The organism is Methylobacter sp. (genome assembly GCF_036845245.1).
Classification (GTDB): domain Bacteria; phylum Pseudomonadota; class Gammaproteobacteria; order Methylococcales; family Methylomonadaceae; genus Methylobacter_A.
This window is the reverse complement of record NZ_DAIUEH010000007.1, coordinates 1-57,671: the sequence shown is the minus strand read 5'-3', so window position 1 is coordinate 57,671 and position 57,671 is coordinate 1. Positions and strand designations below refer to the sequence as shown.

Below are 57,671 nucleotides of genomic sequence, written 5' to 3'. Positions count from 1 at the left end.
GGTGATTGTCGATACCCTGGCTGACGGCTTTCGCCTACTGGCCTCAGGGCAGCATGACGCGGTGCTGGCACCGTTGCTCCAAGGCAATGCGGAAATACATAGAACCGGACTGGATAAAAACGTCATACCCGGCCCATTGCTCAAGGAATACCGGCGAGAGTTCTGTTTCGCCGTCCCCAAAGGCAATATCGAATTGCGCGACCGCCTCGATCAGGGGCTTGCTATCGTCAAAGCCAATGGCGAGTACGATCGGCTCTATAAAAAATGGCTGAGTATCTACGAATTACCGACTTTTCCGGTTAAATATGTTGCCTGGGGAGCAATGGCTGCTGTCATCCTATTAGCGCTGATGGGGTTATGGACCCGGCAGCTGCGTCGTCAGGTGGAGCTACGCACGGCCGAACTGGCTCAAGCCTATACAGCCGTGCATGCGGAACGTCAGCTGCTGCATGACGTGCTGCAGGCGCTCCCGGTCTATGTATTATTGTTATCGCCGGATTATCAGGTGACCTTCGCCAACCGTTTTTTTAAACAGCGCTACGGCAATGATCACGGACGGCCCTGCTATAAGTACCTGTTCAAGCGCGACAAGCCCTGTACAGTCTGTGAGACCTTCGAGGTTTTAAAGACCAATGCGCCGATAAATTGGAGGTGGACCGGCCCGGACGGCCACGACTACGAGATTCATGACATCCCTTTCACGGACAGCGACGGTTCGCCGATGATCATGGAAGTCGGCATTGACATTACCGAAATGAATCGAGCCAAGCAAGCGCTTTACGAAGCCAATGCCTCACTGGAACAGCGCGTAACCAAGCGCACAACCGAGCTGGAAGTGGCGCGGCAGGAGGCCGAGCAAACGCGCGATTTGCTGCGAGTGACCATGGACAACGCACCGGCGCTGATGTCTTATGTTGACAAAGACTGCCGATACCGTCGCGTCAACAGAAAATACGAGCAATGGTTAAGGCTTAACAATGAACAGATACGTGGCCGCCATATGGGGGACGTCCTCGGCGAGGCGGCTTGGCAATCCGTCGAGCCTTATGTCAAGCGAGTCCTGGCCGGAGAGCAAGTGGCTTTCGAGCTCCAGGTACCGTATCTTGGGAGCGGCCCGCTCTGGGTTCACGCGACGTACTCCCCGGACTTCGACGCCGAGGGACAGGTGCGTGGCTTCGTGGTGCATGTGCTCGACATCAGCGAACGCAAAAAGGCGGAGGAAGCATTGGTCAAGGCTCATGGCCTCCTCGACGGGCTACTGACACAAGCGCCTGTCGGTTTTGCTTACCTGAATTGCAAATTGCACTACCAGCTGATCAATGACAGACTCGCGGAAATTAACGGCCTCCCCGCCGCCGCACATATCGGCCAACGCATCCACGATATCGTGCCGATGTTGGCGCCTGCCATAGAAGAAATTATCGACCAGATTCTCACAACAGGGGAACCGGTGAAAGACCGCGAGCTTAGCGGTGAGATCCCATCGGCGCCCGGCGTAACGCGCTACTGGAACGAAAGTTGGTATCCTTTGTATGATAATGCTGCTGAGATCACCGGTTTCGGTGTCATAGTAGAGGATATTACCGAACGCAAACAAGCCGAGAATGCCCTGCATGAAGCGGACCACCGTAAGGATGAATTTCTTGCGATGCTCGCCCACGAACTGCGCAATCCGTTGGCCCCGATCAGCAACGCCGTGCAAATCATGAAACTATCCAACCTGGACCAAACGCAGCTCGATTGGTGCCGCGATATTATCGGTCGCCAGGTCGAACACTTGGTCCGGCTGGTCGATGACCTGCTGGATGTCTCGCGCATCAGCCGGGGCAAGATCGAACTCAAAAAAGAGCCGCTCGAAGTATCGATTATCGTGCAGCGCGCGGTCGAAACCAGCCAGCCGCTGATTGACGCCCACCGTCATCAAATCGCCGTGCATGTACCGCCTGAACCGATAGTCATCGACGGCGATCTGGTCAGGCTGTCGCAAGTCGTGTCGAACCTGCTCAACAATGCCGCCAAGTATACCGACGAAGGCGGCTGCATCAGTCTGACTGTGGAGCCAGCGGCCAATGAGTTGTTCATCCGGGTTCGCGACAATGGCTGCGGCATCGACCCTTCGTCGCTGTCCGGACTGTTTCAATTGTTTTATCAAGTGGATCGTACCATTGACCGATCCGGAGGCGGTTTGGGCATTGGTCTGGCTCTGGTCAAAAGTCTGGTGACAATGCATGGCGGCGACGTATGGGCTCAAAGCGAAGGCCGCGGTCAAGGCAGTGAATTCGTTATCCGTCTGCCTTGTTTGCCGCAATCGCCGACCGTTCCGGTTCCTGGTCAAATAGCCCACAGAACGAACGAAGACTCGCTACGCATTCTCGTGGTCGACGATAACCGCGATGCCGCCCAGAGCCTGTCCCTATTACTGACCAGCGAAGGACATACGGTATCGTTGGCCTACGATGGTCACGCCGCTTTAGAAGCCGCGCTGGCTGAACGGCCGCAAGTCTTACTACTTGACATCGGCCTGCCCGGCATGGACGGCTACGCGGTTGCGCGGGCGCTAAGACAACATCCGGAACTGAAAATGACTCACCTGATCGCCCTCAGCGGCTATGGACGGCAGGAGGATCGCGAGCTGGCAAAATCAGCCGAATTCAATAGTTATCTGATTAAACCGGTCAATTTTGACGAGCTGCAACGCGCCCTGTCCCCGGCCATCGCTTCCCGACAAGACTCCCTGATAAGCCAAACGCCCATTATTAATAATTATGCCGATTCTTAAATTGACAACAGGAGCAAATGTTTTTTAACTCAACAAGCGATTAGGTTGTCCATGAATTAGATAGCGACTCCGCTTGCTTCATGACCAGCTCAATCGCCTCGGCGGCCTTATCCGGCGGATACTTATAGCGCTGCAAAGTCCGCCGAACCAAGATCTTGAGCTGGGCACGCACGCTGTCACGCACCTGCCAGTCGACTGTCGTGGACTTTCTGAGCTTTTCGGTAATTTCGACGGCGATTTTCTTTAAAGTCTCATCGCCCAATTCACGCACAGCACTTTCGTTATTCGCCAACGCGTCATAAAAGGCGACTTCATCCGGCGTTAAGCCCAGCTCGGCTTCGCGGGCCATTGCAGCCTGAAAATCCTTGGCCATCTGGATCAGCTCTTCGATGACCTGAGCCGTCTCGATAGCGCGGTTGTTGTACTTGCGCAGCGTTTCTTGCAGACGCTCGGCGTATTTTTTCTCCTGCACCACGTTATTGCGTGTCTTGGATTTAATGCCGTCTTTCAGCAGTTTTTCCAACAACTCCACCGCCAAATTGCGGTACGGCATGCGCCGGACATCTTCCAGGAATTCCTCCGAAAGCAAACCGATATTCGGCTTGTCCAGGCCGCACAGCGCAAACACGTCAGCCACGCCTTCGGCAATGACCGCATTATCCAGGATTTGCTTAAGCGCGGAATTTCTCTCTTCCTGGCTGCGCTTTCTATCGACGCTGGTGAACTTGGATATGGCCGCCTTGATCGCCGCATAAAACGCGATTTCCTTGCGTAGCTCTTTGGCTTCATCGAGCGTGCTGCACAGCGAATAGGCTTTGGTTGCAGCCAACACCAAATCAAGCAAACGCTTCTTGCCGTCTTTCAGGCTGAGCACATAGTTGGCCGCCGGCACCAACAGCTGATGCGCCTGGGTTTCATAGCCGCTCATATCCAAGCCTTCCGCTTGCGGCGTTTTCGCAAACAGGCCGCGAATCGCATCGATCTTTTCCGCCAGAACAGCATAAGCTTCTTCGGCGCGCAGAGCCGGTTCGCCTTTGCCTTTGGCATCGGTATAGATTTTCAGCGCTTGTTTTAATTCATTGGCAATGCCGATGTAATCGACCACCAAGCCGCCCGGTTTGTTTTTAAACACCCGGTTGACCCGCGCAATCGCCTGCATCAGGTTATGGCCTTTCATCGGCTTGTCGACATACATGGTATGACAGCATGGCGCATCGAAGCCGGTCAGCCACATATCGCGCACAATCACCAGCTTCATCGGGTCATTCGCATCCTTAAAACGCTTTTCCAAACGCTTCTTGGTTTGTTTGTTGTAGATATGCGGCTGCAACAACGGCCTGTCCGATGCCGAGCCGGTCATCACCACCTTGATGACGCCTTTTTCCGGATCGGGATCACGCCATTCGGGGCGCAGCGCAACAATTTCATTGTACAAATGCACGCAAATATCGCGGCTCATAGCCACGATCATCGCTTTACCGTCCATGGTCTCGGTGCGGGTTTCAAAGTGCGCGACCAAGTCGGCGGCTACCTGTTGCAGCCTAGGCGTCGCGCCGACCAGCTTTTCCAAACGGCTCCATTCGCCCTTGGTTTTTTCGCGCGTACCGACATCTTCGTCGTCTTCGACCAGTTCTTCGACCTGCTCGGACAGCGCGTTAATTTCAGCGTGATTCAAGTCGAGCTTCGCCAAGCGGGACTCATAATAAATCGGCACGGTTGCGCCATCGTCCACCGCATCCTGAATGTCATAGACGGACACGTATTCGCCGAATACCGCACGGGTGTCTTTATCCTCCTGCGCAATCGGCGTGCCGGTAAAGCCGATAAACGACGCATTTTTCAGCGCATCGCGCATATGCTTGGCGTAACCGTATTTATACGCGCCTTCCTTGGTCAGCACGGCTTTCAAACCGTACTGGCTGCGGTGCGCTTCATCGGAGATCACCACAATATTATGGCGGTCGTTCAATAACGGATGCACCGCTTCATCATCCAATAACGCAAACTTTTGCACGGTGGTAAAAATAATGCCGCCCGATTCGCGCTCCGCCAGCAGGCGGCGCAGCTCGTCACGGTCATTGGCTTGCACCGGCGTTTGTTTTAACAGCTCCTGGGCATTGCAGAAGGTCGCGTACAGTTGCCCATCCAAATCGTTGCGGTCGGTGACGACCACCAGCGTGGGGTTATGCATTTCCGGCTGCTGCAATAACTTACCCGCGTAACAGCACATCGATATGCTTTTGCCCGAGCCTTGCGTATGCCAAACCACCCCTGCTTTTTTACTGCCGGGTATGACTTCGTCGCCATAAGCAGCGCGTTTTTCAGTGATACCCTGAATGTCCCGCGCGGCAATCACCGTGGCTTTGACCGCTTCGCGCACCGCATGAAACTGATGATAACCGGCGATTTTCTTGATGATGGTTTCGCCGTCGCTTTCAAACAGGATAAAAAAGCGCAGGTAATCCAGCAACAACTCGCGCTCGAAAAAACCGCGCACCAACGTCTCCAATTGCCATTCCAAAAGCGGTTTGTCGTCTTCATGTTTAATGGTGCGCCAGGGTAAAAAGCGCTCTTGATTGGCGGTCAGCGAACCGACGCGGGCGGTGTAGCCGTCACTAACCACCAAAGCTTCATTGAACACAAACAAATCCGGGATTTCGTCTTTGTAAGTTTGCAGCTGGTTAAACGCATCCCAAATATCGGCGTTTTCATCATTTGGGCTTTTAAGCTCCAGCACCGCAAACGGAATACCGTTGATAAAGCAGATTACATCCGGCCTGCGCGGCTGTTTACTGCCGCTGATCGTGAACTGGTTAACCGCAACAAAACGGTTTTGCTTCACGTTATCGAAATCCAGCAAAAACGCATGGTCATAAACTATATCCTCCCTCTCCCCGTGGGAGAGGATCGGGGTGAGGGCTTTGTACTCAACCGGAACCCCTTGCAACAAAAAACGATGGAAATCGCGGTTATTGGTCAGCAAATCCAGGCTTTCCGGCTTGCTGAGCTTCGCCAACACCTGCTCGAAACAACCGGCCGGCAAATGCGGATTGATCCGGGCAAAAGCCGCTTCCAAATCGGCTTCCAGTAAAATCTTACGGTAGTCGCTACGCATCGGGTTATCGCTATCCGGGGCAATGTCCGGGCCATAGAGGACGTCCCAGCCAATATCCCTGAACCATTCCAGACAGAGGTTTTCCAGTTGTTCTTCGTTCATTGTTTTTATTCCGTTTTGTTTAATTCTCTGTATAGCCACGCGTTAGCCGATATACAGACCTTCCAGGTTTTAAAAACCTGGAAGGTCTAACCAGAAGCGCCTCGTTCCCACGCTCCCGAGACTGTGAAAGTATTTTTGAAAATATGACGCATACTATTTTAGTGACTTCTAAGTCATTGTTTTATTGATCGTGGGAGGGGCTTTAGCCCCGAAAGTCGGGGCTAAAGCCCCTCCCACATGAATACTTTCACAGTCTCTCCCGCGTGGGAATGCATACGCCCCTAAAGCCCGGCAATGATTTGTTAAACGCGATGAAAAATATTCTGAGTTTGCAAAGCATGTGCGGCAGGCTTAGTCTCGGTCTGCATTCCCACGCGGGAGCGTGGGAACGAGGTGTGCTCTCCATGCGAATGCACGCCCATCTCACCATAACTTACAAACATCCAGCAAGCCATCCTCTCCTGCATAATTTCTGGCGCTGGAATAGCGCCAATGCTCAGGCTTGTCCACATATCCGCGTTTTACAGGATTTTGGTGGATATACTCGACTTTCTGCCGCATCATCGCATCCGACTGAATCCGCTCCGGGTGCACGCCTTCCTGCCAAAACTGATAGCCTCGGTCGATCTTATGAGCTTTTTTATAAAAAGCGAACTGGTCAAGAATCGTCTTAACATTATTTTCACCAAGATAAACGATCAATTGTCTGGCCGTATAGGATTTAAACCGCGCCATATCTCTATCCAGCTGAGGACTCTGTGCAACAAGATGCAAGTGATTTTCAAGAATCACGTAAGCATAGACTTTTAATCCCTCTGCACTCAGGTGACGCAATGAATCGAGCACAATATTGACCGTATCGGGACGGGTAAATACAGGTATCCAATGCAGCACAGTTACCGTCATAAAATGCGGCAAGCGTGGATCGGTGAATTGATAGCGACTTCTACCCATGTATTATTCCCCTGTGATTTTTTGCCTTAAAACTCTGTTGCTGTAAGTTAAGCGCAAGGGCTGATTTGACGTTGGTTATGCATTCCCACGCGGAGCGTGGGAACGAGGTGCACAACTTGGGGTATCGGGGGTATCTGTCTCCTGAATACCCGCACGTCGCATCACTCATCCGCCTGCCCTCCGACATCTAAAACTTGCCAATAGCCGCCCTTGTCAGCGCCGACCCGTGTTAGCACGCCTGCTTGCTGTAACTTATGCAGGTGATATTTTACGCCATCCGAAGTAATGTCTCCCAGCGCTTCGGCAATATCCCGCCTCGACGCTTGGGGATTGTTTTGTATAAACTCCAAAATAGCCCGCTGCTTGGCGGTAGTCTTCTGGGTAGTTTTCTGGGTAGTTTTCCGGGTAGTTTTCAGGGCGCTGGCCTGTTCCCCCCTCTCAATCCGCAACAAAGTCTGGTCGTAAGGTTCAAAGGTATCCGTCAATGAGATCTTAAAGCCAACGTTTTCCCAGGCATCACGAATTTTCGGCAGGCCGGAACCTGCCCGTTCGCCCAAGCCCAGCATCAAAAACATCTGCTGCAATGTGCGGTTGCGGCAATCGCTTTCGCCCCCCTGTAAAGCCAACTCTGCCGGAACCCTCAACACGCCGGGGTTGCGAAATTCAAAACCGGACGGCCATTTCTGAATGCGTATCGAAGCCCGATCCAAATAATCGGCATGAACCAACGTATTAACCAGCGCTTCCCTTAACCCCTTGTGCTGCGGGGTGTCGTCCTGACGGATACCGTTTTTCAATACGAAAGGGACTTTTAAATCAGCCATCAGCTTGCGCGACACCCGGCGGTAAAAATCAAACAGATTGCCGCTCCACGCGCCGTCCGGCACGACTCGATCCAGCCAGCGCGTATCGGTATCCCGCTGTTCGGGAAGTTCCTGGTAATCCAAAAAATAGTAAGGAGCCGCTTCGGTGATAGCCGTGCCATGCCCGAACATCAGCAGTGCCGCAAGCGATAAGCCTTGTTCGCCGGTTTCGCGGTCTTTACGCAAACCGCCAATCAAACGCAAAAACTCGGCATCATCCGGGGTGTTCCAAGGATGGTCGGGTTTGTGAGAAGCCAGCATATTGCGATAGGCATGCAGCGTGTCCTTATCCAGATCATCCAGCGCAAAGCCATGAAGAATCCGCGTATCCAGGCTGTCTTGCACCTGCTCGGCCAGCATCCGTTGCACCGTGGCATTATCGCACTTGCGGTCGCCTTGATGCAGACGCCGGTAAGTGTTGCCGTTCAACGGATTGCCATTCAGGTACACCGGCTTTTGTTTACGGCCTGCCGCAGGGACGCGAATCAGCAGCAGGATTTTACCGTCCAGTTCGATCTGCTGCACATTCCGGTCGGACAGCAGATTGCAGTTGACTTTGCTGGGATTGTTCAGGGTATTGAACAGGTCCGTGATCAAGCGCTGGGGATTGGACACGCCTTCAAGATGAAAGCGCCCTATCGGCTTTTCCCGAACGCCCAGCAAAATCACGCCGCCGTGAGTATTGGCAAAAGCGCTGTAAGTCGTCCATAAATCTGCGGGCAGCTTGCCTTTGCCATCCTGTCCGGCCGCCAGTTTGCATTCCAACTCTACGGACTCTGATAGTGCGGCGATGTCTTCCAGCGTGTTAATCACAGTCGGCCTCGGATGGTGTTTTTTCGGCTGGCGGTAAAGTCAGTTCGCCGGAGAGGAGTTTGGGGAGGAGAGCGTCGCGAATATGGGTTAGTACCATATTTTCACGGATATTCGACTCAACTTTTTCAAGTATCGGCATTACTACAGCGTCAAAGCGATTTGCTATTTCACTTCCACCAAAGCTCGTTCTGTACGTATCAAATGTTCTAGTCGTAATAGTATCAAACACAGCGCCATGCGTATTACGTAGCAGTGTGGATACGGCTTGACGCAAATTAAAATAATTAAAATATGGCCCCGTGCCTTTACCATTAATCCCGTAACAGGACTGGTTCATGCACATATCACCAGCAAGCAAAGCCAGCTTACCTACTGTACCTCTGGCAGTAATAATTGTTGTCCCTCTTTTTAACAGCTTGGTAGAAGACTTCTTAAGTCCTTCATGCGTAATTTTTTCCTCTGTATCAACAACAAACACATTTCCATCTGCTGGTACATCTTTAACCGAGAACCAAGGTATATCGCCATTCCAATAATTCGGTTCCGAGCGTTTGGGAGTACCTCCGCCCGTTATTTGAATTAGATCGGAAAGCGAAACCACATCCCAACCTTCCGGTATCTCACCTAATTCCGAGTCCTGCATGGTTGAGGGGAATAAGGCGGCGGTTTGGGCAAGCTCAACGTAGGCGTCAGGTTGTTCGGTTTGCAGTTGGGTTAACGCGGCTTCGTCTTTACCGGAAATCGCACACATAGCGGCGCGTTCGGCTTCCTCAGCAGTTCCGCCTGCTTCCAACACCGCCATTTTGGCTTTGACCGGCTCAAAATCGACAAACCAGCTTTTAAAGACCGCTTGGGCAATGGCTTCTAAGGTTTGGTTGGTTTGGGTGTTGAGGGCGATTTTGTCATCAAGTGAGCATAGTACTTCTGCAATTCTGTTTTGCTCGGAAAGTTCAGGAATCGGAAACATTAAACGCTCTAATGTTTGTAAATTAATATTATCCTGAACACTTCCTGTTGCTTGAGCCTGAATCCTTTTTCGCAATAAACGAAAGACATATTCAATAAAATGAACATTACATTTGCTTTCATCAGCAATAAAACCAATCACGCTATCAGGAAAGCAAGCTGGAAATTGGAGAATGCCTGTTTCGGCAATATTTGCAGCAATAGTTATACACATCGTACCTTTAGGCCATAATCTGCTTTGGGTTAAACCATCTTCGCTATATGTTTGAGTAAAAACACTTATTCGACCACCCGATGCTTTTACATCTCCTGTTTGAACAAACGGGTATTTCCCACCGTAAAGATGCCCAGCATCTCTCGGCCTATGCCGAGATTTCCCTCTGTTTACTTCTCCGAGATCACTTAACTTTACTAATCTCCAACCATTTGGAATAGGCAAATCAAAGCTCATAACCTAATCCTTTCGATTCTTTTTTTGCGCTAGTTCCCAAGCTCCAGCTTGGGAATTCAGTTTCTCTCGTTCCCACGCTCCGACGACGTGGGAATTTTCTCGTTCCCACGCTCCCGCGTGGGAATGCATACGGCGCTAAAACCCAGCAATCATTTGTTAAATGCAATGAAAAATGTTTTGGGATTGCAAAGCCTGTGTAGGCAAGCTTAGCATCGGTCTGCATTCCCACGCGGGAGCGTGGGAACGAGAAGTCCGCCACGATCACTGCTTGCGCTGGTTCCCACGCTCCAGCGTACTCTCTGGGGCATAACGGGGCTTGCTGCACATTGGTAAATACGACCAAATCAAGATCGGAGTTTGAACGCGCTTTCCATTTTACGCGTGAGCCGAACGCCCAAACTGTAGTGTTTGGAATATACCGCTTGAACAATGCTAATAATATTCTGCGTTGGTCCGGGCTAATATCAATAGCTGCACTCATTCCCAAGTAGTCCTTGTCATCGTTTGATAAAGGCCAATCGCGTCGTCTATGAAGTCTTTCATCAACATCAGACATTGCTCAGCTTTATCCTTATCATAATCGTTCGCAGTGTCTATCCGGGCGTTGGCATAGTGCAACCATTGTTCGATAGGAGAAGAAAAAAGCTGATTCTCAAAAGCAAGCCGGAGAGTAGGTTTGGGACTATTCGGCACTTCGGGAATGCCTAACTCCTCAATAAGATAACGCTTTAGGACTTTCCAAAGTGAGTCATAGCAGGTTTCAAAGCGTTGAATAGTCGATTCTGAAATACCTTCTTTATCCAGCTCGGTCAGTTCTTTACGATATTGCGCATTGCAATAATTTTCATACTGCAATTCAAGATGTTTAAGTGATTTTTGCAACTTGGTATAGTCAATCATTATTTATCTCCTAACTTAGCGCCCCAAACCGGCAGGCATGTTGCACCGTCCGCAACGTTTGGTGCTGATTAAATGCAGCTATGTTCTCAGGCATTGCGTAAACGTTAAGGGCGGGGTTGCAAACTCCGTCCCGCCTATTGCTTTGAGTCAATTGCGAAGCAGACTGCTTCGCAAATTCGCAGATGTAGGGCTTGCCGTGCTCGCCTAAGCTCCAAAGGCGCGCACGGCAAGCCCTACGGCGGATATTCTTGTATTCCAAGTCGAACAGAGCGTTTTGCGCTCTGGTTCCCAAGCTACAGCTTGGGAACCCACGTCTCGAAAGCTCCAGCTTTCTGTGTTTCGGGAAGCTGGAGCTTCCTTCACTATATTCCCAAGCTGGAGCTTGGGAACCAGCGATGGAAAATCGAAATAGGATGTAGGCCGGAATAAGCCCGCCCGGCGATAGCCAGGGTGGGCGTTTCCGGCGCTCCTGAGCCTCGAAATGCCGGAAACGCCAGTCCTGCGCTAAGGCGCGGACTGGGTTATTCCGGCCTACATTGAGATGCGTATAACGACGAGCGCCGGAGCGTGAGAACGATACATCGATATCTATCTGCCCTCGAGGTATTTGGCGTAATTGGGCAACAAGCTGTTGCCCAATTAGTTGAGGGACGCGAAAACAACTGGCTTCACTATTGCTCATTCTTTAACCTCCCAATAGCCGCCCTTGGCCGGGCCGATACGCTTGATTCGTCCATCGACTTGCAAGCTTTTTAAATTCCGTTCAATGGTGCGCGTGCTGACCCCTGCGAGCTTTGACAGTTCATCAATGGTGATATTGGGGTTGGCCTGGATAAAACGCACTATTTTCTCCGACATTTTCTCCGACATTTTCTCCGACATTTTCTCCGACATATCTTCCGGACCTGCTACGGGTTCGGTATTGCCGATTGTAGAGCGGTAGAATTCCCAATCAACAAAGTCGCCGCGTTCCTGAATCTTCGGTTCCGCGTTGTCCGCGTCCCGGCACATCGATTTAATCCGGCCAATGCCGCTGCCCCACTGTTCAATATAGCCCAGCTCTTTGAATACTCTGGCCAAGACACGGTTGCGGATTTCGGAACGGCCTTGTTGCAGGTCAGCCTGCGTCAGGCCATTGGGTAGACCGCCGGGAGAGACGATATTCAGCATGTCGTCATAAATGCCCACTTTAATATCACGGCCGAAATTGCTGTAATCCCGATGCAGCACGGCATTGACCAGTGCTTCGCGAATGGCGGGTATCGGTATTTCGTAGGTTTCGGTGCGTTGCAAACCGAGGATTTCGGCTTTAAGGTGCAGATGGTTTTTAATAAAAAGTTCGGTTTGCTCAAGCTGATAAAAAAGGTCGCCACGGTATTCTTTTTTATCGAGGAATACGGCCATGGTGTTGCCTTTAAAACGGCTGCACTTGGTTTCTACATGTTCGTACTGTCCCAGTAAAATCAACAAGCCATGGCTTGGAAAGTCTTGACCTTGTTCGCGCTGAATCAGGCGCAAATTCAGTAATTTGTCTTCGTCTAAGACTTTACCGGCCTGATTAAATCGTGCTTTTAGTGGTGCGAGATCCAAGTCTGCCAATGGCTGGTTGTAATTGATCTGCTCATCGAAGCTGATGTTAAGCCGTTGGCGTTCCAGTTCCTGGATGTATTCCAAAGAAGCCTGTCTATTGGTTGCGCCTAAGCGGATAAAGGTGCCTTGCTCACGTCCTTTAGGCTTTAGGTAATAAGGCAGCAACGCACCACGCGACACTTCGACGACCAGCAGTTCTGTCCCTGTCACATTTTCAATGTAAATTTCGGGTAGCAGATTAGGGCTACAGCGTTCATGAATGATTGAGGCTATTTTGTCGTGTAAGTCAAAGATATCCGCATTGTGCAAGCCGACCAGTTGGCGATTGTCATCCACGCCGATGACCAGCTTGCCGCCACTGGTATTGGCAAAAGCAATCAGCGTTTTAGCAAGCTGATCGCCTTTGGGCAAAGTCGCCTTGAATTCCAGGGTTTTGCTTTCGCCTTGCAAAATTTCAGCAAGCAGCGGGTGCTTAGAGCTCATAACCTAACCCTGCCAGATTCTTTTTAATCTCCGCTTCCAGGCGGCTGCTTTCGGCAAACTGCGTTTTGAGTTGTACGGTTAAGCGCGCCATTTTTTCGGCAAAGGGTTCGCCGTCGTCTTCCTGTTCGGCGGCTCCCACGTAACGGCCGGGGGTCAGCACGTAGTCGTGCTTTTGCATGTCTTTTAGTTCAGCCGAAAAGCAGAACCCGGCTTGATCCTGGTAATTTTCGCCGCGCTGCCAGGCATGAAAAGTCTCGGCAACTTTGGCGATGTCGGCTTTGGTGAAGTCGCGCAGCACGCGATCTTTCATATAGCCCAGGTTGCGGGCATCGATAAATAAAGTAAGACCTCGGCGATCTGATTTGCCGTTGCCTCCGGATTTATCCTTGGTCAGGAACCAGATACACGCCGGAATTTGGGTGTTGGTGAACAGTTGCCCAGGCAATGCCACCATGCATTCGACCAGATCGGCTTCGATCAGGGCTTTACGGATTTCGCCTTCGTTGTTGGTGTTGGAGCTCATCGAGCCGTTCGCCAGCAGCAGCGCCATGCTGCCGGTAGGCGCCAAGTGATGCAGCATGTGTTGCATCCAGCCGAAGTTGGCGTTGCCTTGCGGCGGCGTGCCGTATTTCCAGCGCACGTCGCCTTCCAGTTTGGCGTGCCACCAGTCTTTGATATTAAACGGCGGGTTAGCCATCACGAAATCGGCGCGAAGATCCGGGTGTTGGTCGTCCAGGAAAGTGTCGGCGTTCTTTTTGCCGAAGTTAAAGTCGATGCCGCGAATCGCCATGTTCATCGCCGCCAGCTTCCAGGTGGTCGGGTTGCTTTCCTGGCCGTAAACGGAGATATGTTTTTTCTGCTCGGCAGGGTTGTAGTGCTTTTCTTGGGCGTGTTCTTCAATGAACTTGTCGCTGGAGACGAAGAAGCCGCCGGAGCCCATGGCCGGATCGTAGACGCGGCCTTTGTAAGGTTCGAGCATTTCAACGATCAGCGTGACGATGCTTTTCGGCGTGTAATACTGGCCGCCTTGCTTGCCTTCCGCCAACGCAAACTGGCCCAGGAAGTATTCGTAAACATGGCCGAGAATATCCTTGCTGTGCAGTTCCAGTTTTTGGCCGTGGTATTCCGGGTTACGGAAGCTGGTGTCGGAAAAACTGTTAATCAGGCCAATCAGTTTGTCATTGTCCAGTTGATACTGGCTGATGCGGTTTAGGATGCCTTTGAGTTTGCTGTTGGCTTTTTCGATTTCATCGAGCGCGTTATCGACCAGCCAGGAGATCGAACGCAGTTTTACGTCTTCGCCTTGATCGTTTTGCCAAATCACCGATCCTATCGGTAAAGCCGCGCTGCTTTTTAAGGTGCTCCAGCGGGCGGTTTTGGGCACCCAAAAAATGTTCTTTTCCTGGTAGTAGTCGAGTAACTCAAGCTCGTCGTTGATGGCTTGTTGGTAGTCCTGGTCAGAATCGTAGTCCTCACGCGGCATGAAGTAGATATTGTCGGCGTTGTCCAGCTGGAACAGCGCTTCCAATTCGTCTTGACGCTCTTCAAAGGCATCGGAAACGTACTTTAAGAAGATAAGGCCGAGCACGATATGCTTATAGTTGGCTGCATCCAGGCTGCTGCGCAGCTTATCGGCCGCTTTCCAAAGCTTATCTTCAAGCTCCTTCAAAAATTTCTGTTCTGAGGCATTCATGATTTTGTTAATTGTTAAGCAAAATAAATAAGCCATATCATACCATTTCGTGAGATGCTGAATTTGCAATCCCATCCCACACACTTTTGACCTTGGCGTAGCTCTGAACCATGCGATTTGTTTGCTATGCCGGGTTATTTTAAGTAGATTCTTATCAAGCCCCGTTTCATCACTTTTGGAGTAGCCGCTTTTGGACAATTTGCAGGAATCTCGCCAAGTCATCGGAACCATCGTTGAAGTGCATGGCCCGGTGGTGATTATCGACTGCAGCCAGTTGCCGCCGTTGCGTCAGGCTTTGTATACCTGTTTCGATCACAACACGTATCTTTTCGAGGTGCATCAACATCTCGATGAACGGCATATCCGGGCCATCACTTTGCACGGCACGGCAGGCTTAAGCCGGGGCATGAGCGTATACGATACCGGCGCGCCACTGCATGTGCCTGTATCGGAACAATGTTTGGGACGGTTACTGAATATATTCGGTGAACCGCTGGACGGACAGCCGCCGTTGCCTAAAACCGAATTCCGTAATATTCACGCCAAACCGCTGCCGTTATCCGAAGCCATCGGCATCAGCGGCATTCTGGAAACCGGGATTAAAGTCATCGATTTGCTATGTCCTTTTGTTAAAGGCGGCAAAACCGGGTTATTCGGCGGCGCGGGCGTCGGAAAGACTGTGCTGGTCATGGAATTCATCCACGCCGTTTCCGCTATCCACAAAGGCGTGTCGGTATTTGGCGGCGTTGGCGAGCGTATCCGTGAAGCCCATGAATTATGGCGGGAAATGCAACAGGCGGGCGTTATGGACGACACATTGCTGGTGTTCGGACAAATGGATGAATCGCCCGGCGTGCGTTTTCGGGTCGCCCTTTCAGCCCTGACTTATGCCGAATACCTGCGCGACACGCTGCATAAAGAAGTGCTGTTTGTGGTCGATAATGTGTTCCGCTTTGTCCAGGCCGGTAGCGAAATCTCCAGCCTGTTGGGTCGCATGCCCGCGACGGTGGGTTATCAGCCGACATTAACCACGGAAGTCGCCGAGTTGCAGGACCGTATCCTGTCCACCCGGCAGGGCGCAATCACTTCGGTACAGGCGGTTTACGTACCTGCCGACGATATGACCGATCCGGCGGTCAGCGCGATACTCAGCCATCTGGACACCACGGTTATTTTGTCCAGGGACCAGGCCAGCAAAGGCATTTATCCGGCCGTCGATCCATTGCGCTCCAGCAGCAAGCTGATGGACAAACATACCTTGGGCGAACGCCATTATACGGTTGCCAAAGGTGTGCGCGAACATCTGGCGCGTTATCATGAACTGGAGGATATTATCGCGATGCTGGGCATTGAGGAATTAGGCGAGGTTGACCGGAAAGTCGTGATGCGCGCCCGCAAATTGCAGCGCTATTTGACCCAACCGTTTTCGGTATTGGCCGAACATACCAAGCAAACCGGCATTTCAGTACCGCTGGAACAAACCTTGACCGATTGCGAAGCTTTTCTGGCCGGACAATATGATGAGCTATCCGAACAGCAATGCTATATGCGCGGCTCAATGCAGGATAGGTAATGCAACAATTCACACTTAACCTGTTCGATGCAAGCCACGAACAACGTATCGAAGGCGTCACCTCGTTTATCGGTGAGGACGCTTCGGGCAGCTTCGGTATTCAAGCCAACCATGCGCGTTTTATGACCACGCTGGTCTTCGGTCTAGCGCGTTTTCGCCGGGAGACCGAAGATTGGCAATATGTCGCTCTGCCGGGAGCGGTTGTTTATTTCAACCATAACGAGTTGACGATCAGTACCCGGCATTTTTTGATCGACACCGACCTTGAACGAGTCAGCACTTTGTTGGAACAGCAATTGATCGCCGAAGAAGAAAATCTGCATGCTGCAAAAGAGAGCCTGCACAAAATGGAACAGGCCATGCTAAAACGCATGCTGGCGCTTAAACGCAAAACCGGTTGGCAATCATGAACGATAGACAGCAGCTCAAAAACAAGGTTGAGCGTCAGGTCAAACGCATCAGAAAGGCGGGACATGAACGCCCTGCCCTGCCGTCCATCGGCATGCTGGGCTTGGTCATGATATTACCCATTATCGGTGGCGTTTATTTAGGCCACTGGCTGGACGACAAAGTGGAAGGTTATTCTGTGCACTGGACGCTCTGTTTGCTGTTGACCGGCTTAGTGGTTGGGATTTTTAATGTGTATTTTTTGATTAGGGAGTGAACTCAGCCCTCTATGTTCAAGCTTCTCAGTCGAGTTAGGACTGTCGCTCAAACGACAAGAATTACGATTAACTATCTCGCTTGACAGGTTTTGAATACAAACATATGCTTTGGTATATGCCATTAAATCGGAGTCATCATGCACAACGAACGTCATGTCAGTTTATTCAGGAACGGCCGTAATCAGGCGATACGGATCCCACGCGAATTTGAGTTGGAAGGATCGGAAGCGATTATCCGCAAGGAAGGCGACAGACTGATTATTGAACCGGTCAAACCGAAAAGCTTGAGGGAGCTGTTGGCGATATTACCAGCTCTGGACGAGGATTTTCCGGAAATTACCGACCCCCTCGTCAAGCCTGAAGATATTTTCTGACATGGCGGATTTTCGTTATTTGCTTGACACCAATATTGTTTCCGAACTGATAAAAAATCCACGCGGCTCGTTAGCAGAAAACATGTTGAGGTCTGAGCGGGATCAATTTTGTTGCACCAGTATAATAGTCGCTTGCGAACTGCGTTATGGAGCCGCAAAAAAGCAATCTCCCAAACTGTCTTCAAATGTAGAGCAAATATTGAACAGTTTGCCGGTATTGCCTTTGGAGAATACCGTTGACGAAGTGTATGCCAAAATCCGTACCGACCTTGAGCAACGCGGCCTGCCTATCGGACACAATGATTTATTGATTGCTGCGCATGCTTTATCGCTCGGTTTAACCGTGGTCACAGCCAATGAACGCGAATTTTCGCGGGTCGATCAATTAATTGTTGAAAACTGGCTGAATGCCTGAACACATGGAAAACGAATTTACTTTTGCTCTCGGTCCGGTGCTAATAAGCACATCAATCATCACCACTTGGGCCATCATGTTGATGATTACACTAATAGCCTGGCTTTCAACCCGCTATCTGGACATGCTGCCGGGTAAGTTGCAGACCACAGTCGAAGGCATAGTTGCAACTATAGACGAAGCCATTAGCGCCGTCGCACCGGAACACGGACGGCAAATCATGCCTTTTATCGCGACGCTCTGGCTGTTCCTGATCGTTGCCAATCTGGTCGGTTTAATACCGGGCTTACATTCGCCGACCCGTGATCTTTCAGTGACTTCGGCACTGGCAATACTGGTGTTCTTCTCGGTGCATTGGTTTGGCATAAAAACCCTGGGCTTGAAAAATTACTTGCATCATTACCTGAGCCCCAGCCCGATTTTGCTGCCTTTTCACATTATCAGCGAATTTACCCGTACCCTGGCGCTGGCTATCCGTTTATTCGGCAACATGATGAGCCTGGAAATGGCGGCCGTGCTGATATTGCTGGTGGCAGGATTCCTCGCGCCGATTCCGATTTTAATGCTGCATATCATTGAAGCGCTGGTACAGGCTTATATATTCGGTATGCTGGCGTTGATTTATGTGGCCGGTGCCATACAATCCCAACAACTTAATTCACAGGAGTAACTTATGTCCGACATTGCCTTGATCGTCCTTGGCTCCAGCGTAGCCGCTATCATCGGCATCGCATTAGGCGTAATAGGTCCTGCCTTGGCTATGGGCAAAGCTATCGGCAGCGCATTGGAAGCCTTATCACGGCAACCTGAATCGGAACAATCGATTATGCGCACCCTGTTTATCGGCTTGGCGATGATCGAATCGCTGGCTATTTACTGTCTGGTTATTATTTTGATTGTGCTGTTTCGGAATCCGCTGCTTGAATATGTTCTTAAATAATTGGATAAGAATTCACCACGAAGTCACGAAGAGCACGAAGATATGGAATTTGATAATTTATCAAGACAAGTCATTGGTTGTGCGATTGAAGTCCATCAAGTTTTGGGAGCTGGCTTGTTGGAGTCCACCTATGAAAAATGTTTAGAGCATGAGCTTCATCTCGTTGGACTCTCTTATACAGTACAACAACAATTACCTGTTAACTATAAGGGCGTCGAGCTAGATTGTGGCTACAGGCTTGATCTTGTGGTGGAAAATAAGCTAATTGTCGAATTAAAAAGTGTCGATAAATTACAAAAAATTCATGAAGCACAAATACTCACCTACATGAAATTGACCGGATTAAGCGTAGGACTGCTGATTAATTTTAATGAGATACTCTTGAAAAATGGTATTAAACGTTTTGTTCTCTAAAGCTTTAAAAGAATTCACCACGAAGACATGAAATTATGAAAATTGATCAAAGCTTTCAGTATATGAATGAAATCATATAAAAGGTATTAAACGTTTTCTAAAACTTCGTGCTCTTCGTGTCTTCGTGGTGAATAATTTTTACCAAACATCTAAACCGGCAATAAAGCATATGGAATTCAACCTATCCACCTTTGTTCTTGAAATCATCAATTTCCTGATCCTGATCTGGATTTTGCAGCGGCTTTTTTACAAGCCTTTGCTAGCAGTGATTGCCAAGCGTAAACAGTTTATCGACCAATCGCTTAGTGAAGCGAAGAACCTGAAGCTACAAGCGGAACAGCAATGCAATCTTTATGAAAACCGGCAAAAATTGTGGGAGCAGGAAAAACAGGCGGCTGTCAATGCATTGCACCGCCAGCTTGAAGCCGAAAGAAGAGCGTCTCTGGACAAGCTGAATGCCGACCTGGAACTAGAGCGGCAAAAAGCAGCAGTGTTATTGTCGAAACAGCAGCGGGAGTTACAGCAACAAGCCGAAAAACAGGCCTTGCAGAACGGCGCCAAATTTGCCGGCATGCTGTTGCAACAATCCGCCGGCCCCGAACTGGAAGCCCGCTTATTTGCCCTGCTGATCGACAAGCTGACGGCCTTGCCGGAAGCCTGCAAACTATACTTGACCACGCTCGGAACTAAAAAATCGGTGCCCGTTAAAATTACCAGCGCTTACCCTTTATCCGTTGAAATGCGCCAACAACTGGAACAAAAACTGGGATTATTAATCAACAGCCAGATCAATTTCCAATATCATCAGGATCAAGCGCTGATCGCCGGTCTGCGTATGGACATCGGCGCGTGGGTGTTAAACGCCAACCTGCAACATGAACTGATTAGTTTTACCGAGATTGACTATGAGCCTGATTGAAACTACCAGCTTATTGGACAAGCAAGCCGAGTGGCTGACTAATTACCGGCCGGGGCTACGTATTACCGAACAAGGCACCGTGGTTTCGATCGGCGACGGCATCAGCTGGATCAAAGGCTTGCCGTCGGCGGCCATCGAAGACATCCTGGTTTTTGCCGACGGCAGCCGGGGCATGGTATTCGACCTTAACCGCGACCGCATCGGCGCCATTTTATTGTATGAAACCGAAGCCCTGACTGCGGGCACCACGGTTTATCTTTCCCGGCATGCGCTCAGCATACCGGTCGGTAACGAATTTTTGGGCCGGGTTATCGACCCGTTGGGAACACCGCTGGACGCACAAGCGCCGCCATCCCATGCCGGGCGCGAAAGCATGGAGAAAGGCTCGCCCGCGATTATCGCCCGTGATTTTGTCCACAAACCGCTGTATACCGGTATAAAAATTATCGACACACTGATTCCTATCGGCAAAGGACAGCGGCAATTGATCGTCGGCGATGAAGGCCTGGGCAGGACATCAATCGCCATTGACACGGTGATTAATCAAAAAGACAAAAATGTGCTGTGCATTTACGTGCTGATCGGCCAGAAACGCTCTGCGGTGGTCAACACGATAGAAACCCTGAAAAATCACGGCGCGCTGGACTACACCGTATGCGTGGTCGCCGAAGCCAGCGCCCTGCCCGGCTTGCAATATATCGCACCGTTTGCCGGTTGTGCGCTGGCCGAATACTGGATGGCGCAAGGCCGCGATACCCTGATCATTTACGATGACTTGTCCACCCATGCCAGAACTTACCGGGAACTGTCTTTATTGCTGAGAAGGCCGCCGGGGCGCGAAGCCTATCCGGGCGATATTTTCTTTGTCCATTCGCGTCTATTGGAGCGCTCAACCTGCCTGAATGCAGAAAACGGCGGCGGCAGCATGACCGCGTTGCCAATCATCGAAACCAAACAGGGAGAAATTGCCGCTTACATTCCGACCAACCTGATTTCTATCACCGACGGCCAAATCTACCTGGATAACGATCTGTTCGTATCGGGATTTCGCCCGGCCATTGATATTACCCGCTCGGTATCGCGAATAGGCGGCAAAGCGCAGGATATGAGCATCCGTGACCAGGCCGGGCAAATGAAACTGGATTACCTGCAATTTCTGGAGCTGGAAGCTTTCACCCGTTTCGGCCAACGCCTGGAAGCGTCGATGGAAGCGCGTATCAAACGCGGACGCCTGCTGCGGGAAATATTGAAACAGGACCGGCTGGCTCCGCACGGCAACCTTTTCCAGCTGGCCTGGCTGATTGCGTTTAATTCCGGAATGTTTAACCAGGCAGTTCCTGAAGACATTCCACAGATGCTGGCTAACATTGAACAAGGCATTGAAACCACGGCGCTGACATTGGAAAGCAGCCCTGAACAATGGCAGCTGGCTGTCGGCGAATGGCTTAACATCAGCCCCGCAAAACCGTCATGAGCTTAAGCCGCGAACTGCAACTGCATATCACCCAGTTAAAAGAGATACGCAGCATTTTAAATTCGATGAAAAACCTGGCTTTCATCGAAATCCATAAATTGCTGCGTTTTAAAACCATGCAGGGCCAGGCCGTGGCCAATATCGAACGCGCGGCACTGGATTTTCTGGACTTTTATCCCGGCCTGGCCACAGCAGACCACGATGCCCCGCATATTTGTATTTTGCTGGGCTCGGAACGCGGCTTTTGCGGCGATTTTAACGAAAGCCTGATTAATGCCGTCGCAACTAAAGCTTATTCCGGCGTTATTGCAATCGGCAGCCGGCTTTGTAACCGGCTGGAGAACATGACCGCCGAAATCGTCGCAACACTCGACGGTGCGAATGTCGCCGAAGAAGTACCTACGATCATCAACCGCCTGATTAATACTATCAGCGCATTACACGGCAAATCCAACCCCGCATTACAACTAACCGTTGTTTATCACGATAACGCGTCCAGCCAAATCCGCCAGCGGCAAGTGTTTCCTCCTTTTACCCAGCCGCCGGATGAAAGAAGCGTTCATTATCACAACCCGCCGGTGCTCAACCTGGAGCCCGGCGAGTTTTTTACAGACCTGATCGAGCATTATTTATTTGCCGTACTGCATGAAATTTTTTATCTCTCGCTGATGGCCGAAAACAATAGCCGCCTGCAACATCTGGAAGGCGCGGTAAAGCACCTGGATGATGAAACCGTAAGGCTGCAAAGAAAGTCCCAGATTTATCGCCAGGAAGAAATTACCGAAGAGATTGAAGTCATATTGTTAAATGCAGAGAATTTATAGGATGTGTTAATCGCAGTATCAGCAGGCAATAATCATCAAAACCATCCTCTATGCGTTCATAAAAAAAGTTGTCTTGATCGTGAAATAAACTGATAATAGTATCGTATCGCTATCTTTTTCGATCAACCTTTTTTATCGAGGGTACAACAATGAATATAAAAAAAATATTACCTTACCTTGCCGCATTAACATTGTCGTTTAATGTTTTCGCCGTTGAAGTTCAGGAAGAACCGAAGATTATTGCTCAGGACAAAATAGAACTGAGTCAGGGAAATTCACCAGACATTCTTTTAGCCACTCATATCGTTAACAGCCATACGATTCCTCAAGCTTCAAACGAGAAACCCAGTGAATTTATAACTGCTCTCAGCGTGTATTTAATCATCATCATTGTGTATTCAATTTATGGTTTTAGGGCTAATGCCAAAAATATCGAAAACTGAACATGCAACTACGTAGTTGATACAAATTAGATATGGATATTTACAAGGGGTTGACCTTCATCGTTTGAAACGGTGAAGGTCTTTTTTTAAGCCGCAATGTCATCGTTGCCGTACCGTTATCGCAGTAACAACGATAATTAGCTTGTTATATTAATAAACTCTCGTTTTGGCTTCACGCTCCTGTTCGCGCGGAGCAACCTTGGCTAATTCATTCATCTCCTCGGCCAGAAGATCAAGAATATCGTCTGCCGACACAATACCTACCAGCCCCCGATCCTGATTAACTACAGGAATACGGCGGATTCCATGGGAACGCATCAAACGAATGGTTTCAAACACGCCTTCATGTTCCTGTACGCTGACAAGTTGCGGCCCCATGACGTCTCCCACGCTAAATTCATTAATGTCCAGGGAGTGAGCAATAATACCGATGACCATATCGCGATCCGTAATGATGCCTACCGGCACCCGTTTACCCTCAACCTCATCGACAATCACAAGATCGCCTACATGGTATTCGCGCATCAGTTTAGCCGCTTCCGGCAAACTCATTTCTCTGGTCGCGAACACTACTTTACGATTGCAAAATTCACCAATAGACACAGTTATATCCTCCACCCAAAATTAAAATAGAATTTCGGTTTAGACTTGCCCCCTCTAACCCGCATACAGTCATAGCTTAGGAATAGTCCATTGAGCAATGCTGGCAAACGCATCTATGATTAAATCGACTGACAGTGTAGCGAGGATGATTCCCATGATACGCTCCAGTATCGCTGCTCCGTTCCCGCCAATAATACTTAGAAGACGTTCCGCGAGCAGCATTAAGACGTAAGTAACTGCCAGAACGACGAGCATTACACCGGCAGTTATCGCCTGTGTCTTAACGGAATAGAGGTAATTATCAGTCAGCAAAATCACGACCATAATCGCTTCCGGCCCCACAATGGAAGGTATAGCCAGCGGAAATACTGCAATATCATGCCCGTCCTCAGACTGACCGAAAGCGGTTGACGTTCGACCGAAAATCATCTGGAGGCCAAAAAGAAACAAAATGATACCGCCGGCAATTTGCAACGAAATAAGTCGTATATCCATGGCAGTGAGAATAATTTGCCCGATAAGAATTGCACTAAACAAGATGATAGCCGAATAAGCAATCGCCTTTGTTGCCGTTTTTCTACGCTCTGTTGGCGAGAGCCTGGAAGTCAGCGCCGCAAAAAGCACAACACTCCCAATCGGTTCGATGGTTACCCAAATCATCAACGCGTCATGGATTATCTTATTAAGCACATGCCCCTCCTTTGTCGCCTCAACTTCAACTTTTCAAGTGTAAAAACTCTCCTGATTACTTACAAACTTTGTGCGCACGATGCGAATAAACTCGCATCCGGGAGTATCTTTAACACGTCGAAACCAAGTACCCGGCCCCAGATAAAACACTGCGCGGTATCCGGGGCATTCTTACCGTATTTCCTTCTCCGAATTACATTACACTTCACCCAGACTATTTGCTAGGACATCCTGATTTTAAACGGAACCCGCGCTATCATAACTGTCAATTGGACTTATAGAAACAGGATTAGTTATGGAATTAATTTGGGTTGGTGCCGTTTATCTGGCAGGCTTAATAACCGGGCGATTATATTTGCTCCCTTTGATAAGCTAGCTGATGGCGGATTATGTTTTAAACCTTGCCGGTGTTGAGGCCAACGAAACACTCAGTCATTTAGCAAATCGGTATTGAATTATTATTGTTACGGCCAGGTTAAAATTAAAAATATGCTCGCCGTTACGACGCGCGACGTGCCTGGCGTCGTCACCTTAGTTTCTGCGCTGGTTTACTTTGTTTGGGTTTAATGGGCAGAATACCGGTAGCTGAGTGGTAGGCGGATGAGGAAAGCGAACTGTATCGATTGGGAGCCACTTTTGTCATTCATCCGTTGATCGAACAGTTGTTAGATTCACTCCCTGTAAGATAGCTTTGGAACTGTGACGTCAGAAAACAGCACCGGAAACTAGCTGGCCTTGCACATTGCTATTGCTTTTTCGACTATATGTGATCGGAAATGCCGCAATCGATAACCGAGCCTGCTATCAATCACAGCATTGATCAGCATGACAAAACGAAAAAACCATCAGCCAAAATTAAATGTCTCTAGTGAGTTCGGCGGGATAAATGATAGGCGGAAGGCAATGTTCAATAAAACTACCCGAGTAACCGGCATCGCCGGTAATTCGGAGAAATCCAGCTTCTATCACCGTAACCGGGTACAGCCTACGGTCAACTCCTGATTGCAGAATGAGCATGCGTTGCGTATGATCAATATTGAGTACCGATGGTTTCTGCGAGATACCCTATCTTGCCATCAATGACCGTCTTTGCCTACGCAGTTAATTCTATTCAATATTGAGGAGGCTCAAATGAACGAACAGAAAACTCGTAATCGACAGACTGTCAATTGGCATAGTTTTAACGTCGACAACACTATCGAACAACTGCAAATAGATCGCAATGACGGTTTATCCTCTCAAGAAGTAGAAAACCGCCTGAAAAAATTCGGCAATAACCGGCTTCCGCGCCCACGCGGGCGTTCAGCATGGGTACGTTTTCTGCTGCAATTTCATAATGTTTTGATTTATGTGATGCTGATTGCGGCAGGTATCACAGGGATGCTGGGAGACTGGGTCGATACCGGCGTATTGCTGGCGGCGATTTTTATCAATGCTGTCATTGGTTTTGTGCAAGAAGGCAAGGCCGAACAAGCTCTGGATGCAATACGCAGCATGTTGTCATTGCATTCTACCGTCATCCGTAATGGCAGTCGTATCGAAATTGAAGCCGAAAAGCTGGTGCCTGGCGACCTTGTCATGCTTGTTTCCGGTGACAAAGTGCCTGCCGATTTGCGGCTGCTGACAAGCAAAGGCCTGCGTGTCAATGAAGCTATTTTGACCGGTGAATCGCAAGCTGTTGAGAAAACCCTGGAGCCGGTATCGCCCGATGCGCCGCTGGGCGATCGACTCTGCATGCTCTATTCCGGAACACTTGTCGTTTCAGGGCAAGCCACCGCTATCGTTGTCGAAACCGGCATTCACACCGAGCTGGGGCGTATCAGTGCGATGTTAGCGCAAGTGCAGACGGGCACTACCCCGTTAATACGTCAGATCACCAAATTCGGCCACTGGCTGGCCTTAGTGATTGTACTGCTGTCGGGGGCTACTTATGCGACCGGCGTACTCTGGCATCACCATGCCCCGAAAGAAATGTTCATGATGGTTGTAGCTTTAGCCGCCTCAGCCATACCGGAGGGATTACCTGCCATTATGACCATCACACTTGCTCTCGGCGTACGACGAATGGCAAAACGCAATGCGATCATCCGGCAACTGCCGGCGGTGGAAACACTGGGCTCAGTGACAGTCATTTGTTCCGATAAAACAGGCACGCTCACCCGCAATGAAATGACCGTACAACGGATTATCACCGCAACCCACGTATTCGGCGTCAGCGGTGTCGGCTATGCACCCGAAGGCAAAGTCGATCTTGGCGGAGTTCAGGTTGCGCTCAACGAATATCCAGAACTGAGCGACATCGCCCGTGCACTGGTATTGTGTAATGATGCACAATTACGCAAGCATAGCGATGGAACCTGGCAGGTAATAGGCGACCCGACCGAAGGCGCGTTGCTTGCCTTTGCCGCTAAACTTGGTCTTGATGCTGAGCTGGAACGAAGCGTGATGCCGCTTACTGACGCGATTCCTTTTGAATCGGAACACCGGCTAATGGCAACTTTGCACCATCAAACAGAAGATAAAAGCATTATTTACGTCAAAGGCGCCCCAGAGCGCATCCGGGCCATGTGTCATATTCCATCCGATATCAATGAAACGCCTCACCACTCTCCAAACGATTGGGAGAGCAAAGCCAAAGAAGCGGCATCCAGCGGTTTGCGGCTGTTGGCCGTTGCGGTAAAAGTCGTTGACAGTACGCAGCATGAGGTGAATTTTTCAGACCTGAACAGCGGATTTACCCTGCTGGCGCTGGTTGGCATCATCGATCCGCCTCGCGATGAAGTAATTATGGCGGTGGCCGTATGCAACGCGGCCGGTATTAAAGTCAAAATGATTACTGGCGACCATGTCGAAACTGCGCGCGCTATTGGCGCCAGTCTCGGTATCGGCCTACATAAACATGCTCTCACTGGCGCAGAAATCGAAGCGATGGATGACGATCAATTACAGGAAGTCGTTCTCGATGTCGATGTGTTTGCACGGGCAAGCCCCGAACACAAGCTGCGTCTGGTACAAGCATTGCAAAACACCGGGCAAATCGTCGCCATGACCGGTGATGGCGTCAATGATGCGCCTGCGCTAAAACGTGCCGATGTCGGTGTCGCTATGGGACTGAAAGGGACGGAAGCGGCAAAGGAAGCTTCCGATATGGTGTTGGCCGACGATAATTTTGCCACTATAGGCAATGCCGTCCGCGAAGGCCGAGGCATTTACGACAACATCCGTAAATTTATACTGTTTACGTTGCCGACCAATGGCGGCGAGGCACTGGTGGTAATCGCCGCCATCCTATTTCAATTGACACTACCGATGACCCCGGCACAAATCTTGTGGATCAATATGGTGACCTCCAGTACTCTGGGCTTGGCACTTGCCTTTGAATCCCCTGAATTCGATGTTATGCGACGGCAGCCGCGTGATCCGCGTGAACCATTGTTATCCTGGTTTTTTGCCTGGCGGGTGCTGATGGTTTCCATACTGATGATGGCCGGATCACTGGGATTATTTCTGTGGGAAATAGATCGGGGTTCAAGCCTGGAAACAGCGCGCACCATGGCGGTTAGCGCGATAGTAGGAGCGGAAATGTTTTATCTGATCAACAGCCGTTATATCTATAAATCGGTCCTGTCACTGGAAGGACTATTCGGTAACCGTTACGCTTTAATCGCTATCGCAGCCTGTGCCGTGTTGCAGCTTGCCTATACCCATGCGTCACCCTTGCAGGCCTTATTCAATTCTACCGATTTATCCTATGATGAATGGCTTAAAGTGCTATTGGTCGGCATGACGATTTTTCTCTTCGCCGAACTGGAAAAAGTAACGCTTTACCTATTCCGCTTATGGAGAAAAACCGCCCATTAACAAAAAACGCTACGGGAATTGATATTCAAAGAATCGGCTCTTGCTCAAGCGTTGCCGCTAGCCGGAAACGATTTTTTCGATGTCCTCATACATCGTCCGACGCTATCCGAATGTAAAAAGCTTCCTGCTGACTTTCAATCTTTATCCGCATGATGTGAATAAATTCAAACCAACATCAAAGCATTTTACCAAATCAAATATCCCGCCCCCTCTAAGCTCAGATGACCTATTATGAGGCATTTGCGCCGCACTCCTCTTCCGACTTACATTGCTCATTTGCTAGGACATACTGATTTTAAACGGAATATACGCTATCATAGCTGTCAATTGGACTATAAAAACAGGATTTAATCATGGAGTTAATTTGGGTTGGAGCCGCTTATCTGGCAGGACTGGTGACCAGCCGATTGCATTTCCCCCCTTTGGTAGGCTACCTGCTGGCAGGGTATCTTTTAAATTTTTCCGGCATTGAACCCAACGAAACACTCAGTCATTTAGCGGATATCGGGATTGAGTTGTTATTATTTACGGTCGGCCTAAAATTGAAGCTTTCTTCGCTGTTACGACGCGAAGTACTTAGCGTCGGCACCTTGCACTTGCTTGTCGTTACTTTGGTTTCCGCGCTGGTCTACTTTGGCTTTAACGGGCAGGTGACCGGTGGCTTGGTGATAGGCGTGAGCTTAGCTTTTTCCAGTACAATTCTCGCGATTAAGGTGTTGGAAGATAGCGGCGAGCTTTCCACCTTATACGGCCGGGACGTACTAAGCATATTAATTTTACAAGATATTTTTGCCATCGGCCTGCTGGCTGTCGCCAATAACAAACAACCATCGCCTTGGGCGCTTTGTCTGTTGCTGTTGCCTTTGCTTCGCCCTTTTGCATATCGGTTACTTAACGCCAGCCGCGACGCTGAATTGAAATTGTTATTGGGCATAGTACTGGCATTGGCAGGCGGCGTATTGGCGCAAAAGGTCGGTATTTCCAGCGATATTGGCGCATTGCTAATGGGAGTTATGCTGGCCGGACACCCCGACATAGACGATCTTTCTAAAAAACTATGGGGGTTAAAAGAAACTTTTTTAGCCGCATTTTTTCTTCAAATCGGCTTGGCCGATTTGCCCGGTCATGACGAAATTATGCAGGTGTTTGAGCTACTATCTCTACTACCGTTGCAAGGCATACTTTTCTTTGCGTTATTTCTGCTGGTCGGGTTACGCGCACGCACGGCTTTTGTTTCCGCACTGGCATTGATGACCTACAGCGAATTTGCATTGATCACATCGAGTGTCGTCGTCGAAGCCCATCTGCTTCCAGCCGCATGGAAATCGACCATCGGTCTGGCGGTGGCGCTTTCCTTGGCTATTGCTGCACCCTTAAATCGATTTTCGCATCGTATATTTTCCTTTCTGGAACCGGGATTAGTTCGTTTTGAAAGGAAGGGCGAGCATCTGGACAAGCTACCCAGCAGCATCGGGGGAGCGGAATGGCTGGTAGTGGGAATGGGACGCACCGGTATGTCGGCATATCTCGCTTTTAAGCAGCAGGAGATGCGTGTGCTGGGGCTGGATGCCGACCCTATCAATCTAAAAAACTTGCTTGCCGACGGGAGGAGGGTGATTTACGGTGATGCCGAAGACTCTGCGCTATGGGAAACACTACCCTTGGAAAAAATCAAAGGGATTATCCTTACCATGCCGGAATTCGAAGCAAGGTCATCGTCGATCAAGCAACTGAAAAACCTCCAATTCGCTGGCAGCATCGGTACCATTTGTTTTCATGACGATGAGGAAAGTGAGCTTTATCGATTGGGAGCTACTTTTGTCATTCATCCCTTGATCGAGGCAGGTAAACAATTGGCCGAGCATCTGCTGGAATCAACAAGTAACATGGATTTGTAACAATCAAGTCTGAAAAAAAATCAGGGAATCCACACCTGCCTTACGTATTGTTACTTGCTTCTCCGACTATTTTGATCGGGAAGCCTGCAATCGATAAACAAGCTGGCCATATATCCCAATGTTGATAAGCATTACCAAACCCGTTAGCCAAAATTGAATATTTCTCGTGAGCCCCGCAGGATAAATGACAGGCAAGAGATAATGCTCAATAAAGCTGCCCGAATAGCCGGTATCATCGGCAATTCGACGAAGCCCGACTTCTATCACCGTAAGCGGACACAGCCCTCCAGTCAATTCAATGAATACCCCCCAGCAGGCCGCTGGTATATGAGCCAGCACAATCCTGGGATTGCGAAGCGCAAGCAGTCCACCAAAAATGACGAAACCGATAAACAGGAGATGGAGAATAAGAACGGAGTCGGCTAAAAACCGGTAGATCATTTAATTTCGCCATTTCCCTGATCAGGGGCAAAGATGGCTTGAGGCACATATTAGACCCATTAAGTTTACCGCCCACAGGTTGGTGAATTTGCGAATTCCAACCTATTATTCTTTAAAGTTATAAAGAAGATAACAACGCCAATCATGTGTCTTTTTCCTGATCGGTTACTACGGTATAGACGACATAAACTACATAAATAACCGTTAGAATATAAATTATTGCTGACATATTTGTTTACCACCTTAAATTGATTTTTTATTATTTTGCCTAAGCGCCGATTTAACTGAGCTTTTAGACAACCCGTATAGCTTTATTGAGAATATACCAAAAATAATCTATATGCTATTGACATCGAAAACAAACGGCGGCAGAGGACAATGCAGGGTTGCGCATATCGCTCTCAGCAGCTCCGCTTCATCAGAACTGACTTTACTATCATGGGATATTATTAACACCAGTGCGGAAACCAAGGCTTGTTTGTCCGGCATCTGTAGTCGATCCAGTTGCTTCAACGCAGTATCCGTGGTGGATATCCAATCCTGAGGCGGCGCATAATCAGGCCATTGCCCCATTTTAATACGTTGCTCATAGCGTCCGATACATTCCATACCTTTTTGATAAGCTGCGCCAGCCTCAGCCCGACCTTGTTTTGCCACGACGGAAAATAAAGTTCCGACAGCGTCCGGCAATTGTATCAAACGAACATTGCCATGCCGGTTCTGCGGGTGAGCGGCATCATTCAAATGCGTTTTTAAAACACGGCTCAAAGCAAACTCAAACGTATCGACAATACCATCGACCTCGATCAGTCGCTGCACCAAATCGGCTATGCGTTCAAGCTGCTCCAACGGCCGGTTTTTAATCAGCGGGAAAGCGATTTGCAATAAAGGCAGACGAAACGCTGTATCCAGTTTCTGTATTTCCGACTGCAAAGTTTCGGTGGCCATGACGGTCGTTCCACCCAATTGTTCAGCGATAAGGTCTAATTGCGTTCGACGCACGGCTTCGCTTCCATCAAGCAACAACGCCAAGACTAACGGCAAAGCATCAGCGCTGGAATGAGCGGCGCGATAAAGATTTTCGGGTATAGACTGGCGCAGAGTCGACGCAAGCTGTATATGTCCTTCATCAGACAGGCCTACTGTTTCGGTCACCGTATCCGGAGTTACGGCAAAATGTTGCGGCGCAAAACCGGCTGTTGCCGGATTTTCCTCAATAGTTTCTGAACCGGTCTGCGTTTGCCCAAGCATTAACTCGGCAAGCCGGTCTATTTCAGACTCATCAAAATTCGGTTCCAATGCTTTGATACGCTGAATCAAAGGCGGATGTGTCGCCAGCAAGGAGCTGAATGACGCACCCGTGGCAAACAGCATGTGGCTGACTTCTTCGCTGTCCACTGTTTGTAGTGCAGAACCCTGCTGAGCCGCGGCTATTTTTTTTAATGCGCCTGCAATGCCTTGGGTCTGACGGGTAAATTGTACCGCTGACGCATCGGCCAGAAGTTCACGTTGCCGGGATACCGCCGCTTTGATCAGCTGACCGAAAAAAACGCCGATATAGCCGATCAAAAACAGCCCTAACCCGGCCAGATAAATAGCGGCTGTATTGTCACGACGGGAGTTATCGGAACGGATGGCACCGTAACGGGTGCTGTTCAATACTGCCCTACCGATCAGGCCGATGACCAGAATGCCGAACAAAAGCCCCATCAGCCGTGTACTTAAGCGCATATCGCCATTCAGGATATGACTGAATTCGTGGCCGATTACGCCTTGCAATTCATCCCTGGAAAGCATTTCCAGCGTACCGCGAGTAACGGTCACTGCAGCATCGCCGGTGGTAAATCCTGCCGCAAAAGCGTTAATGCCGGATTCTTGTTCCAAGACGTAAACTTCCGGCATTGGAATACCTGAAGCAATCGCCATTTCTTCAACGACGTTATACAAACGGCGGCGTAGCGGATCTGTGCTCTCTGCGGTAATCAACACGCCGCCCAAGCTGCGTGCGACGTTGCCGCCACCCGAGCTTAATGATGCAATTTTGTATAGGCTGGACAGGCTGATAAAACCGATAGTGGACAGTGAAATGGCGCCTACCAGCGACAGGTTATTCATGATCCAGTTAAAATCAGGCAGTGTCGCAGTTCCCGCTTCATCGCCCATATTAATGATCAGCGCTGTTATCACCAGATTGACCGCCGCGACGATTGCAATCACGGCCAGTATGAACATCAGGATTAACGAACGGGCTTTGCGTCGGGCATCATCCTGGCTTTGGAAGAAATTCATCTGCTGCACCCAAGCGGTTTCAAGTAAAGGAAACTTTGGGTGCCTGACGTTTTTCCGGCGCTTCTATATCCAGGTGTTCGGCAGGATTAAAGTTAAACATGCCGGCCAGGATATTGTTGGGGAAATTCTCCCGGCCGTTGTTGTAAGTCATGACCGCATCATTAAACGCCTGACGGGCAAAAGCCACTTTATTTTCGGTAGATGCCAACTCTTCCTGAAACTGCATCATATTCTGATTGGCTTTGAGATCGGGATAGGCTTCGGCCAACGCAAACATTTTGCCCAAATTGCCCTGAAGCGTAGCCTCGGCACTTGCCAACTGCCTGATCGCATCGGGATCGGAAGGGTTTGCCCCGGCGGCCTTAAGCCCGGTCACCGCGGCATTCCGCGCGCTGATCACCGCATCCAGCGTCTCCCTCTCATGCTTCATATACCCTTTGACGGCTTCAACCAGATTAGGTATCAAGTCGTACCGCCGGGTCAATTGAACATCTATCTGGGAAAAGGCGTTTTTAACGCCGTTGCGCAAGTTGACCAGACTGTTGTAAATACCGACAAAAAACAGCATAACAACGACGATAAAACCAATTAACGCGAACACTATAGGCATGATGATATCTCCAACGAAATAACAAAATTATATTCCAATCATACAAGAGCCATTACACTCTGTCCCTTGTTATTAAAACCTATTTATAGCTTATGCCCGCAGATAACCGTCTGAACATTCTGTTAGCTATAATTGTTACCGCAATTATCGTTATTTTCAGCCTCGATCCCATTGCCCAAGATCCGGCTTATCATAACTTCGCCGACCAACGCCGCATTTTCACCATAGCTAATTTTTTCAATGTCCTGTCCAACTTGCCTTTCGTTATTATAGGTATCATGGGAATCAGGTTGGTCGTGTTACGCCAGGCCAGCGGAGGCTTGGCCGAATTACAGGCTATGTATTTGACGTTTTTTGTCGGGGTGTTTTTAACCGGCTTCGGTTCTGCGTACTACCACTACCAGCCTGACAATCAAACCCTGCTTTGGGATCGCCTGCCGATCACGATTGCCTTTATGGCCCTGTTCAGCGCTATTGTCGGGGAATATATTTCGATTCAGCTGGCCTGGAAATTATTTGTTCCGCTGCTGATATCGGGTATTACTTCAGTGATTTACTGGTATGTGACGGAACTGAACGGTCACGGCGATTTGCGCGCTTACGTGCTGGTACAGTTTTTACCGATTTTGCTGATACCGCTGATTCTGTGGCTGTTTAACTCAACGCGGGATAATCGCAAGTATCTCTGGGGCGTCATCGGAATTTATGCGATATCGAAACTCATGGAATTGTTCGATGCCCGGCTTTACAGCATTATTGGTTTACTCAGCGGACATTCGCTAAAACATTTAACCGCCGCGTTCGGGGCGTTGGTTTTTTATTGGGCGTTACAGGAGCGGCGTTAACCTGCGAAAAGTTGCAAACATAAAAAAAGGTGAGTCGAAACCGACGCACCTTTTTTGTTTTGAATACGATCTTCCGAAAAAATTAAGCTTTTACCGCATCTGCAATTTCGTTAAATGCTTCAACTTTGATTTTACTGCTCTTGATCAGGTCAACGCCTGCGTCAACCACCATTTTGCAAAGTCCTGGTGTTTTGTAAACCATTAAACTTAAATAACCAACAGCCGGAATAGCGATAAAGGCTGCAATAAAACCGTTTAAGCCGACAACTCCCATCAGCTTTATCAACAATACAATGGCATCCAGAGGCAATAAAACCATAGCACCAAAATAGACGATTACCGTAAATACGGACACCACAAAAACTACAAACTGAAGTAGCCTGACCAACGCAACGTTAACTTTTTTCATATTACTTTCAATTTCCCGATAGAACTTAAGAAGTCTTTTTAGTCAGAAAATGACTCCGGACCCTAGTATGTTGTCAATAAAACCGTTTTTTGAAGCGGCAAATTATACCTTAACACTGTCAAAATAATTCATTTTTTTCGGCTTGGTCTTTACGAAGAAACAACCGGTATAAAGCAGAGCCGGCAATAAAGCCGCCTAAATGAGCCCACCAGGCCACATCGACAGCAACGCCTCCAAATAGCATTGCTGTTGTCGCACTGTGTAATTGAATCAAAACCCATAAACCTAAAAAAGCAATCGCAGGAACATGAATGACTATAGGCAAGAACAATATAGGAACCCATACCACAACACGTTCAAGCGGATATAGAAAAAAATAAGCCGCCAATACGCCGGCTATAGCCCCTGATGCACCAACAACCGGAATAGCAAGATTAGGATCGAACAACCATTGCAAAAAAGTAGCTAGAAGGCCACATACCAAATAAAAAATCAAAAAGGGTAACCTTCCCATTCTGTCTTCTACATTATCGCCAAATATCCATAAAAACCACATGTTCATGATAAGGTGCAGCCAGTTTCCGTGCAGAAACAGGCTGGTCAGAAAAGATAAGTATCCGTCGAAAGGCAAGCCGTAATACGGATTGGTATAGCGAATAGGCACCATGCCGTAAAGATTAAGAAGCCGATAGCTTAATTGATCGGGCATCAATTTCATCGTCACAAAAACTATAATACAAATCGCCATTATCCCCCATGTAACTAAAGGCTTTGAATAACAGGGCGCTGTATCTCTAATTGGTATCATGGCTTTTCCTGATCTATGTAACGCAGAGTATCCCTGCTTTTAACTTAGCTTAAAAGCTAAAAAACCGATTTGCAATGAATAGTTATTTAATCATAATCCTGACGGCAAAGCGTCTATAATATAGATAAAGATTGATTCCTATCACCCTTGCATTTTAGCAACCCACTTAAAGATTCATGCATCCTAATTCAATAGACAAAACTCCATCATTTTCAGGCCTTTTGCTTGATGAACAATTGCTGTCGGCAGTTGAAAAACTTGGTTTTGAGCAGCCTACACCCGTGCAATTGCAATCGATTCCCCTCGCTCTGGAGCACAAGGACTTACTGGTTAGCGCCGAAACCGGCAGCGGAAAAACTGCGGCATTCTTGCTGCCTACACTGCATCACCTGTTAACCTTGCCTTCGGCAAAATCCGGGGTACGAGCCTTGATACTGACTCCAACCCGAGAACTGGCCCAGCAGATTTTTAAGCACTGCCAACAATTGACCGAATTTACCGACCTGAAAACAGGCCTGATTACCGGCGGCGATGATTTTAGGCTGCAGCAAAACATGCTCCGCAGAAACACGGAAATTGTTATTGCAACTCCAGGCAGAGTATTGGAGCTGATGGAGCAAGAGATACCGAACTTCAGTAATCTGGAAGTGTTAATACTTGATGAAGCTGATCGCATGCTGGATATGGGCTTTAGTGAAGACGTACTGACCATCGCCAACAGCTGCAACGCACAACGGCAAACCCTATTGTTTTCGGCCACCTTGACCCATTTCGGCGTTATCAAAATGGCTGACAAGGTACTAAAAAATCATGAAGTCGTTGCTTTAAATACGCTGCATGACGGACACCGTAATATCGAGCAGCAAATTGTGCTGGCCGACGACAATGATCATAAGTTAAAACTGCTGACTTGGCTGCTGCAAAATGAAACCTATGACAAAGCGCTGATCTTTACTAACAGCAGAATTCAGGCTGACGCTCTTCGCGGGCCTCTTCGAGGGAAAAAACTTCGCGTTGGTGTATTGCATGGAGAAATGGATCAAAAAGACCGCAACCGGATGATGGAATTATTCCGCGAAGGTGTAGTCAACATCATGCTTGCTACCGATCTTGCCGCCCGCGGCCTGGATATCAAAGGCATCAACCTGGTTATCAATTTTGATGTCCCAAGAAACGGTATCAATTATATCCATCGCATAGGCCGTACAGGCCGGATCGATGAACTGGGCCTGACGATTGCACTGGTAAAACACACAGAATGGAATTTAATGTCCGGTATTGAGCGCTTTTTGAAGCAGAAATTCAAACACCGCAATATCAAAGAGCTGGAAGGTAAATATAAGGGCCCTAAAAAAACCAAAGCCTCAGGAAAGGCAACAGGCGGCAAAAAGAAAATAGAACCTAAAAAAGCTGCCGTCGAAAAAGTCAAAATACGTGACCGGGACAAAAAAAATGTCGGCAAAAGGCGTGCACCTACCAGTAAGCCAGCCATACAAGTAGATCAGACATAAAAAAGGCCCCATTCGCAATCTACCGTTGCGAATGGGGCCTTTTTTAGGACACTTTAGACTAACTTAATTTAAGAAAGCTTGCCTACAACCTGTTTGACCAAATTATCTGGTTTAAAAGGCTTTACAATATAGGACGTTATTCCTGCCATAATGGCTTCTTTTACTTTGTCTCCTTCAGATGAAGACGTCAGCATGATCCAAGGTGGTGTGACTAATTTCTCATCATCTTTGACCGTCCTAAACAAATCAAGCCCGCTCATTCCCGGCATATTCCAGTCACATACTACAATATTGATTTTTACCTTTCTCATCATTAGCAATGCTTCTTCGCCACCCGGTGCATCAAAAACATGGGTAAATCCGGCCTCTCGCAGAATAGCTTTGGTTAGTGTCCGCATTGAAGCTGCATCATCTACAATCAGAATTTTTTTCTGTAGCAATTCTTGTGATATTTCCATTCTTGTTCCAAATTACACTTAATTATGAGCACTGCAGTACTTAATTGCAACATTTTACAAGAACTAGAGGTGCCCGACAAATAGAATGTAAAAATAATGTTAAGTAATTCACTATTTACGAAAAAAAAGATTCACAATTAGAGTTAAAATAATACTGACAATAAACATAGAGGTAATCGGAATAAATACAAACCGTTGCTCATCCTCAATGCGTATATCACCGGGCAGCCTGCCAAACCAACTAATCAACCAAGGCGCATAACTAGTAATCAGCCCTACAACTACCAAAATAACGCCAATTGCCGTTAATAACTTCCCAAACGCCATTTGTAGACCTCTCTTTTAATGCACATCCAGATCATTAATGTCCAACTAACAAGAAGAGTCCCCGTTAAGGTAAAATAACAGCCCTTATTTACACCGTCACCAGCAAAACAGTCGGTTCTGTAACAGGAACCTATCGGAATAAATTACATGTTGAGAATCACTGAACTTAAACTGCCACTGGACCACCCGGAAAGCATGATCAAAACTGCGATACTTGATCGGCTTGGCATCAGCGCAAAAGAACTTATCACTTATACAATATTCCGACAAGGTTTTGATGCGCGAAAACGTAATGCAATCCTGCTTGTTTACACTATCGATATCGAAACCACAAATGAACAGGCGATTCTTAAACGTTTGGCAGACGACCCTCACATATCTTTAACACCGGACAGTACTTATCATTTTATAACTCAGGCACCAAAAAATCTGGCGTTGCGTCCCGTCATCATCGGCACAGGACCTTGCGGGCTATTTGCCGGACTGATTCTGGCGCAAATGGGCTTTCGCCCGATCATTCTGGAACGTGGAAAAGAGGTACGGGAACGCACCAAAGACACTTTCGGCCTTTGGCGCAAGGGTGTATTCAACTCTGAATCCAATGTACAGTTTGGCGAAGGCGGTGCCGGTACTTTCTCCGATGGTAAGCTGCACACCCAAATCAAGGACCCGAATCACTACGGGCGTAAAGTGCTCACTGAATTTGTCAAAGCCGGTGCCCCACCTGAAATCCTCCATGTCAGCAAGCCTCATATCGGCACATTCAGACTGGTAACTGTAGTCGAGCAGATACGCGCGACTATCGAATCATTAGGTGGCGAAATCCGCTTCCAAAGCAGGGTTGAAGACATCATAATTGATAACGAACAGGTTCGCGGCGTGGTACTCGCCAGCGGCGAAACCATTGATACGAATCATGTGTTACTGGCGATCGGGCATAGCGCGCGTGACACTTTCAAAATGCTTTATGATCGCGGCGTTTATATTGAAGCCAAACCTTTTTCCATCGGTTTTCGCATAGAACATCCGCAGTCATTAATCGACACTTGCAGATGGGGCGACAATGCAGGTCATCCGTTATTGGGCGCTGCCGACTATAAGCTGGTACATCACTGTAGCAACGGACGCTCTGTGTACAGCTTTTGCATGTGTCCCGGCGGAACTGTCGTGGCCGCCACGTCTGAACCGGGACATGTGGTCACCAATGGCATGAGCCAATACTCGCGCAACGAGCGTAATGCCAACAGCGGCATTGTCGTCGGCATTACGCCTGACGATTATCCCGGCCATCCTTTAGCAGGCATCGATTTTCAACGCCGTCTGGAAGCTGCCGCCTTTAAGTTAGGGGGGGAAACCTATGAGGCACCGGGGCAACTGGTTGGCGATTTTCTCGCAAAACGCCCTTCTTCGGCACTGGGCACAGTACAGCCTTCCTACACGCCGGGCGTTCATTTATGCGACCTTAGCTCGGCTTTACCGGATTACGCCATCACTGCGATACGCGAAGCCATTCCCGCGTTTGATAAAAAGATAAAGGGCTTTGCGATGAAGGATGCGGTATTAACGGGCGTTGAAACCCGCACCTCATCGCCTATTCGCATCAAGCGCAACGAGTCTTATCAAAGCATGAATATCAAAGGGCTATACCCGGCAGGAGAAGGTGCGGGCTATGCGGGCGGAATTCTTTCTGCGGCTGTGGATGGCATCAAAGTTGCCGAGGCGTTGGCTTTGGATATAAACAAATAAACACCCTATATGCGTCATGAAGAATATACAGGAGCGGCTTGCGCTAAAGCCACTCCTGCAATCCGAAGTTATCTAACCCTGACTCATTTCGAGCGTTTAGTCGTATTAAATACAAACGACGCAACAACACCCCGGTTATCGAATTTAATAACCAGATCTTCAGTACTGCCGTCACTAAACAAGCTGTAATAGTAGTTACCGTAAGTCCATGTTTTCATGCCGTTATCGAGCCCAGTTCTCCAGGGAGCCCCAAACGTGGTGTAGATATCATTCTGGGTGGTTTCCCCTATCTTGATAGTTGAAACCTGGCCTGCCGGGAACTCATGGCCCACCGTAGCGCATCCTGAACTCAACAGGACTATCATCATAGCCAGACCGCAAAACATTTTCCGTAGCAACCCGGCAAAATGTACTGAACAAAGAAAATCAATTTTCATTTTTACTCGCCATCTAATTAAAAAATAGTGTGATATTTAATATATCACTGTTACCTGTTACTTTATTGATTCGCACTTTTTAGCCAACTTTCAAAGAACTGTCTTTCAGGCAATGGTTTGCTGAAATAATAGCCTTGATAACACAAGCATCCATTCTGCTTTAAAAACTCCAGCTCCATTTTTGATTCAACACCTTCCGCAACAACACCCAGATTCATATGCCGGGCTATCGCAATAATGGTACCTACAAAAACAGCATCATCTTCATTTTTAGTAATATCCTCAACAAAGGATTTATCAATTTTTAACTGATCCACCGGTAAATGTTTTAAATAGCTCAATGATGAGTATCCCGTACCAAAATCATCTATTGAAAAGGTATAACCCAACATTTTCAACTGCCTGATCTTATCAATCGCGGCATGGACATCATTCATCAACAGCCCTTCGGTAAACTCCAGCATGATTCTTGACGGGCTTATCTGATATTGTTTAACAAGCCTGCCCAGTATGCTCATAAAATCACTATGATAGAACTGCCTGGGACTAATATTAATCGCCAAATGAGGTAAATGTACCTGCTGCTTATCCCATTGCCTTAGATGAATGAATGACTGTTCAAGCACCCACGTACCTACGGCCTGAATCAACCCGCACTCTTCCGCAATAGGAATAAACTTATCGGGTGGAATAAAGCCCTTTATCGGGTGGTTCCAGCGAATCAACGCTTCTGCCCCTATAAGCTTGCCGTGATAATCAACCTGCGGCTGATAATACAAAGACAGCTGCCCCTCATCCAGAGCGTGCCGCAGCTCTTTTTCAATCAGCATTCTTTCCATAACCGCTTCCTGCATACTGTGCTGAAAGAATTGCAACATATTACGGCCACTTTCCTTAGCGCGATACATTGCCGTACCGGCCTGTTTAAGCAAGTCGTCAGGCATGCCGAAGTGCTCGGAAAACATTGCAATACCGATACTGGAAGAAACATACAGCTTGTGGTTCATTACCGAATAAACCTGGCAAATGGCCTGTTGCAATTTTTCCGCAATATGCCGAGCTTCATTGCAAGCCAGCTCTATGTGCTCGCTAAGTTCTGTCAAAATAACAATAAATTCATCGCTACTGATACGAGCGACGGTATCGCAATCCCTGACACCTATTTTTAATCGATAGGCGACTTCCACAAGAATTCTGTCCCCGGCCGAATGCCCGAGAGTTTCATTAATATTCTTGAAATGATCAAGATCAATAAAAAATAACGCGCCATTCTTTCCCGATCTTCCGGTAATCACCAATTCCTGAGCCAATCGATCATTTAATAAACGACGATTAGGCAATTCGGTTAAAGGATCATAAAAAGCCAGACGTCTAATTTCTTCTTCATCATTTTTTAACTGACTGATATCACTAAAAATAGCGGCGTAATTACTGATCTCATTCGTTTCATCATCCCGGATTTCGGTAATGGTCAATAATTCGGGATAAATTTCACCATTTTTGCGCCGATTCCAAATTTCGCCTTGCCAGAAGCCATGTTTGTTAATCTTTTCCCACATAGCCTGATAAAACTTTTTATCATGCCGCCCCGAACTGATAATTGCGGGCGTCTTACCGATAACTTCCTCTTCCGTGTAGCCGGTAATATTGGTAAAGCCGGCATTGCATGTTTGGATGACCACGTATTTATCGGTGGTAATAACACCCTCCTGGGTGTTATCAATAATCTTTTTCGCCAGGCAAAGACTCTTTAACGACTCTTTTAACAATGCGTCCCTAGTCGCCAGCGATTCTTTAAGCTCTTCAACATAGGTGCTGCGAAACCCCGCCAAGATGTCGGTCAGGTTAATAATGCCTATTAAGTTATTTTTATTATCGACGACGCCGAGGTGACGAAAACCGTTCCTGAGCATAATTTTCTTGGCTTGATAAAGACTCTCGTGCTCATTAACGGTAACAAGACTCCTGCTGGCATAATCGGCAACGACCGGGTTTAGCGTTAAAGAAGCCAGCGTCTTGACCACATCCCGCTCAGTCAAAATGCCGATGGACTCATCCGGAAATTCGACACCCAGCGCATCCGAAAGCGAAGAGTACATAAGCCTGCTCGCTTGTGCCATGCTTTGCGTTGATTTGATAATCGGCGGACTGGGCTTTAATACACTGCCCACTGTTTTTAAAACCAGGAAAAATTCAAAATTATGTTTTTTAATGACATCAGTTTGAGAAATAATGCCTCGCTGCTTGCCCTGATCATCGGTTACAACATAATGACGTACACCGTCTTTCTTAAATTTAAGCGAAACTTCCTCTAAACTTGCATTTTCATTAACACAGAGAACAGGACTGCTCATACCTTCTGACACAGGCGTGGAACGCGCATCAGGCGACGAAAAGTCAAATTTCAATACATCTCTTTCTGTCCAGATACCAATGATTTCATCGTCCACTACAATCAAAATAGCACTACATTCCCGTTCCGCCATTTTGACAGCGGCATTATGCATCGTCTCGTTGGGTAAGCAGGTCAACAAGGTGGTTTGGGTAATATCCTTAATCGAAATGGCATTTAAATCAAAATTGCTCATGTATCCTCTCTGTGTAGCATTAGCCCGCGGATAATATCATCAAGCGGCTGTTAACTAAAATTTAGCCCCCATTACAACGCCGGATAATCCCAAATGACATCAAGGGTAAAGCAACCCGAAAACCATCATAATTAATCGCCTATACGCTGGGTTTCTCTACCGTTCTATTCATCCCACACATTTCACCGTTTGCCTAAAAACCTGCCCCATCCTCAATAAATCCTAAGCAAATCTGGCATTAAAAGCCTGTTCAAATTAAAATAACTAACTTATTACTTATTGCGCGCATTCAATAAACATAGCGCGACCTTCAAACCTGACGGACTTTTAATGACTGATTATAAACTGACACACCTTAAACAACTGGAAGCTGAAAGCATTCATATTATTCGTGAAGTTGCAGCCGAATTTGAACGTCCGGTGATGTTGTATTCCGTCGGCAAAGACTCTGCCGTCATGTTGCATTTGACCATGAAAGCCTTTTATCCTGGTAAACCGCCATTCCCGTTGCTGCATGTGGACACTACCTGGAAGTTCAAGGAAATGATCGAGTTTCGCGACAAAATGGTCAAACAACTGGGTCTTGAGTTGCTGATTCATATCAATCCGGAAGGCATAGAACAGGGCATTGGGCCGTTTACGCACGGCAGTAAAAAACATACCGACGTGATGAAAACCGATGGCCTCAAGCAAGCTCTGGATAAATACCAATTCGATGCGGCTTTCGGCGGCGCGCGGCGTGATGAAGAAAAATCACGCGCCAAGGAACGAGTCTATTCGTTCCGCGATAAAAATCATCGCTGGGACCCGAAAAATCAGCGTCCTGAATTATGGAATATCTACAACGGCAAAATAGATAAGGGCGAAAGCATCCGGGTATTTCCGCTATCCAACTGGACCGAGCTGGACATCTGGCAATACATCCACCTGGAAAACATTCCGATCGTTCCTTTGTATTTTGCCAAAGAACGCCCTGTCGTTAACCGCGACGGCATGTTAATCATGGTCGACGACGAACGCATGCCGATCGGCCCCGATGAAAAAATTGAAATGAAAATGGTGCGTTTCCGTACCTTGGGCTGTTATCCGTTAACCGGCGCAGTTGAATCGACCGCAACGACGTTGCCGGAAATCATTCAGGAAATGCTGTTAACCACAACCTCCGAACGTCAAGGACGATTGATAGACCACGATCAATCCGGTTCCATGGAGCAGAAAAAGCGTGAAGGCTATTTCTAATAACGCTTGTCACTGCAACTCATAACAGGAATCCAGAGAAAATTATGTCCCACCAATCCGACTTAATCAGTACCGATATAGACGCGTATTTAGCGCAACATGAACGCAAGGAATTATTGCGCTTTTTAACCTGCGGCAATGTCGATGACGGCAAAAGTACGTTGATCGGCCGCTTGCTGCACGACTCCAAAATGATCTATGAAGATCAACTGGCCGCCGTTCAGGCCGACAGCGTTAAATCAGGCACCACCGGTGCGGGCAAAATAGATTTGGCCTTGCTGGTTGACGGCCTGCAAGCCGAACGCGAACAAGGCATCACCATTGACGTGGCCTATCGTTATTTTTCCACCGCCACGCGTAAATTCATTATTGCCGATACGCCGGGGCACGAGCAGTACACCCGTAACATGGCGACCGGCGCGTCAACCTGCGATTTAGCGATTATCCTGATCGACGCCCGCTACGGCGTGCAAACCCAGACTAAACGGCACAGCTTTATCGCTTCGTTGCTGGGCATTCATCATATTATCGTCGCGGTCAATAAAATGGATTTGGTCGATTACAGCGAGGCCACTTTTAATAAAATAAAGCAGGATTATCTGGATTTCACCCAAACTCTGGCTTTACAGGACATCACCTTTATCCCTATGTCGGCACTGGACGGCGATAACGTGGTCAACCCCAGCGCGCATATGCCCTGGTTTACCGGCCAGCCGTTAATGGAAGCGCTGAACAGCATTGAAATCGCCAATGACCGCAATTTCAGCGACGCGCGTTTTCCGGTTCAATACGTGAACCGCCCCAACCTCGACTTTCGCGGTTTTTGCGGCACGGTCGCTTCCGGCATTTTCAAAAAAGGCGACAGGATCACCGCCATGCCCTCAGGTAAAAGCAGTAACATCAAAGCCATCGTGACTTACGACGGCGAGCTGGAACAGGCCTTTTCGCCGATGGCCGTCACCTTAACGATGGAAGATGAGATCGATATTAGCCGCGGCGATATGATTGTCGGCGCCGAACAAGCAGCGGCAACCGTCTCGGACAAATTCAAAGCCACCATCGTCTGGATGGCTGAAAATGCGCTGGCACCGGGTCGGCAGTACATTATCAAACTGGCGACCCGCAGCGTGTCGGGTTCAGTATCGCTGATTCACCATAGAATCGACGTCAACACCCTGGAACACCACGACGCTACCGAACTGCAATTGAATGAAATCGGTTCCTGCACGGTTTCAGTCAACGCGCCGGTGGTTTTCGATGCTTACATTACCCATAAAGGCACAGGCTCATTCATTATCATAGACCGCCTGAGCAACGGTACCGTCGGCGCGGGCATGATTACCGGCAGCACCGATGAAGAAAGCCTGCAACCGGTCAGCCCTGAAGAGCGCGCCGCGCGCTTTAGTCAAACAGCTACAGCGATTGCTTTAACCGGTTCGAACAGCAAAGAAATCGCTTATCAACTGGAACGGAAATTATTTGATAACGGTCATGCATCGACGGTCTTAGAAACACAAAATGCGTCGCTAATCGCAGCAATCAAGACTGCCGGACTGATCGGTTTATGCGTCAATTGCAGCACCGACTTGGCAGACATTAGCTTTGATAGCGATACATTGGCTATTGATGATATTTACAGCTCATTAAAGGATCAAAAGATTATTTATTGATACACGAAACAACGGCAAGAGCGGGAAACCGCTCCTGCCTATAAATACATTTATTTTTAGCGAGAAAATCGCTTCATTGATATAAAAATGTAAGATGAAAATAGTGTAATCCATCCATCAACCCACGTTACAAGCCTGAAAGTTACTACACAATGAAAAATTCGGAATTCTCAAAAATAAGAGCTTCAGGCGTAGGCTATTTGATTAACAGCATCCAGACATTATTTGTCGGCATGTTAAGGGTCTGGACGATTCCTATTGTAATAATGCTGAGCTTCTGTACGGGATTCACCACCTACTACGGCTTATCTCATTTCATCACCTCCTGGATTGCACTGATTATCACCATTGCGATTCAATCAATTATTGTTATTAGCTCGCTGGAACTTGCCGGCATTCACTGGCGTGCCAACCGGATGCGCTATTTTTCCGTTGTCTGCTCCCTGCTGGTTGCGATGAGCGCTTCGATTTCATTCTCATACTTCAAATTTTATGAGATTTCCCAACAGGACAATCTGCACATCAGCCGTTTAAATAAAATCAGGTTGGATGTAAAAACTTATATCGACCGGGTTTCAGCCATCAAAGGCGAGGTTTTAAAGCAACAGCGCACCGACTTAGAAAAAGCGTCGCTCGATGTACAGCAAGCGTATTTTGGCACCCATGCGCAAATTGCCGAAGGCTACAAGAAGCAAGTCGGCGAAGGCCCTTTTTGGAAGCATTACAACCAGATTTATCTGGAGAAAAAAGAGCAGCAGGCTAAATTCGAACATGATTTTTCTGAATTGGACAAAGATATTCAAAAACTGCAAGTCAGCATCAATGCACTGGATGTCGCAACGAATATTGAAGACGCCTATTCCCAGATGCTGGAGAACTTCCAGAATGTGCAACTAAAGATCAACCTACTATCAGGCAATATCGGTCAATCCTTACCGGAAGCACCGTTATTGACGACTTACAAACAATTTACCGCCGATATCCAGCCTTCATTCGCCATGTGGTCGGATGCGAATTTCTCGTTATTCGCTTTTGTTTGCGCGGCAATGGCCGACTTTTTCACCGTTTTGTTGTCATACCGCCTCGAATTCACCGCACCCGGCCCATTGACTGCCAAGGAAGAAGATCTGGTTTTCGAATGCTTACGGCAATTCACCGAGTTCCGGATCAACAAAAACGACGAACTTGAAATGTCCATCGAGAAGACCGAAATGGAACGGGTAAAACGATACTCCGACTGGTCGAGAATGTTTGCCGTCGGCTTATTATTAAGCCGGGGATTTTTAAGAAAAATCGACGATAAAACCGTCGAATTCGCGCCTAACCTTTATCCGTTGATTGCCGAAAAAATGGGTGACAAGATCAATCGATTAAAAGCCGAATCCACCATGACCGGACGAGCGGATACTAATGAATAATTCCAGAACTGAAATCGACAAATGGTTTATTGAAGGCTCGTTAGCCGACGACGATCTCACTATTCCGGAAGTATGGGAACCCATTTTTGACGCGGATCGCCATCTAGTCCATACCAAAATCGGCCCATACTGGAATTTATTCTTGCGTCCGGAAGGCTTTGTTAAGCGCTTCTATCATCATATTCACCCGCTACCGATTGAAAACTGGCTGGTTACCCAACAAATTAAACTTTACGACGGTTTTTGCAAAATCGATGTAACCCTGGATATTCGGTTTCAGGCCTCGTTGAAATACGCGCTTGGCAATATCGACATCTTGTCCGGCATTAATCTGCATATAAAAAAAACCTATAAAGATTTACTTATCAACCTGATAAATAAAGAGCTGGCTAATTTATCGGATGGCTCATGGGTACAAACCGGCGTCAGCGATATTGAAAAGAAAATATCTTTAGCCGTTAGTGAAATGTTGATATTGCAACATATTCAATCGCAAACGCACTGCACATTAAAACCTTCGTTTGAAGACTTCCCCGATGTGCAACTGTCCCAGGAAAGCGTTTATTTATGCGTTCTTAAAAAAAGTTTTGAGTTTAATGATACCAAAAGAGAGGAATTATTTCGTCAGGAACAAGAGCTCGAAAAACAAAAGCTGGAACATAAACAAAAGCTGCTCGATCAATTAAATTTCGACGCTGAACTGGAACGCTTGAAACAAGCGCAAGAAGCTTTAAATACAAAGCTTTTGCTGGAAGAAAAAGAAAGACAGCTGCTTGAACAATTTGAAATTGAAAAGCGTATCCATACCGAAAAAGTCAAACATGATAATGCCTTAAAGGAAATTACGCTGGAAGCTGAGCTTCAGGAACAACAAAAACACGAAGCCAGCCTCAGACTTGCAGAACAAAAAACGCACACGGAATTGCTGGCGCACCAAGCCAAGTTAAAAGAAAAAGAACTGGAAGCCGATATCGCCAAATTTGAAAACCAGCAGGCCCGATGGAGAGAAGCCAAAGATAAGATCCACGCTCAACAGATCGCCTTTGAGCGGCGCCAAAAACAGCTGGAGTTTGATACCGATGTAGAGAACCAGAAACATCGGGAACAGCAGCGTCTGGAGATGCAACAAGAAAGTTATGCAAAAAGAAAAGAAGCCGATGTTTATCTTCGCAGAGAAATCGAATTACTGGCCCTTGAAAAACAACGTATGGAACTGCAATTAGCGATAAAGGATGCAAAAAAACAAGCGGAAGACAATAAACCTCTGGCAAAGAACTAGCCAAATGGTTGCTGGATGGGCAAAAGCCAAGCCCATCAATTCAGCTTCCAAACAGGAAAACTTGCGTCTGCACACATTGACGTTTGTGTGACGGGCTGGATTTTATATATCCATGACCAGCATCGGAATGCCGTAAGTTAAAACAAAATAGCTAAACGCTAAGATAACGCTGACGCTCATTTTGTATGAAAACAGTTGTCGCAAGATATAACTGACGATCGCCAAATACCATCCCACCAATAATACGGCCAAGCTGATCGATATCTCTTCCCGGTATTCCTCCTTGTTCATCACCATTATAAAATCCAGCGCTTCGGCGGCAATTGCGAGCGTCATAATAAAATTTTCGCAAACAAAAATAGCTGTAAAAAGTTGATTGAAATGCTGCCATTTTTTGATGACAAGCAATAATACGGCGATAGATGAAAACGCCATAATTGTTCGCAATGAAACTTCCAGCGTGCCATCGGCAGGATCGGCAATCAAGCCCTCAACAATAATCCCTGAAATAAGATAAAACACCACTGTTTTCCACATGAATGATTTTGGAGGGACTAAATCAGCGGGGTTATTCACGAACCAGCAGAGCGAAAGGTATTTGATTAATAAACTCATGGTAAAGATCTTTGTACTTGAAAAAAGCGTAAATATTCCAGGTTTCGTCTGACAAACTCTTATCGCGGCTGCCAAAATAGCAATGAAGCCTATAAACCTGGAAAAACCATCTCGTCCACGAAAACCACAAAAAGCACGAAAATATCTAAAAAAATACCAAGTCTCAGATTATTATCCAGATGAATGGCTAAATATTTCGTGCGCCTAAAGTGCCTACTGTTAGCGTTCTACTACACACTGACCATGGCGCTTAACTTTTGTTTTTCGTGGATAAACCGGTTTTTAAATTAAATATTAAAGGGTTAATTTCTTACCACTGGGACTCGCCGGTTTCAGGGTCGTACATTTCATGAACAATCTTATGCCGGTTGGCAATTAACTCTTCAATGCCGGGTGAATTACTCATCGCACGGGAAATAGCTAATTTCATCGCTTCATAATTTGTGCGATACAAATCTTTACGATCCAAATCGGGATTCGTAGCACATTCAGGAGCAATCCAAAGCATTGCAATAATACATAAATCATTAGCCTGATCGGCAGGGATAACACCGTCAATAACACTATCAAGAACCGCATCCGCTACCGCTGACTGCACGGGACCGCCAAACAGATTGACGTATTCGGTGGATTTGATGGTGACCTTGGGAACTATTATCGTCGCAGGCTTTACTTGCTGATTACAGGCTCGAATAGCGAACATACGGGTATGTCCTGCGGTTTGTCCCATCAGATTGGCGAAAGCGTTACCGGCCGGTCCTTTGACACTGCCTATCAATATCTCGGGCATGGCGTCTGTGCCTTGACCGTCGCTGGAAAATACCGTCGCTTCTCCGGTCCTGAACCAAATTGTATCCGACATTACATACCCCCAAAAAAAGTAAGAAAAAAACCGGCATTTTATGACGGATGAAGCCGGAGGCGCAAGGCCAATACTAAGACCGAGCTTACATTGCCGTTCAATAAGACGCGCCACATTCTATGATAAAATAGATTTTACTCACCCAAACAGATTTACATCTCTTTACTTAATGTCACTAAAGCTATTACCGCTGCTTTCTACGACGCTGCTTTATGTGTTGTATTACCTGATCAGCACCTTCAAATTTGATGTGCAAATATTGACCGCATCGATACCTTACGATTATCTGCTGCAACTGGTAGTCGCTTACGTGCTTTATGCATTATCGAAGCGGATATGGATTTTTCTGGTGATTCATGCCTTGCTGATGGGGCTGTTGTATGTGGGTAATGCAGTAAAAATATCGTTTTTTGGCGGACCGATTATGCCGGATGACGTTTTCGCGCTGCAATCGCTACTTTTGATACTCGATGGCTGGCGTTTTTTTGCTGCCGCGATACCGCTAGCCGCCATTGCCAGTCTGTTGTTATACAACTTCACCATGCGCCATTGGAGCTCTTATCTGGCCAGCCTGACTATCATTTTGCTCGGCATCACTGTCGTTTACAAACCCGCGACCATACTGGATCCTTTGGATGGCTACTTTGGCAACTCGGTATGGGATCAACGCTCCAATTACGTATGGCGCGGCGCAACGTTATACTCGTTATTGGAAAGCGCTCGCCATTTTGCCGCAGCCGAAATCATTCCCGACGCCGATATGGCTCAAGAAGCGGCCGACAAATTACTGACTGCCCATCGCACCGGTTCCATCGACAACTGTTCCATGCCTGGCTCAACTTCCTGTATCGATCCAATGGTACCGGTCACGACACCTCCACTGACAGTCTCATCTGAAAATGAGTCTGGCGCCAAAACGTTTACACCGCGTAACATCCATATCGTATTGCTGGAATCTTTCTGGGATCCCAGTGTGCTGAAAAAAGCAAAGTTTAAACCTTACCCGTTTTCGCCCGAGTTTCGCGAGCTGTGGAAGAGCGCCGGATACTCGCATGCGCTGGCTCCAGTGTTTGGAGGCTTTACCGCCAATTCCGAGTTTGAGGTATTGTGCGGCTTCCCGGTAGTAAGGGATACGGTCAAATTCGAGCGCCAGTTACTAAACGATGTGCCTTGTTTGCCGCACCTTCTTGCCGACAAAGGCTATCGCACCATTTCCTCGCACCCGAATGTGCCTGTATTCTGGAACCGTGTTAATGCTTATAAGCGCATGGGCTTTCAGACTTACTGGTCGTTAGGGGATTTTGTCCAGGATGACATGAATCAGGAATTCATGTCCGACAGCACGTTATACCGCCAAGTAATGGAGAAAATATCCGGATCGCTGGATGCCAAGCAACCGGTCCTGGATTATATCGTGACCTATTTCGGACATTGGAATTACCCGTTAAGCGAAAGCCGTCCCAATAAAATCAGCTCATCGTCCCAAATTGAGGAAGTGTCGGCCTACGCCAATACGGTTTATTATAAGTCGCGGGAATTGATGGCCTTTATCAACGAAATGCGCAAGCGGGACCCGGAAGGCATTATCGTGGTTTTCGGCGATCATCTGCCTTTTTTAGGCGAGAACTTTGCCGGCTATGTCGAATCAGAGGTGCTGACGGCCAATCGGAGCGACTTTTCGCCAACTATGTTCAAAGCCTATGTCAGCACGCCAATGCTTATTATCGACGGTAAACGCGGACCGGTTAAGTTTGGCAGCCTGCCGCTTTATCAAGTGCCCAAGCTGTTGCTCGACCTGCTTAACTTCAATGAACCGAGTATCATGGATTACACCGCACCTTTGCCCAATGTACGAGTAAGGCCATTGCCGGGCATGCATTTTAATTTGCTGGCTGATGGAACTGTTGATATGTGCAAAGAGCCGCCCTATTCGGAAGCTTGCCAGTTATCTTCGCGTTGGCTGGAGGATATATCGAGAGTCAGCAATGATATATTCATGGGACGTCAGTTTACCCGTCCCAAATACATCCCCGAAAAACAGCCTGAGCCATTGCCGACAGAGGCTGCAGTTTCGCAAGCGATTATTGGGGAGAACTGAATCCGCATTAATTATTGGTGTAGTGTGTGCGATATAAACCGATCTACTGGAGAAAATTCATGCATAAAAATTTTATAGCGACCGTTTTTGGTATATTGCTGCTGTTTGCTGGAAACAGCGTGGCCGATCAACTCAGCATCCCTTTGCAGATTGATTACAGTCTTATTAAAAAAGTGCTGATATCGCAATTGTATACCGGCAAAAATAATAGCGCAGAACTGTGGAACGACCGTCAGGGATGCAGTTATTTAAGGCTTTCCAATCCCGAAGTTAACGGCAAAAGCGGCCAAATCCAGCTGTTAAACGAAGTTCAGGTGCGCTTCGGAACCGGTTTGGGCGGACAATGTGTAACGGTTCTGGAATGGGCAGGCGTATTGGAGACTTTTCAGCAGCCGACGCTCGATTCCGGGCATTCCGTACTGAGCTTTCCAATCACCAGCGCAACCGCCTACGATCATGAAGGTCATCATCTGACCATCACTAAGCTTCAGGATTTGATCAAACGCTTTGCCGAACCCAAACTTGCCTCAGTAAAAATCGATTTAAACGAATCCCGAAACAATATCGAGCAAACGCTGGCGCATTTTTTACCCAAGGATAATGCGGCCGAAGTCAAAGAGATACTCAAATCGCTCAGATTCAGCGACATCAATGCCGGAGACAACGGTATCGGCATCAAGCTTGATCTCAATGCACCGGCCAAAAGAGCTATCGAAAAACCTGTTCCAGCCTTTAGCGAAGCCGAACAAAAACAATGGCAAGCCGCTTGGCAACAATGGGATACGTTTTTGAGCACAGCCATTAAACAGGCATCTGAAGACACAAAGTCGCCGGAACTGCGCGAAACCCTGATGGAAATTTTAATGAATTCCCGAGAAGCTTTTCAGGCCGGCTTAAAAGAACATGACGCGGACAACGACCCGGTGCGGGTATTTTTTACCGATACCTGGGAACGCCTGGCACCGGTATTAAAAGTCATAGCCAAAGAATTACCCGCCATCCAAGGTTTACGTTATATAACTTTCATAGCGGCGACCGACGTGATTTATGAACTTGAAAGATTAGGCGCACCGTTTGGCCTGGATATTTCATCCGATGGACTGCGCACGTTAGCGCGCATGCTAATAGCGGGCAAGCAGCAGCAAGCGCTGTAACACAAGTTAAACAACGATATAAACCGATGATTGCAATCAAAATCCATTTTAAACGCCGTCAAAAAACATCATCCGTCAGAAAATATCCGGCATCTGCGATCATGCTGAACGGTTTTATACTGTGCCTGTCGACCGGAGCAATAGCCGACGAAGCTTCCGCTCCTGCTAACGATCCTCTTTCGTTAACGCCCATGACTGTTTACGATGACCAGGTTTATCCCCAATTAATTGAGCCGCCGCGCATGCTTAATCAATTAAACCAGAATGAGCTACAGGCCACCGGCATGCCTAACCTTAACGGCGTACTGAGAAGCCAAGGCGGCTTAATGCTAAACCAGGGCAGCGGACAGATGCCGACCGGCATCAATTTGCGCGGTGGCGGCGGTGGGGGCCAAGGTTTGGTCACTTTGGATGGCGTCCCCTTATTTGCTAATTTCGCCGGTTTTTACTCATTGAGTCACTATGCACTGGATGCTTTAGATCGGGTAACGATAACCCGGGGTTCAGGCGGCGAACGACATGGCAGCCGTACACTCGGAGGCGCCATTCACTTGCAAACCCGGCACATGCAGGAAAAGGATAATTTTTTGCACGTTGAAGGAGGGAGTTATGACACCGTGCGCAGCGTTGCCGGCAGCGGCTTGACGACCCAAGCGGGTGATTTCTCGGCGGTGGTGGGGCGAAGCGACGTTTTTAATGCTATCAGTCAGTCACCAAACGGCACGGAGCGTGATGATTTCGGTATGACCCATGCCTCAGGTAATTGGTTTAAAGAATTCAGCCGGGGCGGCTTGGATGCGTCAGTCTATTTTGTGCGCACCGATGAAGATATCGACGGCCCCGGTTTGATATTACCCTCGCGTACAATACGCTGGGTGGACGATAAACGGGGTAAATTGTCGGATGAAACCTGGGTAGCTCAATTGCACGGTCAATATGATTTGACGTCCTATTGGAATAGTTCGCTGCAATTGGGTTTCACTCAAGATCGACAAAAAATGACTTCAGCTTTAATCAGCCCGTTTTCGCTTACCAGCCAGCTATTCCTATTGGACTGGAGAAACACCCACCGCTTGCCGCTGAGCACAAATAATCAGGATCAGGCATTGCTGGTATGGGGAGTTAATACTCAACAACAGCAGGCGTTGGGTTTGCCGGTTTCGCAAACAGTGGTCAGCCCCAATGTGCGGGGGGAATTGGTCATGGGAGCTTGGCAATGGAGCGCCGATGCGCGTTTCGATAAAGGCGATACATATGGCGATCATCAGGTATTTTCGTTGGGCGCAAACCGGGTATTGCCGAAAAACATGAATATATGGGCTAACGGCGGCACCGGTTATCGCCAGCCCGGTGTCAGCGAATTAATGCATCCTGTATTCGGCAATCCGACCTTGCAGGGAGAGCATAATGCCGGTGGCGAAATCGGCTGGGGTTGGCACCCCGCGCCCGAGAGCCAAGTCAAGGTGAGCGGTTATTATCAAAATTATCGGCAAATGATTACCATGCAGTTGAACTCGACCACCGGCATATCCAAGGCGACTAATATACAGGAAGCGGATGTCTGGGGAGCGGAAATGCAATCGCAACATCGTTGGAACAGCGTCTGGGCAAGCGGTTTAAATTACAGCTATATGTCTGCCAAAAATTCAGTTACGCATTTACTGGTGCCCACTCGGCCCGAGCACCAAAGTATATTCTGGAATGAAGTGAACTTGTTGCAGCCGTTAACGTTTCGGCTGGAGCTAACTGTTCATAGCGGTTATTGGTTTGATGCCGCCAATAGACTCAGGGCCAAAAGCGCTCCCCGCATTAATACCCAGCTAAAATATCAGTTAACGCAAAAAACGGATGTGTATTTACGCGGCGAAAACATCACCGATGAACGCACCCCCGAGATTTACGACTTTAATTTTAACGGTGCGGCATTTTATGTAGGATTTCGTACCGGTTTTTAGCCTGCGACTGTCCCGGTTGCATTTACAAGACTGATAACTTATCTGATCGTCGCCATTGCTTTGCGTTAACGGTTCGTAGGCATCCTAATCTTAACGGGCCACGCCTATTGCCTCCTCGCCTGCCTAGTTTTCTTTACCGGTTTTTCTAGGGAAGCGCTGCTTAAATCCTTCGACAGGCTCAAGACGAACGGTAAACTGTTGATTCCGTTCGCGGTAAGCTTTGTCGAACCCTGAGCGGAATTGATTTGTTCAGCGCTTCCCTAACGGCAATGCTGCCGACTCAAGCCCCCTATTCAGCCTTTATCTATGCTGCGCAGCTTTTCCATCACTCAAAAATAGCCGCTTCAAGATTTTTGCTGGAAATCAATCCTTTCAAAATCGATTTATTCTTAATACCGCCAAACCGGGTACCCGCCAAGTTAGCCCCGGTAAAATCGGCATCTTCCAATTTGCTTTCGGATAAATCCGCTCCGGAAAGATCGGCATCGGTTAAATCGGCCCCGGAAAGATCAACGCCGAATAACACTGTGTTTTTCAGCACACTCCCGGAAAGATTGGCATGGCGCATTAAAGCACGGTTAAGGTTGGCATCGGACAGATTGGCGCCCGATAAATCGACATTATTCAAGCTGACCCGCATTAAACCCATGGGCTGATTCTTCATATCAACGCCCCAATTGGCATTAGACAGATTGGCATGGCTAAGGTTGGCCCGATCCAAATTGGCAATAAAACGGCTACCGGCCAGATTGGCGCCGCTCAAATTAGCGCCGCCCATATGCACGCCAAAAATGCTGGCGTTGGACAGATTAGCGCCGGAAAGATTGATTTTGGTCATTACCGTTAAATCAAGATTCAGGCCGGATAAATCACTATTGCTTAAATTGGTATTACGTAAATCAGAACCCCACAGGTCGGCATTCCTGAAATCCAGTCCGGATAGATCCAGCCCCCTAAGATCTTTTCTGCGCAGCTTTGCAAGGTGCCCCTTATCCGCCTTGGCGAGATGCTGTTGCACTGCCGACCGGCTAAGGTCGGCCGCCGATACCGACAAACTAAACAATGCGGCTAACAAGCCCAGACCGTAAAAACGGATTTTCATGTGTATTCCTCCTGGTGGATACAGGTAATCAGATTAAAATTGAAATAGTCGGTAGAACTTTATCGACAGTTCAACGCTATTGCAACTAGGGAATGGAAATTGTTGGCTTTACTGCGGCTCAACATGGTATGAGAAAAGCGGCTTAACGCTTATGGTGAAGTTGAAAACGGGGGTATTACTTTTAACTTACGGCCTGTAGATCGGGAATACTGTTAATACCTGATCTACAGGGCTGGAACCGATGTCCGGTTGCCGGATTATTTCAGCAACCGGGACCGTTGAGGCATGTCCCTGTGGCATGAATATACTTACCGCAATCTGGAAATTGCCCCCGGAGGTTGGCCTTAGCTTGATTCTTCGCACTAGTGCAATCATCGTGCTTGCAACCAGGAGCTCTGGCCGTGCTGGAACTACCCACTGGGCAGACTTTTTGATTGTTGTTGGCCCCGATTGTGGCCGTACCTTCTTGCCATTTTTCTTTGGCGAGCAAAGGCTGGCTAAGGCCTAAGCCCAGGGTCAGCAATAAACCGATAACAGAAAGACGACGTTTCATTATTTTTCTCATTTTTCTTTTCCTAAAATTTAAATTGGTTGTACAAGCGGGTTACCTAACTGCGAATCAGCTTAAACTACATATCTAAAGCGGATTTATGTTGTGCCTGTTAATGAAAAAACCAATTGATACAGGTCTTTTTGTTGCGCCTGCTCAAACTCGTAGTTCTCCGAATTTAATCGCCAGTTGGTAATTACACTGTAGCCGCCTTTAGTATATCCATCATAGGCGTTCTTGGCCGTTTGATGCCCATTGCCATCGGGACCGGAAGGACCGTCAGCTTCAAATTTTGCACCGTAAGCCAATAAATTCTGGTGAACTCCCGCCTGCGTAAACTCACTCGGAATGGTGAACCCTGAATATAACTGAAGATTAACGAAATCCATGTTGTTGTTAACAGCCCCGGCATCCAGATTTCCTACTTCAGCGGGAGAGAGCGTCAGGTAATAATGCTTATCAGTTTGTTGTTTAAACTGGGCGCCTATCGCATTGACCAGGAGTTCGAATTGGTTTTGCGTGGTTTGATCGGAAATGGGTGACTCCCAGTCGATATCAAAACCATCCAAGTCAAAACTCTTCAGATAATCCATCAGATTACCGGCAAAGTTTTCAGCATTCTGGTTGGGTGAATAGCCAGAATTCAAGAATATATTCGAAAGCAGGCTGCCATCGCCCCAATTCAGCGTAACCGCGATTTTAATATCCGGATTATTTTTCCGGGCATCCCTGATTATATAGTTCATGTAATCTTGGTTGGTCAACCCCAAGGGATGTGCCGAAGCGCCGACTTCAATAGTGTATGAGGAGCCATTACCGACAGGGGTCGTATCAGGGCCGGTAGGGACGGTGGTTACAAAGCAAAGGTACAGAATATCGATAGCTTGGTAGACATTGTTGTAGATAAGTGTCTGGTAACAACTGCTGGGACTGTTGTAGTCGGTGCCGGCAGGTTCGTCTTCATTTAAAAAAATCCACGCATTAACCAATTTAGTCATTGAACTCATAGTTTTCTCCCGAGTATTAAGTAGGCGCAATAACATTCCCCGCTATTGCGCCCTGTTTCGCTTAGTTTACTTACATGCAGCAATCATTGGCTGTCCTGCCGCCGTACAGCCGTTTCCATTACTTGTTGCATTGGCCAGAGCGCCAGATGAATTGACTGTGATGCTGTAATTACAACCCGCACCACCTCCCGATCCGTATGGAGAGGAGGAGCTTACCCAAGTGCATGTTTTTCCGGCGACTTTGAAAGAAATTGGAGTGGATGGCGTAAAGGCGTACGAGATTGTGCTGGAAGCGCCTGGATTGGATGGGGTAATGAAATCTGCAAGACTGATAATATTTACTGTATCGGCATACGCAGCAGTCGACAGAATCATTGAAGCAGTGACTAATAAAATTAGACATCTTTCCTAAATAATCGATATGGCACCCCTCTTTATGGGGTTAAAATAA

50 protein-coding genes (1 of these 50 running past the window's edge) are annotated in these 57,671 nt (G+C 47.9%); 25 read left to right on the top strand and 25 right to left on the bottom strand.

The window, feature by feature from the left end; genetic code table 11:
* Positions 1–2,779: the 3' portion of a PAS domain-containing protein gene (locus V7051_RS04940; protein WP_333873570.1), read on the top strand. The gene continues 578 nt to the left of window position 1, outside the view; only the last 2,779 of its 3,357 coding nucleotides appear in the window; its start codon lies beyond the left edge, outside the window; it ends in the stop codon at positions 2,777–2,779.
* Between the two features lie 40 nt (positions 2,780–2,819).
* Here V7051_RS04940 and V7051_RS04935 read toward each other — a convergent pair whose 3' ends face one another.
* The 9 genes from V7051_RS04935 to V7051_RS04895 all read right to left on the bottom strand — a co-directional run bounded on the left by V7051_RS04935 (position 2,820) and on the right by V7051_RS04895 (position 14,709).
* On the bottom strand, positions 2,820–5,996 hold the full coding sequence (locus V7051_RS04935; protein WP_333873569.1) for a type I restriction endonuclease subunit R: 3,177 nt from the start codon (positions 5,994–5,996) through the stop codon (positions 2,820–2,822).
* Positions 5,997–6,419: 423 nt separating this feature from the next.
* Positions 6,420–6,950, bottom strand: coding sequence for an REP-associated tyrosine transposase (locus V7051_RS04930; protein ID WP_333873568.1), 531 nt, complete (start codon positions 6,948–6,950; stop codon positions 6,420–6,422).
* A 161-nt stretch (positions 6,951–7,111) separates the two neighbouring features.
* A complete protein-coding gene (locus tag V7051_RS04925; protein WP_333873567.1) occupies positions 7,112–8,626 on the bottom strand; it encodes an RNA-binding domain-containing protein in 1,515 nt (504 codons plus the stop codon).
* Complete coding sequence (locus tag V7051_RS04920; RefSeq protein WP_333873566.1) at positions 8,619–10,043, bottom strand: restriction endonuclease subunit S; 1,425 nt, start codon at positions 10,041–10,043, stop codon at positions 8,619–8,621. Before V7051_RS04920 ends, V7051_RS04925 begins: the two co-directional genes overlap by 8 nt.
* The gene (locus V7051_RS04915; protein ID WP_333873565.1) at positions 10,033–10,524 is read right to left on the bottom strand and encodes a nucleotidyltransferase domain-containing protein; all 492 of its coding nucleotides are present in this window, start codon (positions 10,522–10,524) and stop codon (positions 10,033–10,035) included. Before V7051_RS04915 ends, V7051_RS04920 begins: the two co-directional genes overlap by 11 nt.
* Positions 10,521–10,943 carry a nucleotidyltransferase substrate binding protein gene (locus V7051_RS04910; protein WP_333873564.1) on the bottom strand — a complete coding sequence of 141 codons (423 nt, stop codon included), beginning with the start codon at positions 10,941–10,943 and terminating at the stop codon, positions 10,521–10,523. Before V7051_RS04910 ends, V7051_RS04915 begins: the two co-directional genes overlap by 4 nt.
* A gap of 10 nt (positions 10,944–10,953) precedes the next feature.
* Positions 10,954–11,625, bottom strand: a complete 672-nt coding sequence (locus V7051_RS04905; RefSeq protein ID WP_333873563.1) for a hypothetical protein — start codon at positions 11,623–11,625, stop codon at positions 10,954–10,956.
* Positions 11,622–13,016 (bottom strand): helix-turn-helix domain-containing protein, encoded by a 1,395-nt coding sequence (locus V7051_RS04900; RefSeq protein ID WP_333873562.1) that lies wholly within the window; start codon positions 13,014–13,016, stop codon positions 11,622–11,624. Before V7051_RS04900 ends, V7051_RS04905 begins: the two co-directional genes overlap by 4 nt.
* Entirely contained in the window at positions 13,006–14,709 is a 1,704-nt protein-coding gene (locus V7051_RS04895) for a class I SAM-dependent DNA methyltransferase (RefSeq protein ID WP_333873561.1), read from the bottom strand. Before V7051_RS04895 ends, V7051_RS04900 begins: the two co-directional genes overlap by 11 nt.
* A 199-nt stretch (positions 14,710–14,908) precedes the next feature.
* Here V7051_RS04895 and atpD point away from each other — a divergent pair, with 199 nt between their 5' ends.
* The 12 genes from atpD (at position 14,909) to V7051_RS04835 (ending at position 22,750) form a co-directional block, all read left to right on the top strand.
* Entirely contained in the window at positions 14,909–16,282 is a 1,374-nt protein-coding gene (gene atpD, locus V7051_RS04890; RefSeq protein ID WP_442919624.1) for a F0F1 ATP synthase subunit beta, read from the top strand.
* On the top strand, positions 16,282–16,692 hold the full coding sequence (locus V7051_RS04885; RefSeq protein WP_333873559.1) for a F0F1 ATP synthase subunit epsilon: 411 nt from the start codon (positions 16,282–16,284) through the stop codon (positions 16,690–16,692). The genes atpD and V7051_RS04885 overlap by 1 nt, the downstream gene beginning before the upstream one ends.
* Positions 16,689–16,946: an AtpZ/AtpI family protein gene (locus tag V7051_RS04880; protein ID WP_333873558.1), complete on the top strand. Its 258-nt coding sequence runs from the start codon at positions 16,689–16,691 to the stop codon at positions 16,944–16,946. Before V7051_RS04885 ends, V7051_RS04880 begins: the two co-directional genes overlap by 4 nt.
* Positions 16,947–17,084: 138 nt before the next feature.
* Positions 17,085–17,321 carry an antitoxin gene (locus tag V7051_RS04875; protein WP_333873557.1) on the top strand — a complete coding sequence of 79 codons (237 nt, stop codon included), beginning with the start codon at positions 17,085–17,087 and terminating at the stop codon, positions 17,319–17,321.
* Between the two features lies 1 nt (position 17,322).
* Entirely contained in the window at positions 17,323–17,736 is a 414-nt protein-coding gene (locus V7051_RS04870) for a type II toxin-antitoxin system VapC family toxin (RefSeq protein WP_333873556.1), read from the top strand.
* A gap of 4 nt (positions 17,737–17,740) precedes the next feature.
* On the top strand, positions 17,741–18,406 hold the full coding sequence (locus tag V7051_RS04865) for a F0F1 ATP synthase subunit A (protein ID WP_333873653.1): 666 nt from the start codon (positions 17,741–17,743) through the stop codon (positions 18,404–18,406).
* Between the two features lie 3 nt (positions 18,407–18,409).
* Positions 18,410–18,676: an ATP synthase F0 subunit C gene (gene atpE / locus V7051_RS04860; RefSeq protein ID WP_333873555.1), complete on the top strand. Its 267-nt coding sequence runs from the start codon at positions 18,410–18,412 to the stop codon at positions 18,674–18,676.
* A gap of 42 nt (positions 18,677–18,718) precedes the next feature.
* Entirely contained in the window at positions 18,719–19,090 is a 372-nt protein-coding gene (locus V7051_RS04855; RefSeq protein ID WP_333873554.1) for a GxxExxY protein, read from the top strand.
* 169 nt (positions 19,091–19,259) lie between these two features.
* Positions 19,260–20,009: a F0F1 ATP synthase subunit delta gene (locus V7051_RS04850; RefSeq protein ID WP_333873553.1), complete on the top strand. Its 750-nt coding sequence runs from the start codon at positions 19,260–19,262 to the stop codon at positions 20,007–20,009.
* Entirely contained in the window at positions 19,996–21,483 is a 1,488-nt protein-coding gene (locus tag V7051_RS04845; RefSeq protein WP_333873552.1) for a F0F1 ATP synthase subunit alpha, read from the top strand. The genes V7051_RS04850 and V7051_RS04845 overlap by 14 nt, the downstream gene beginning before the upstream one ends.
* Positions 21,480–22,307, top strand: a complete 828-nt coding sequence (locus V7051_RS04840) for a F0F1 ATP synthase subunit gamma (RefSeq protein ID WP_333873551.1) — start codon at positions 21,480–21,482, stop codon at positions 22,305–22,307. The genes V7051_RS04845 and V7051_RS04840 overlap by 4 nt, the downstream gene beginning before the upstream one ends.
* Positions 22,308–22,456: 149 nt before the next feature.
* Complete coding sequence (locus V7051_RS04835) at positions 22,457–22,750, top strand: hypothetical protein (RefSeq protein ID WP_333873550.1); 294 nt, start codon at positions 22,457–22,459, stop codon at positions 22,748–22,750.
* Between the two features lie 150 nt (positions 22,751–22,900).
* Here the strand turns inward: V7051_RS04835 and V7051_RS04830 are convergent, their stop codons facing one another.
* Together V7051_RS04830 and V7051_RS04825 are read right to left on the bottom strand one after the other, a co-directional pair.
* Positions 22,901–23,353 carry a CBS domain-containing protein gene (locus V7051_RS04830; protein WP_333873549.1) on the bottom strand — a complete coding sequence of 151 codons (453 nt, stop codon included), beginning with the start codon at positions 23,351–23,353 and terminating at the stop codon, positions 22,901–22,903.
* A 69-nt stretch (positions 23,354–23,422) separates the two neighbouring features.
* Positions 23,423–24,043, bottom strand: a complete 621-nt coding sequence (locus V7051_RS04825; RefSeq protein WP_333873548.1) for a MarC family protein — start codon at positions 24,041–24,043, stop codon at positions 23,423–23,425.
* Between the two features lie 1,131 nt (positions 24,044–25,174).
* Between V7051_RS04825 and V7051_RS04820 the strand changes: the two genes are divergently transcribed.
* The gene (locus tag V7051_RS04820; RefSeq protein WP_333873547.1) at positions 25,175–27,904 is read left to right on the top strand and encodes a cation-transporting P-type ATPase; all 2,730 of its coding nucleotides are present in this window, start codon (positions 25,175–25,177) and stop codon (positions 27,902–27,904) included.
* Between the two features lie 353 nt (positions 27,905–28,257).
* The gene (locus V7051_RS04815; RefSeq protein WP_333873546.1) at positions 28,258–29,802 is read left to right on the top strand and encodes a cation:proton antiporter domain-containing protein; all 1,545 of its coding nucleotides are present in this window, start codon (positions 28,258–28,260) and stop codon (positions 29,800–29,802) included.
* Between the two features lie 66 nt (positions 29,803–29,868).
* On the opposite strand, the gene V7051_RS04810 is transcribed toward V7051_RS04815, so the two are convergent.
* From V7051_RS04810 to V7051_RS04800, 3 genes are all read right to left on the bottom strand, one after another.
* Positions 29,869–30,243, bottom strand: a complete 375-nt coding sequence (locus V7051_RS04810) for a DUF2784 domain-containing protein (RefSeq protein ID WP_333873545.1) — start codon at positions 30,241–30,243, stop codon at positions 29,869–29,871.
* A gap of 336 nt (positions 30,244–30,579) precedes the next feature.
* Entirely contained in the window at positions 30,580–32,532 is a 1,953-nt protein-coding gene (locus V7051_RS04805) for a M48 family metallopeptidase (RefSeq protein ID WP_333873544.1), read from the bottom strand.
* Positions 32,533–32,551: 19 nt separating this feature from the next.
* The gene (locus V7051_RS04800; protein WP_333873543.1) at positions 32,552–33,142 is read right to left on the bottom strand and encodes a LemA family protein; all 591 of its coding nucleotides are present in this window, start codon (positions 33,140–33,142) and stop codon (positions 32,552–32,554) included.
* 92 nt (positions 33,143–33,234) lie between these two features.
* Between V7051_RS04800 and V7051_RS04795 the strand changes: the two genes are divergently transcribed.
* Entirely contained in the window at positions 33,235–33,987 is a 753-nt protein-coding gene (locus tag V7051_RS04795) for a ceramidase domain-containing protein (RefSeq protein ID WP_333873542.1), read from the top strand.
* 82 nt (positions 33,988–34,069) lie between these two features.
* Here the strand turns inward: V7051_RS04795 and V7051_RS04790 are convergent, their stop codons facing one another.
* Together V7051_RS04790 and V7051_RS04785 are read right to left on the bottom strand one after the other, a co-directional pair.
* The gene (locus V7051_RS04790; RefSeq protein WP_333873541.1) at positions 34,070–34,396 is read right to left on the bottom strand and encodes a hypothetical protein; all 327 of its coding nucleotides are present in this window, start codon (positions 34,394–34,396) and stop codon (positions 34,070–34,072) included.
* Between the two features lie 118 nt (positions 34,397–34,514).
* Positions 34,515–35,063, bottom strand: coding sequence for a rhomboid family intramembrane serine protease (locus V7051_RS04785; protein ID WP_442919623.1), 549 nt, complete (start codon positions 35,061–35,063; stop codon positions 34,515–34,517).
* 317 nt (positions 35,064–35,380) lie between these two features.
* On the opposite strand from V7051_RS04785, the gene V7051_RS04780 reads away from it, so the two are divergent.
* Positions 35,381–36,715, top strand: coding sequence for a DEAD/DEAH box helicase (locus V7051_RS04780; RefSeq protein ID WP_333873539.1), 1,335 nt, complete (start codon positions 35,381–35,383; stop codon positions 36,713–36,715).
* A gap of 68 nt (positions 36,716–36,783) precedes the next feature.
* Here V7051_RS04780 and V7051_RS04775 read toward each other — a convergent pair whose 3' ends face one another.
* Positions 36,784–37,173 carry a response regulator gene (locus V7051_RS04775; RefSeq protein WP_333873538.1) on the bottom strand — a complete coding sequence of 130 codons (390 nt, stop codon included), beginning with the start codon at positions 37,171–37,173 and terminating at the stop codon, positions 36,784–36,786.
* Between the two features lie 111 nt (positions 37,174–37,284).
* Positions 37,285–37,500 carry a DUF2905 domain-containing protein gene (locus V7051_RS04770; RefSeq protein ID WP_333873537.1) on the bottom strand — a complete coding sequence of 72 codons (216 nt, stop codon included), beginning with the start codon at positions 37,498–37,500 and terminating at the stop codon, positions 37,285–37,287.
* A 147-nt stretch (positions 37,501–37,647) separates the two neighbouring features.
* Between V7051_RS04770 and V7051_RS04765 the strand changes: the two genes are divergently transcribed.
* Positions 37,648–39,246: an NAD(P)/FAD-dependent oxidoreductase gene (locus tag V7051_RS04765; RefSeq protein ID WP_333873536.1), complete on the top strand. Its 1,599-nt coding sequence runs from the start codon at positions 37,648–37,650 to the stop codon at positions 39,244–39,246.
* A gap of 83 nt (positions 39,247–39,329) precedes the next feature.
* Here V7051_RS04765 and V7051_RS04760 read toward each other — a convergent pair whose 3' ends face one another.
* Together V7051_RS04760 and V7051_RS04755 are read right to left on the bottom strand one after the other, a co-directional pair.
* Positions 39,330–39,683, bottom strand: coding sequence for a hypothetical protein (locus V7051_RS04760; RefSeq protein ID WP_333873535.1), 354 nt, complete (start codon positions 39,681–39,683; stop codon positions 39,330–39,332).
* 62 nt (positions 39,684–39,745) lie between these two features.
* Positions 39,746–42,271: an EAL domain-containing protein gene (locus V7051_RS04755; RefSeq protein ID WP_333873534.1), complete on the bottom strand. Its 2,526-nt coding sequence runs from the start codon at positions 42,269–42,271 to the stop codon at positions 39,746–39,748.
* A 330-nt stretch (positions 42,272–42,601) separates the two neighbouring features.
* Between V7051_RS04755 and cysD the strand changes: the two genes are divergently transcribed.
* From cysD to V7051_RS04735, 4 genes are all read left to right on the top strand, one after another.
* Positions 42,602–43,510 (top strand): sulfate adenylyltransferase subunit CysD, encoded by a 909-nt coding sequence (gene cysD, locus V7051_RS04750; RefSeq protein ID WP_333873533.1) that lies wholly within the window; start codon positions 42,602–42,604, stop codon positions 43,508–43,510.
* A gap of 44 nt (positions 43,511–43,554) precedes the next feature.
* Positions 43,555–45,180, top strand: a complete 1,626-nt coding sequence (gene cysN / locus V7051_RS04745) for a sulfate adenylyltransferase subunit CysN (protein WP_333873532.1) — start codon at positions 43,555–43,557, stop codon at positions 45,178–45,180.
* Positions 45,181–45,332: 152 nt separating this feature from the next.
* On the top strand, positions 45,333–46,598 hold the full coding sequence (locus V7051_RS04740; protein ID WP_333873531.1) for a hypothetical protein: 1,266 nt from the start codon (positions 45,333–45,335) through the stop codon (positions 46,596–46,598).
* Complete coding sequence (locus V7051_RS04735; RefSeq protein ID WP_333873530.1) at positions 46,591–47,877, top strand: hypothetical protein; 1,287 nt, start codon at positions 46,591–46,593, stop codon at positions 47,875–47,877. Before V7051_RS04740 ends, V7051_RS04735 begins: the two co-directional genes overlap by 8 nt.
* A 102-nt stretch (positions 47,878–47,979) precedes the next feature.
* Here V7051_RS04735 and V7051_RS04730 read toward each other — a convergent pair whose 3' ends face one another.
* Both V7051_RS04730 and fae read right to left on the bottom strand, forming a co-directional pair.
* Positions 47,980–48,567, bottom strand: coding sequence for a hypothetical protein (locus V7051_RS04730; protein WP_333873529.1), 588 nt, complete (start codon positions 48,565–48,567; stop codon positions 47,980–47,982).
* 235 nt (positions 48,568–48,802) lie between these two features.
* A complete protein-coding gene (gene fae, locus V7051_RS04725; RefSeq protein ID WP_333873528.1) occupies positions 48,803–49,354 on the bottom strand; it encodes a formaldehyde-activating enzyme in 552 nt (183 codons plus the stop codon).
* Positions 49,355–49,523: 169 nt separating this feature from the next.
* Between fae and V7051_RS04720 the strand changes: the two genes are divergently transcribed.
* The 3 genes from V7051_RS04720 to V7051_RS04710 are packed head-to-tail and all read left to right on the top strand — an operon-like array spanning position 49,524 to position 54,561.
* Positions 49,524–51,452, top strand: a complete 1,929-nt coding sequence (locus tag V7051_RS04720; protein ID WP_333873527.1) for an LTA synthase family protein — start codon at positions 49,524–49,526, stop codon at positions 51,450–51,452.
* Positions 51,453–51,511: 59 nt separating this feature from the next.
* Entirely contained in the window at positions 51,512–52,606 is a 1,095-nt protein-coding gene (locus V7051_RS04715) for a hypothetical protein (RefSeq protein WP_333873526.1), read from the top strand.
* Positions 52,607–52,632: 26 nt separating this feature from the next.
* Positions 52,633–54,561, top strand: a complete 1,929-nt coding sequence (locus tag V7051_RS04710; RefSeq protein ID WP_333873525.1) for a TonB-dependent receptor — start codon at positions 52,633–52,635, stop codon at positions 54,559–54,561.
* Between the two features lie 325 nt (positions 54,562–54,886).
* On the opposite strand, the gene V7051_RS04705 is transcribed toward V7051_RS04710, so the two are convergent.
* The 3 genes from V7051_RS04705 to V7051_RS04695 form a co-directional block, all read right to left on the bottom strand.
* Positions 54,887–55,663, bottom strand: coding sequence for a pentapeptide repeat-containing protein (locus tag V7051_RS04705; RefSeq protein WP_333873524.1), 777 nt, complete (start codon positions 55,661–55,663; stop codon positions 54,887–54,889).
* Between the two features lie 262 nt (positions 55,664–55,925).
* On the bottom strand, positions 55,926–56,228 hold the full coding sequence (locus tag V7051_RS04700) for a hypothetical protein (protein ID WP_334168724.1): 303 nt from the start codon (positions 56,226–56,228) through the stop codon (positions 55,926–55,928).
* An 83-nt stretch (positions 56,229–56,311) separates the two neighbouring features.
* Positions 56,312–57,220 (bottom strand): glycoside hydrolase family 18 protein, encoded by a 909-nt coding sequence (locus V7051_RS04695; protein ID WP_333873522.1) that lies wholly within the window; start codon positions 57,218–57,220, stop codon positions 56,312–56,314.
* Positions 57,221–57,671 lie beyond the last annotated feature (451 nt).

Excerpts from the sequence above, each read along its gene's own strand:
- cysD (WP_333873533.1), top strand. The coding sequence starts at position 42,602 with ATGACTGATTATAAACTGACACACCTTAAACAACTGGAAGCTGAAAGC.
- V7051_RS04695 (WP_333873522.1), bottom strand. The coding sequence starts at position 57,220 with ATGAGTTCAATGACTAAATTGGTTAATGCGTGGATTTTTTTAAATGAA.
- V7051_RS04795 (WP_333873542.1), top strand. The coding sequence starts at position 33,235 with ATGCCCGCAGATAACCGTCTGAACATTCTGTTAGCTATAATTGTTACC.
- V7051_RS04880 (WP_333873558.1), top strand. The coding sequence starts at position 16,689 with ATGAACGATAGACAGCAGCTCAAAAACAAGGTTGAGCGTCAGGTCAAA.
- atpE (WP_333873555.1), top strand. The coding sequence starts at position 18,410 with ATGTCCGACATTGCCTTGATCGTCCTTGGCTCCAGCGTAGCCGCTATC.
- V7051_RS04885 (WP_333873559.1), top strand. The coding sequence starts at position 16,282 with ATGCAACAATTCACACTTAACCTGTTCGATGCAAGCCACGAACAACGT.
- V7051_RS04895 (WP_333873561.1), bottom strand. The coding sequence starts at position 14,709 with ATGAATGCCTCAGAACAGAAATTTTTGAAGGAGCTTGAAGATAAGCTT.
- V7051_RS04700 (WP_334168724.1), bottom strand. The coding sequence starts at position 56,228 with ATGAGAAAAATAATGAAACGTCGTCTTTCTGTTATCGGTTTATTGCTG.
- V7051_RS04785 (WP_442919623.1), bottom strand. The coding sequence starts at position 35,063 with ATGGTGCCTATTCGCTATACCAATCCGTATTACGGCTTGCCTTTCGAC.
- V7051_RS04755 (WP_333873534.1), bottom strand. The coding sequence starts at position 42,271 with ATGAGCAATTTTGATTTAAATGCCATTTCGATTAAGGATATTACCCAA.
- V7051_RS04720 (WP_333873527.1), top strand. The coding sequence starts at position 49,524 with ATGTCACTAAAGCTATTACCGCTGCTTTCTACGACGCTGCTTTATGTG.
- V7051_RS04790 (WP_333873541.1), bottom strand. The coding sequence starts at position 34,396 with ATGAAAAAAGTTAACGTTGCGTTGGTCAGGCTACTTCAGTTTGTAGTT.
- V7051_RS04910 (WP_333873564.1), bottom strand. The coding sequence starts at position 10,943 with ATGATTGACTATACCAAGTTGCAAAAATCACTTAAACATCTTGAATTG.
- V7051_RS04835 (WP_333873550.1), top strand. The coding sequence starts at position 22,457 with ATGAATATAAAAAAAATATTACCTTACCTTGCCGCATTAACATTGTCG.
- V7051_RS04905 (WP_333873563.1), bottom strand. The coding sequence starts at position 11,625 with ATGAGCAATAGTGAAGCCAGTTGTTTTCGCGTCCCTCAACTAATTGGG.
- cysN (WP_333873532.1), top strand. The coding sequence starts at position 43,555 with ATGTCCCACCAATCCGACTTAATCAGTACCGATATAGACGCGTATTTA.
- V7051_RS04710 (WP_333873525.1), top strand. The coding sequence starts at position 52,633 with ATGATTGCAATCAAAATCCATTTTAAACGCCGTCAAAAAACATCATCC.
- V7051_RS04850 (WP_333873553.1), top strand. The coding sequence starts at position 19,260 with ATGGAATTCAACCTATCCACCTTTGTTCTTGAAATCATCAATTTCCTG.
- V7051_RS04875 (WP_333873557.1), top strand. The coding sequence starts at position 17,085 with ATGCACAACGAACGTCATGTCAGTTTATTCAGGAACGGCCGTAATCAG.
- fae (WP_333873528.1), bottom strand. The coding sequence starts at position 49,354 with ATGTCGGATACAATTTGGTTCAGGACCGGAGAAGCGACGGTATTTTCC.
- V7051_RS04770 (WP_333873537.1), bottom strand. The coding sequence starts at position 37,500 with ATGGCGTTTGGGAAGTTATTAACGGCAATTGGCGTTATTTTGGTAGTT.
- V7051_RS04780 (WP_333873539.1), top strand. The coding sequence starts at position 35,381 with ATGCATCCTAATTCAATAGACAAAACTCCATCATTTTCAGGCCTTTTG.
- V7051_RS04735 (WP_333873530.1), top strand. The coding sequence starts at position 46,591 with ATGAATAATTCCAGAACTGAAATCGACAAATGGTTTATTGAAGGCTCG.
- V7051_RS04915 (WP_333873565.1), bottom strand. The coding sequence starts at position 10,524 with ATGAGTGCAGCTATTGATATTAGCCCGGACCAACGCAGAATATTATTA.
- V7051_RS04920 (WP_333873566.1), bottom strand. The coding sequence starts at position 10,043 with ATGAGCTTTGATTTGCCTATTCCAAATGGTTGGAGATTAGTAAAGTTA.
- V7051_RS04855 (WP_333873554.1), top strand. The coding sequence starts at position 18,719 with ATGGAATTTGATAATTTATCAAGACAAGTCATTGGTTGTGCGATTGAA.
- V7051_RS04935 (WP_333873569.1), bottom strand. The coding sequence starts at position 5,996 with ATGAACGAAGAACAACTGGAAAACCTCTGTCTGGAATGGTTCAGGGAT.
- V7051_RS04865 (WP_333873653.1), top strand. The coding sequence starts at position 17,741 with ATGGAAAACGAATTTACTTTTGCTCTCGGTCCGGTGCTAATAAGCACA.
- V7051_RS04805 (WP_333873544.1), bottom strand. The coding sequence starts at position 32,532 with ATGAATTTCTTCCAAAGCCAGGATGATGCCCGACGCAAAGCCCGTTCG.
- V7051_RS04775 (WP_333873538.1), bottom strand. The coding sequence starts at position 37,173 with ATGGAAATATCACAAGAATTGCTACAGAAAAAAATTCTGATTGTAGAT.
- V7051_RS04810 (WP_333873545.1), bottom strand. The coding sequence starts at position 30,243 with ATGATCTACCGGTTTTTAGCCGACTCCGTTCTTATTCTCCATCTCCTG.
- V7051_RS04840 (WP_333873551.1), top strand. The coding sequence starts at position 21,480 with ATGAGCTTAAGCCGCGAACTGCAACTGCATATCACCCAGTTAAAAGAG.
- V7051_RS04820 (WP_333873547.1), top strand. The coding sequence starts at position 25,175 with ATGAACGAACAGAAAACTCGTAATCGACAGACTGTCAATTGGCATAGT.
- V7051_RS04705 (WP_333873524.1), bottom strand. The coding sequence starts at position 55,663 with ATGAAAATCCGTTTTTACGGTCTGGGCTTGTTAGCCGCATTGTTTAGT.
- V7051_RS04815 (WP_333873546.1), top strand. The coding sequence starts at position 28,258 with ATGGAGTTAATTTGGGTTGGAGCCGCTTATCTGGCAGGACTGGTGACC.
- V7051_RS04930 (WP_333873568.1), bottom strand. The coding sequence starts at position 6,950 with ATGGGTAGAAGTCGCTATCAATTCACCGATCCACGCTTGCCGCATTTT.
- V7051_RS04800 (WP_333873543.1), bottom strand. The coding sequence starts at position 33,142 with ATGCCTATAGTGTTCGCGTTAATTGGTTTTATCGTCGTTGTTATGCTG.
- V7051_RS04870 (WP_333873556.1), top strand. The coding sequence starts at position 17,323 with ATGGCGGATTTTCGTTATTTGCTTGACACCAATATTGTTTCCGAACTG.
- V7051_RS04845 (WP_333873552.1), top strand. The coding sequence starts at position 19,996 with ATGAGCCTGATTGAAACTACCAGCTTATTGGACAAGCAAGCCGAGTGG.
- V7051_RS04900 (WP_333873562.1), bottom strand. The coding sequence starts at position 13,016 with ATGAGCTCTAAGCACCCGCTGCTTGCTGAAATTTTGCAAGGCGAAAGC.
- V7051_RS04715 (WP_333873526.1), top strand. The coding sequence starts at position 51,512 with ATGCATAAAAATTTTATAGCGACCGTTTTTGGTATATTGCTGCTGTTT.
- V7051_RS04760 (WP_333873535.1), bottom strand. The coding sequence starts at position 39,683 with ATGAAAATTGATTTTCTTTGTTCAGTACATTTTGCCGGGTTGCTACGG.
- V7051_RS04765 (WP_333873536.1), top strand. The coding sequence starts at position 37,648 with ATGTTGAGAATCACTGAACTTAAACTGCCACTGGACCACCCGGAAAGC.
- V7051_RS04740 (WP_333873531.1), top strand. The coding sequence starts at position 45,333 with ATGAAAAATTCGGAATTCTCAAAAATAAGAGCTTCAGGCGTAGGCTAT.